General features: G+C 74.2%; 46 protein-coding genes, 1 tRNA gene and 1 pseudogene (2 of these 48 running past the window's edge). 9 read left to right on the top strand and 39 right to left on the bottom strand.

What is annotated here, in order from left to right:
• Window positions 1-1194, bottom strand: partial view of a DUF2786 domain-containing protein gene (locus ESG85_RS30535; RefSeq protein WP_246095424.1) — the 5' portion only. Its footprint begins 66 nt before the window's first position; only the first 1194 of its 1260 coding nucleotides appear in the window; it begins with the start codon at window positions 1192-1194; its stop codon lies beyond the left edge, outside the window.
• Window positions 1191-1595, bottom strand: coding sequence for a winged helix-turn-helix transcriptional regulator (locus ESG85_RS30530; RefSeq protein ID WP_128984400.1), 405 nt, complete (start codon window positions 1593-1595; stop codon window positions 1191-1193). Before ESG85_RS30530 ends, ESG85_RS30535 begins: the two co-directional genes overlap by 4 nt.
• A 151-nt stretch (window positions 1596-1746) precedes the next feature.
• On the opposite strand from ESG85_RS30530, the gene ESG85_RS30525 reads away from it, so the two are divergent.
• Entirely contained in the window at window positions 1747-2559 is an 813-nt protein-coding gene (locus tag ESG85_RS30525; RefSeq protein WP_128984399.1) for an NAD(P)H-binding protein, read from the top strand.
• 674 nt (window positions 2560-3233) lie between these two features.
• On the opposite strand, the pseudogene ESG85_RS30520 reads toward ESG85_RS30525, so the two are convergent.
• Window positions 3234-3688 (bottom strand): annotated as a pseudogene (locus ESG85_RS30520) (DUF4265 domain-containing protein).
• Between the two features lie 372 nt (window positions 3689-4060).
• Window positions 4061-4984: an NADP-dependent oxidoreductase gene (locus ESG85_RS30510; RefSeq protein WP_128984398.1), complete on the bottom strand. Its 924-nt coding sequence runs from the start codon at window positions 4982-4984 to the stop codon at window positions 4061-4063.
• Window positions 4985-5440: 456 nt separating this feature from the next.
• Between ESG85_RS30510 and ESG85_RS30505 the strand changes: the two genes are divergently transcribed.
• Together ESG85_RS30505 and ESG85_RS30500 are read left to right on the top strand one after the other, a co-directional pair.
• Entirely contained in the window at window positions 5441-6712 is a 1272-nt protein-coding gene (locus tag ESG85_RS30505; protein ID WP_128984397.1) for a helix-turn-helix transcriptional regulator, read from the top strand.
• A 267-nt stretch (window positions 6713-6979) separates the two neighbouring features.
• Window positions 6980-8749 carry a bifunctional 3'-5' exonuclease/DNA polymerase gene (locus tag ESG85_RS30500; protein WP_425471298.1) on the top strand — a complete coding sequence of 590 codons (1770 nt, stop codon included), beginning with the start codon at window positions 6980-6982 and terminating at the stop codon, window positions 8747-8749.
• A gap of 332 nt (window positions 8750-9081) precedes the next feature.
• Here ESG85_RS30500 and ESG85_RS30495 read toward each other — a convergent pair whose 3' ends face one another.
• Both ESG85_RS30495 and ESG85_RS30490 read right to left on the bottom strand, forming a co-directional pair.
• On the bottom strand, window positions 9082-10365 hold the full coding sequence (locus ESG85_RS30495; protein ID WP_128984395.1) for a hypothetical protein: 1284 nt from the start codon (window positions 10363-10365) through the stop codon (window positions 9082-9084).
• A 165-nt stretch (window positions 10366-10530) separates the two neighbouring features.
• A complete protein-coding gene (locus ESG85_RS30490) occupies window positions 10531-11040 on the bottom strand; it encodes a SigE family RNA polymerase sigma factor (RefSeq protein ID WP_128984394.1) in 510 nt (169 codons plus the stop codon).
• A gap of 189 nt (window positions 11041-11229) precedes the next feature.
• Here ESG85_RS30490 and ESG85_RS30485 point away from each other — a divergent pair, with 189 nt between their 5' ends.
• Both ESG85_RS30485 and ESG85_RS30480 read left to right on the top strand, forming a co-directional pair.
• Window positions 11230-11631, top strand: a complete 402-nt coding sequence (locus ESG85_RS30485) for a DUF6479 family protein (RefSeq protein WP_128984393.1) — start codon at window positions 11230-11232, stop codon at window positions 11629-11631.
• A 7-nt stretch (window positions 11632-11638) separates the two neighbouring features.
• Window positions 11639-12463: a sigma factor-like helix-turn-helix DNA-binding protein gene (locus tag ESG85_RS30480; RefSeq protein ID WP_246095418.1), complete on the top strand. Its 825-nt coding sequence runs from the start codon at window positions 11639-11641 to the stop codon at window positions 12461-12463.
• A gap of 79 nt (window positions 12464-12542) precedes the next feature.
• Here the strand turns inward: ESG85_RS30480 and ESG85_RS36720 are convergent, their stop codons facing one another.
• The 17 genes from ESG85_RS36720 to ESG85_RS36370 all read right to left on the bottom strand — a co-directional run bounded on the left by ESG85_RS36720 (window position 12543) and on the right by ESG85_RS36370 (window position 28809).
• Entirely contained in the window at window positions 12543-13376 is an 834-nt protein-coding gene (locus tag ESG85_RS36720; RefSeq protein WP_281288097.1) for a 4'-phosphopantetheinyl transferase family protein, read from the bottom strand.
• Entirely contained in the window at window positions 13357-14682 is a 1326-nt protein-coding gene (locus tag ESG85_RS30470; RefSeq protein ID WP_128984392.1) for an MFS transporter, read from the bottom strand. Before ESG85_RS30470 ends, ESG85_RS36720 begins: the two co-directional genes overlap by 20 nt.
• A 14-nt stretch (window positions 14683-14696) precedes the next feature.
• Complete coding sequence (locus ESG85_RS30465; RefSeq protein WP_128984391.1) at window positions 14697-15917, bottom strand: polysaccharide deacetylase family protein; 1221 nt, start codon at window positions 15915-15917, stop codon at window positions 14697-14699.
• Window positions 15917-17290 carry a condensation domain-containing protein gene (locus ESG85_RS30460; protein ID WP_128984390.1) on the bottom strand — a complete coding sequence of 458 codons (1374 nt, stop codon included), beginning with the start codon at window positions 17288-17290 and terminating at the stop codon, window positions 15917-15919. The genes ESG85_RS30465 and ESG85_RS30460 overlap by 1 nt, the downstream gene beginning before the upstream one ends.
• A 78-nt stretch (window positions 17291-17368) precedes the next feature.
• Entirely contained in the window at window positions 17369-17521 is a 153-nt protein-coding gene (locus ESG85_RS35190) for a hypothetical protein (RefSeq protein ID WP_164986355.1), read from the bottom strand.
• Entirely contained in the window at window positions 17518-18402 is an 885-nt protein-coding gene (locus tag ESG85_RS30455; RefSeq protein WP_128984389.1) for a hypothetical protein, read from the bottom strand. The genes ESG85_RS35190 and ESG85_RS30455 overlap by 4 nt, the downstream gene beginning before the upstream one ends.
• The gene (locus tag ESG85_RS30450; RefSeq protein WP_128984388.1) at window positions 18399-18671 is read right to left on the bottom strand and encodes an acyl carrier protein; all 273 of its coding nucleotides are present in this window, start codon (window positions 18669-18671) and stop codon (window positions 18399-18401) included. Before ESG85_RS30450 ends, ESG85_RS30455 begins: the two co-directional genes overlap by 4 nt.
• Window positions 18668-19696: a 3-oxoacyl-[acyl-carrier-protein] synthase III C-terminal domain-containing protein gene (locus ESG85_RS30445; RefSeq protein WP_128984387.1), complete on the bottom strand. Its 1029-nt coding sequence runs from the start codon at window positions 19694-19696 to the stop codon at window positions 18668-18670. The genes ESG85_RS30450 and ESG85_RS30445 overlap by 4 nt, the downstream gene beginning before the upstream one ends.
• Window positions 19696-20520: a class I SAM-dependent methyltransferase gene (locus ESG85_RS30440; RefSeq protein ID WP_128984386.1), complete on the bottom strand. Its 825-nt coding sequence runs from the start codon at window positions 20518-20520 to the stop codon at window positions 19696-19698. Before ESG85_RS30440 ends, ESG85_RS30445 begins: the two co-directional genes overlap by 1 nt.
• A gap of 21 nt (window positions 20521-20541) precedes the next feature.
• Window positions 20542-20775, bottom strand: a complete 234-nt coding sequence (locus ESG85_RS30435; RefSeq protein WP_128984472.1) for a phosphopantetheine-binding protein — start codon at window positions 20773-20775, stop codon at window positions 20542-20544.
• A gap of 268 nt (window positions 20776-21043) precedes the next feature.
• The gene (locus tag ESG85_RS30430) at window positions 21044-21481 is read right to left on the bottom strand and encodes a holo-ACP synthase (protein ID WP_128984385.1); all 438 of its coding nucleotides are present in this window, start codon (window positions 21479-21481) and stop codon (window positions 21044-21046) included.
• Window positions 21478-22371 carry a class-II aminoacyl-tRNA synthetase family protein gene (locus ESG85_RS30425; RefSeq protein ID WP_128984384.1) on the bottom strand — a complete coding sequence of 298 codons (894 nt, stop codon included), beginning with the start codon at window positions 22369-22371 and terminating at the stop codon, window positions 21478-21480. Before ESG85_RS30425 ends, ESG85_RS30430 begins: the two co-directional genes overlap by 4 nt.
• The gene (locus ESG85_RS30420) at window positions 22368-23240 is read right to left on the bottom strand and encodes a diiron oxygenase (protein ID WP_128984383.1); all 873 of its coding nucleotides are present in this window, start codon (window positions 23238-23240) and stop codon (window positions 22368-22370) included. Before ESG85_RS30420 ends, ESG85_RS30425 begins: the two co-directional genes overlap by 4 nt.
• Window positions 23241-23339: 99 nt before the next feature.
• Window positions 23340-23606, bottom strand: coding sequence for a hypothetical protein (locus ESG85_RS36380; protein WP_246095414.1), 267 nt, complete (start codon window positions 23604-23606; stop codon window positions 23340-23342).
• The gene (locus ESG85_RS30415) at window positions 23564-23998 is read right to left on the bottom strand and encodes a pyridoxamine 5'-phosphate oxidase family protein (protein WP_246095412.1); all 435 of its coding nucleotides are present in this window, start codon (window positions 23996-23998) and stop codon (window positions 23564-23566) included. Before ESG85_RS30415 ends, ESG85_RS36380 begins: the two co-directional genes overlap by 43 nt.
• The gene (locus ESG85_RS30410) at window positions 23995-25125 is read right to left on the bottom strand and encodes a LuxR C-terminal-related transcriptional regulator (RefSeq protein ID WP_128984471.1); all 1131 of its coding nucleotides are present in this window, start codon (window positions 25123-25125) and stop codon (window positions 23995-23997) included. Before ESG85_RS30410 ends, ESG85_RS30415 begins: the two co-directional genes overlap by 4 nt.
• 708 nt (window positions 25126-25833) lie before the next feature.
• A complete protein-coding gene (locus ESG85_RS36370) occupies window positions 25834-28809 on the bottom strand; it encodes a BTAD domain-containing putative transcriptional regulator (RefSeq protein ID WP_246095410.1) in 2976 nt (991 codons plus the stop codon).
• Between the two features lie 390 nt (window positions 28810-29199).
• On the opposite strand from ESG85_RS36370, the gene ESG85_RS36825 reads away from it, so the two are divergent.
• The 3 genes from ESG85_RS36825 to ESG85_RS30385 are packed head-to-tail and all read left to right on the top strand — an operon-like array spanning window position 29200 to window position 34793.
• A complete protein-coding gene (locus tag ESG85_RS36825; RefSeq protein ID WP_181019159.1) occupies window positions 29200-30432 on the top strand; it encodes a protein kinase family protein in 1233 nt (410 codons plus the stop codon).
• Complete coding sequence (locus ESG85_RS30390; RefSeq protein WP_128984382.1) at window positions 30432-32663, top strand: protein kinase domain-containing protein; 2232 nt, start codon at window positions 30432-30434, stop codon at window positions 32661-32663. The genes ESG85_RS36825 and ESG85_RS30390 overlap by 1 nt, the downstream gene beginning before the upstream one ends.
• A gap of 27 nt (window positions 32664-32690) precedes the next feature.
• Window positions 32691-34793 carry a serine/threonine-protein kinase gene (locus ESG85_RS30385; protein WP_128984381.1) on the top strand — a complete coding sequence of 701 codons (2103 nt, stop codon included), beginning with the start codon at window positions 32691-32693 and terminating at the stop codon, window positions 34791-34793.
• A gap of 167 nt (window positions 34794-34960) precedes the next feature.
• Here ESG85_RS30385 and ESG85_RS35185 read toward each other — a convergent pair whose 3' ends face one another.
• From ESG85_RS35185 to ESG85_RS30310, 16 genes are all read right to left on the bottom strand, one after another.
• On the bottom strand, window positions 34961-35110 hold the full coding sequence (locus ESG85_RS35185) for a hypothetical protein (protein ID WP_164986354.1): 150 nt from the start codon (window positions 35108-35110) through the stop codon (window positions 34961-34963).
• 171 nt (window positions 35111-35281) lie between these two features.
• Window positions 35282-35358: transfer RNA gene (locus ESG85_RS30380), tRNA-Thr, on the bottom strand.
• A 74-nt stretch (window positions 35359-35432) separates the two neighbouring features.
• Window positions 35433-36968, bottom strand: coding sequence for an alpha/beta hydrolase (locus tag ESG85_RS30375; protein ID WP_128984380.1), 1536 nt, complete (start codon window positions 36966-36968; stop codon window positions 35433-35435).
• A gap of 188 nt (window positions 36969-37156) precedes the next feature.
• Window positions 37157-38359 (bottom strand): DNA polymerase III subunit delta', encoded by a 1203-nt coding sequence (locus tag ESG85_RS30370; protein WP_128984379.1) that lies wholly within the window; start codon window positions 38357-38359, stop codon window positions 37157-37159.
• A 284-nt stretch (window positions 38360-38643) separates the two neighbouring features.
• Complete coding sequence (gene tmk, locus ESG85_RS30365; protein ID WP_128984378.1) at window positions 38644-42030, bottom strand: dTMP kinase; 3387 nt, start codon at window positions 42028-42030, stop codon at window positions 38644-38646.
• A gap of 120 nt (window positions 42031-42150) precedes the next feature.
• The gene (topA, locus tag ESG85_RS30360; RefSeq protein ID WP_128984377.1) at window positions 42151-44994 is read right to left on the bottom strand and encodes a type I DNA topoisomerase; all 2844 of its coding nucleotides are present in this window, start codon (window positions 44992-44994) and stop codon (window positions 42151-42153) included.
• A gap of 262 nt (window positions 44995-45256) precedes the next feature.
• Window positions 45257-45454, bottom strand: coding sequence for a hypothetical protein (locus ESG85_RS30355; protein ID WP_128984376.1), 198 nt, complete (start codon window positions 45452-45454; stop codon window positions 45257-45259).
• Window positions 45455-45822: 368 nt separating this feature from the next.
• Window positions 45823-46617 carry an ABC transporter permease gene (locus tag ESG85_RS30350; RefSeq protein WP_128984375.1) on the bottom strand — a complete coding sequence of 265 codons (795 nt, stop codon included), beginning with the start codon at window positions 46615-46617 and terminating at the stop codon, window positions 45823-45825.
• Window positions 46618-46627: 10 nt separating this feature from the next.
• The gene (locus ESG85_RS30345; RefSeq protein WP_246095408.1) at window positions 46628-47410 is read right to left on the bottom strand and encodes an ABC transporter permease; all 783 of its coding nucleotides are present in this window, start codon (window positions 47408-47410) and stop codon (window positions 46628-46630) included.
• Window positions 47407-48408 carry an ABC transporter ATP-binding protein gene (locus ESG85_RS30340; protein WP_128984374.1) on the bottom strand — a complete coding sequence of 334 codons (1002 nt, stop codon included), beginning with the start codon at window positions 48406-48408 and terminating at the stop codon, window positions 47407-47409. Before ESG85_RS30340 ends, ESG85_RS30345 begins: the two co-directional genes overlap by 4 nt.
• A 60-nt stretch (window positions 48409-48468) precedes the next feature.
• Window positions 48469-49479 (bottom strand): ArsR/SmtB family transcription factor, encoded by a 1011-nt coding sequence (locus tag ESG85_RS30335; protein WP_128984373.1) that lies wholly within the window; start codon window positions 49477-49479, stop codon window positions 48469-48471.
• Window positions 49476-51023: a DUF7059 domain-containing protein gene (locus tag ESG85_RS30330; protein ID WP_128984372.1), complete on the bottom strand. Its 1548-nt coding sequence runs from the start codon at window positions 51021-51023 to the stop codon at window positions 49476-49478. Before ESG85_RS30330 ends, ESG85_RS30335 begins: the two co-directional genes overlap by 4 nt.
• Before the next feature lie 287 nt (window positions 51024-51310).
• Window positions 51311-51985 carry a small secreted protein gene (locus ESG85_RS30325; protein ID WP_128984371.1) on the bottom strand — a complete coding sequence of 225 codons (675 nt, stop codon included), beginning with the start codon at window positions 51983-51985 and terminating at the stop codon, window positions 51311-51313.
• 189 nt (window positions 51986-52174) lie between these two features.
• Complete coding sequence (locus ESG85_RS30320; RefSeq protein WP_128984370.1) at window positions 52175-54529, bottom strand: sodium-translocating pyrophosphatase; 2355 nt, start codon at window positions 54527-54529, stop codon at window positions 52175-52177.
• A gap of 380 nt (window positions 54530-54909) precedes the next feature.
• On the bottom strand, window positions 54910-55368 hold the full coding sequence (locus ESG85_RS30315; protein ID WP_128984369.1) for an ATP-binding protein: 459 nt from the start codon (window positions 55366-55368) through the stop codon (window positions 54910-54912).
• A gap of 52 nt (window positions 55369-55420) precedes the next feature.
• Window positions 55421-55774 (bottom strand): STAS domain-containing protein, encoded by a 354-nt coding sequence (locus ESG85_RS30310; protein WP_128984368.1) that lies wholly within the window; start codon window positions 55772-55774, stop codon window positions 55421-55423.
• An 80-nt stretch (window positions 55775-55854) separates the two neighbouring features.
• Here ESG85_RS30310 and ESG85_RS30305 point away from each other — a divergent pair, with 80 nt between their 5' ends.
• Window positions 55855-57469, top strand: the 5' portion of a protein-coding gene (locus ESG85_RS30305) for a DEAD/DEAH box helicase (protein ID WP_246095407.1). Its footprint extends 1022 nt past the window's final position; the window shows 1615 of its 2637 coding nt (coding positions 1-1615); its start codon is at window positions 55855-55857; its stop codon lies off the right edge, out of view.

The raw sequence follows: 57469 nt of genomic DNA, 5'->3' as shown, positions 1-57469 counted from the left end.
GTCCCAGCCCGCCTCGTCCCAGGCGGCGCGGACGCGGGTGGTGCGGGTCTCCGGGAAGAGTTCGTCGGTGCGGGCCGTGACCGCCACCTCGCGGGAGGCGAGCGCCGGGAGCAGGGTCGGCGTCTCGGCGGCGACGCGCCGGGTGGTCGCCGCGAGCCGGGCCCCGAGGCGGTTCGCGTAGGCGAGCAGGAAGGACTGCCGGAAGGACTTGGTGCGGTTGCGGCCGGCCGCCCGCTGCTCGGCCTCCGCGCGGGTCATCGCGGCCGTGCCCTGCACGAGCAGCGAGGTGTAGAGGAGTTCGACCGGGTCGAGGTCCGCCTCGAAGCCGACGACCGTGGAGAAGCCGTAGGCGTCGTTCCACACCGCCCGGCAGTGGTTCGCGGTCGCCACCGCGTCCAGCAGGATCGCCTTCGCCTGCTCGTACGGCGGATCCACGCCGATCCGGATCGCGCCAGGCGTCTCCGGCGCCGGGGCTCCCGAGGCGAGGCTCGCCTCGTCGAGGCTGTGCCGGGCCATCAGCTCCTGCGCCTTCGCGGTCAGGGCCTCGGCCTCCTCCGCGTACGTCGTCGCCTCGGCCTTCGCGAGCAGCGCCCTGATCCTGGTGAGCAGTTTCGGCTCGCCGGCGGTGGCCGGCGGCAGCGCCTCGCCGGGTACGGCGCCGACGGCGTCGAGGCGCGGCAGCCGTACGAGCAGCCGGTACAGCTCCAGGACGGCGGTCGCGTACGTGAAGCGGTCGGGCGCCGTCCACCCCTCGGTGTCCAGCGCGTCGAGCTGCGCCTGCCAGCGGTGCGGGAGGCGTTCGTACCGCGCGGTCTCCGACCGGACGAGCGAGGTCAGCAACCGTACGTGCTCGTCGGCGAGTTCGCGCCGGGCCATGCGGACGAGGTCGGCGGGCTGCCAGCCCCGGGCCCACAGGGTGCGGACGAACTCCTCGCCGCTACGGGTGAGTTCGGCGTCGGCGGAGGGGTCCGCGGCGAGGCGGGAGGCAGCGGCATCGAGGCGGTGGTCGGCGGCGTCGAGGCGGTGGACGGCGGCGGCCGGACGGGGCCTGCGACGCCCTGACCTACCGGCCTTGCCGGCCTTGCTGCTCTTACCCTGCCTGCCGCTGCCGGGTTCCGGGCGGGTGGCGCCGGCGTCGTCGTACAGCGCCTTCAGCGCCTCCGCGACCGTGCCCGCCGGGTCGGTGGCGCTCATGCCGGGTGCCTCGCGTCCCACTCCTCGCGGGAGCGGGTGATGGCGGCGCGGTGGTCGAGGGACCAGTCGACCAGCTGCTTGATCAGGTGCGTCATGCTGTGCCCGGTCGCGGTGAGCGAGTACTCGACCTGCGGCGGCGTGGTCGGGAACACCTCACGCCTGACGAGCCCGTCGCGCTCCAGGCGGCGCAGCGTGAAGGTCAGCATGCGCTGCGACACGCCGTCGACGAGCCGCTGGAGCTCCTTGAACCGCCGTGGCCCCGCCGCCAGTTCGACGACCACGTGGACCGTCCAGCGGTCACCGAGGCGGTCCTGGACGTCCCGTACGCCGCATTCCTCGGCGCAGCTGACGATCGGCTCCGCCGGGGTGGCGGCGGTTACACCGGTGTGACCCTCCGACATCAATGTGCCTCCTTCCAAGATCGCGCCCGTGTCGACACGATGGTCCCAGGCACCTTGCCCGCACTTGCCGGCACCCGCTCGTGGGCGCCGGCTCGTGGGCGCCGCTCGTGGGCGCCCGACGCCGTCCATTCTCGTTCCTCAGGGGGAAACCATGCTGCTCGTCACCGGAGTCTCCGGCGCTCTCGGCTCGCTCGTCGCGGAGCGGGTCGCCGGACGCGACGACGTCGTCCTCGGCACCCGGGCCGGCCTGCCGGGCACCCGGCACGTCGACTTCGACGACCCGTCGACGCTGCCCGGGGCCTTCGCCGGCATCGACACGCTGCTGCTGATCTCGGCCGGCTACGGGGAGGACGACGTGGTCGTCGCCCGCCACGAGGCGGCGATATCCGCCGCCGAGGCGGCCGGCGTGCGCCACGTCGTCTACACCAGCCTCTCCGGCGACGGCGACCACGTCACGTACGCGCTGGCGCACCGCTGGACCGAGCGGCGGCTCCGGCGGTCCTCGCTGGACTGGACGATCCTGCGCAACGGCCTCTACGCCGAGCTCCTGACCTGGATCGCCGCTCCCGACGCCGACAACCGGATCACCGGCCCGCTCGGCGAGGGCGCGCTCGCCGTCGTCGCCCGCGCCGACCTCGCCGACGTCGCCGTCTCCGTCGCCACGGACCCGGCGCCGCACGCGGGCCGCGTGTACGAGCTGGTCGGCGACCGCGCGCTGAGCGGCGCCGAACTGGCGGAGGCGCTGGGCACCACGTACGAGCCGGTGACGCTCGCGGAGGCCCGTGCCGCCGTCGCGGCGTCGGGAGCGGAGCCCTTCCAGGTGCCGATGCTGGCGAGCACGTATTCGGCGATCGCGTTCGGCTTCATGGACGGCAGCGGCGTGAAGAGCGACCTGCGCGCCCTGCTCGGGCGCGAGCCGCAGGACGCGCTGGAGGTGTTCGTGGCGGCGGTGCGGGCGTCTTAGGGCGGGCGCCTTGGGGCGGGCGTCTTGGGGTCGGCGCCTTGGGGCCAGCGCCTTGGGGCCGGCGCCTTGGGGCAGGCGCCTTGGGGCCAGCGCCTTGGGGCAGGCGTCTTAGGTCGTCTCCTCTCGTCTCGTCTCGTCTCGTCTCCTCTCGTCTCCTCTGGATCTTGCCGGGCTCGGGTACGGGCCCGTGGTCTCCGGCGGCGCCGACTCGCGGGGCGCCGCTCGACCGTCCACAGCCTGTGGACACCGGACCGCCGCCCGAGGGGCGGAGGCCGGGGCCGTGGGAGCGCCGCGTCTCCCGCGTGGCGGTCGGGGCGCGCAGGGGTGAGGCTGGGAAGTCGGGACGGGACGGGGACTGGGGTCGGAGCCGGGTCCCCGTCCCGTCCCGTCCTGTCCCGCCTGCCGTCTTCGCGCCGCGTCTCCTGCCCCTCTCTCCGCTCCCCCTCTGCTGCCCCGCGACCGTGTCCCCCTCTCCTGTCCCCGGCCGCGGCGCACGGTCCGGAGGACCGTCGGTGGCGGGAGATACCGCGATGAGGGAGGCATGGGCGATCTACGCGCGGGCCGCGGCAGCGGGCCACGCCGTCGTCAAGGCGGGCTGGTTCCGAGCTCGGGCACTCTCGGACGGGCACCCCTGGGCGGGGCGGCCCTTGGCCGAGCGTTCCTGGGTCGGGCGCTCACGCCGCGTTCCACGTGTCCGTCGCGCAGCCCGTCTCCCAGTGCCACCAGCCGTCCTCCGTGCCCGTACGAGGAGCGCCTTGATCTCCGCCATCGGAGCGTCGGCCGGCACCGTCAGGGCCACCAGGGGCAGCGTCGCGCCGAAGGACTCGCCGCCGAGGCCGAAGCGGGCGAACCACTCGTGCACCGCGCGGGCGTCCGGACCGGACGGGCCGTGGCGGACGGGCAGGACGCGGATGGTGACGTTGCCGGAGGCCTCCGCACGGCCCGTGGCCCAGTGCGTGCCCTCGGCGTCCGTCGTGTACCGCACGACGTCGCCCTCGGCGACGCCGTCCTGGAGGAAGGGCACGTTCACCACCCGGGCGGTGTCCGCGCCCACCGGGACGGCCCACAGCCCCTCGGTGTCCTGCGAAAGCCGGCCCATGTGAGGGACGGAGCGGAACCAGATCTTGATGCGGCCGGAGCTGCCGGCCTCGGCGTCGACGCTGACGTCGGAGTCCGAGTCGAAGTCGGAGTCCGAGTCGAAGTCGAAGTCGAAGTCGGAGTCGGAGTTGGAGTCGGAGTCGAAGTGCGCGCTGACGTCGGTGTCGGTGTCGGTGTTGACGTCGGAGTCGGCAGGACGTCGGAGTCGGCGTCGGTACCGGCCACCGCACCGGCACGGGTCGGTGTGTCGCTCACTCCGCGAGGTTGGCCCTCGTCCCGGCGCACCACCTCTGGACAGCGTCCGACGGCACCCGCCGTCGCCCCACGGAGCCCGCCCGGAGACCCCCGTACTCCGGGCGCGGCGCCGTGCGAGGACGCGGGTCCGCCCGCTCGGCCCCGCGCGTCACGGGACCAGGATCAGCTTCCCCCGCACGTGGCCCGCCTCGCTCAGTTCCTGGGCACGGGCGGCCTCCTTCAGGGGCAGCACCTCCGCGATGTCCAGGCGCAGCCGGCCCTCGGCGGCCAGGCCGGCCAGTCCGGCGAGCCGGCGGCGGGCGAGGGGGGCCTCCACGGCGACGCCCGAGAAGACGATGCCGTGGTCGGCCGCGTCCGGGGCGGCGATCGTGACGATCCTGGACTTCTCCCCGCCGAGCAGTTCGATCGAGAGCGGCAGGGTGTCACGGCCCGCCGCGTCGAAGACCGCGTCGACGCCCTGCGGGGCCGCCGCGCGGACCCGGTCGCCGAGCCCCTCCCCGTACGTCACCGGGTGCACGCCGAGCTCGCGCAGGAAGCCGTGGTTGCGCTCCGACGCCGTACCCACCACCGTCACGCCGGCCGCGACGGCCAGCTGCGCGGCGAGCGCGCCCACGGCACCCGCGGCACCGTGCAGGAGCAGGGTCTCGCCCTCGCGGACGCCCAGCAGGTCGAGCACCCGGTGCGCGGCCTCGCCCGCGACGACCAGGCTCGCGGCGTGCTCCCAGGAGAGGGCGGCGGGCTTGGCGACGACGGCGGAGGCGTCGGAGAGGGCGTACTGGGCGTAGGCTCCGGTCTTCGTCCAGCCGAACACCTCGTCGCCGACGGCGAGTTCGGTGACGCCCTCGCCGAGCGCCTCGACCGTTCCCGCGAACTCCATGCCCGGGACGGCAGGGAAGGTCGTCGGATAGAAGTCCTCGAGCCAGCCGTTACGGCGCTTCCAGTCCACCGGGTTGACGCCGGCCACCGCCACCTTCACCCGCACCTCGCCCGGGCCGGGCTCCGGCGCCTCGACACCGGCCTCGTGACGCAGCACCTCGACGCCGCCGAACTCCTCGTACACAACTGCTTCCATGATTCCGCTCCCCCTGGGATGACGTAACTGGTGCTCCGCTCGGTGACCAGTGCCCCGATCCGTGACCGGTGCTCCGATCCGTGACCGGTGCTCCGCTCGGTGACCAGTGCTCGGGTCGGTGACCGGTGCTCCGCTCGGTGACCCGTGCTCGGGTCGGTGACCAGTGCCCCGATCCGTGACCAGTGCTCCGATCCGTGACCGACGCTCGGGTCGGTAATCGGTGCTCCTGTCGGTGATCAGCGCTCCGATCGGTCACCGGCGCTCCGATCCATGACCGATGCTCAAGTCGGCGACCGGTACTCCGATCCGTGACCAGTGCTCCGATTTCGTGACCGGCCGTTCCGGTCGATCACCAGCCTGCAGCCGGCGCCCCCCTCGCCCCGCCCGCAGAACGGCCAGTCGTACCCGGCCGAAAGGACAGGCGCCCGGGCGCCCGCGTCCGTACGCTCGACGACCATGGAACTCACCGCGACCGGCGCCCTGTTGGCCGCCCACGACATCATCCGGCAGCCGCTGGGCGCGATCCTCCCGCGCCTGTCCGAGGTACTCGACGAGCTGATCCCGCACCGGGTCGCCGTCGAGCTGTCCACGCACTGCGCCCACTCGCCCTTCAAGCGGACCGACGTCGACGCGCCCGTGCTGCCGATCACCTCCGCCGAGCTGGCCCCGCTGCTCGCCGAGGGCGTGCCCGGGCGGCCCTGGCAGGGCCGGGCCGTCGTCGGCGGGGCGGCGCGTGAGGTGGTCGCGGTACGCAGTGACGCCACCGCCCGCGGCTCGGTCCTCGTCCTCGTACGGGAGGACGACGCCGTACCGGCGGACGCGCCGGAGCTGGGCATCGCGCAGCTCCTGTGGGACCTGGTCACCAGCCATTTCGACCGGTTCGCGCGCGAGGCGCTGCCGGGCGCGCTCGCGCGTTCGCGGGCCGCGGCCGACACCCGGGCGCGGGTCACGGCCGAGCTGGGCACCGCGCACGCGGCGGCCCTCTCCGGGCTGCTCGGCGTGCTGCGCAGCCGTTCCCTGGACGACTCCGCCGCGCGGGCGACGGCGACCGAGCTCGCGGTGTCGGCGCTGATCGAACTGCGGGCCGCGTCGGACCGGGACAGGACGATCGCCGAGGAACCGGCCTTCGAGGCCTTCAACCGGCTCTCGGACGTCCTGCGCCCGATGCTGCGGCACAGTCCCGTACGGCTCGAACTCGGCCCGCCGGAAGGTCCGGACGCCACCCGCGGCCTGCCCGGGGACGTGGCGCACGGCACCCGGGCGATCGTCCGGGAGCTGCTCCTGGTGGTGCTGGAGCAGAAGTCGGTCAGCCGGGTGCACGTCGGCTGGCGGCTGACCGAGCACGAGCTGCGCGCCACGGTGCGCGACGACGGCCCGGGCCGGCTCGACGCCTGCCCGATGGGCGCCGGCAGCGTCCCCGACCGCCTGGAGGTGCTGGGCGGCCGCATGGAGATGGACGCGGTGCCGGGCTGGGGGACGACGATGACGGCTGTCGTCCCGCTCGCCACGCCGGAGGCTCCGGTCGGCGCGCTCGACCCGCTGAGCGGGCTCGGGGAGCGCGAGGTGGAGGTCCTGACGCACCTGGCGCTCGGCCACCGCAACCGGCAGATCGCGCAGGAGCTGCACATCAGCGAGTCCACGGTGAAGTTCCACGTCGCCAACATCCTGAACAAGCTGGGCGTCGGGTCACGGGGCGAGGCGGCGGCACTGTTCCACAAGGCGGCGTAGGCGGACCGCACGCGGCCCGGGCGGACGCACGCGGCCGTGGACGTTCCCGCCCCGGACGGGACGTACCCGGCCGTGGACGTACACGGTTCGGGCGGACGTTCCCGCCCCGGACGGACGCACCCGGCCCGCACGGACGCACCCGGCCCGGACGGACGCACCGGCCCGGGCGGACGCATGCGCAGCCGTGGACGAACGCGCAGCCGTGGACGCACCCGGCTCGGGCAGCCGCCGAAAGGCGGACACAATCGGCCAATCGCCCGATTGTCAGTGGCGGGTGCCAGACTCGCACCCGTGAACGAATGCCGTGGCCGGTGGGCGCTCGCGCCCGAGCCGGGCGGGGACGGGGCGCTGCTCGTCGCGCTCGGTCCCGACGGGCTGCCCGCCGGCGAGGTGCTGCGCGAGCCGGACCTGGTGGCGGCGGTCCGCTCGCGTCCGGACGTCGAGCGCTGGGTGTGGCGGTCGACCGCCGAGGTGTACCCGCGGCTGCTCGCCGCCGGCGTGCGCGTCGAGCGGTGCTACGACGTGGAGGACGCCGAGCAGCTCCTCCTCGGCCACGAGGGCCGGCTCGGCGAGCCCCGGTCCGCCGCGGCCGCCTGGGCCCGGATGCGGAACGCGCCGGTGCCGCCCGACCCGCCGCTCCGGGCGGCGGAGCCGACCGCGCAGGATTCCCTCTTCGAACCGGCGGCGACCACGACCGCCGCCGCGCCGCCCTTCGACGCCCTGCTCCGGGTGTACGCGGAGCAGCAGCGCCGGCACGAGCGGGCCGAGCACCCGGGCCGGATGCGGCTGCTCACCGCGGCCGAGTCGGCGGGCATGCTGGTCGCTGCCGAGATGCACCGGGCCGGGCTGCCCTGGCGGGCGGACGTCCACCGCGAGCTGCTGCGGGAACTCCTCGGCGAGCGGTACGCGGGCGGCGGCGAGCCGCGCCGGCTCGCGGAGCTGGCCGACGAGGTGTCGGCGGCGTTCGGCCGCCGGGTGCGCCCCGACCTGCCCGCCGACGTGCTGAAGGCCTTCGCGCAGGCCGGGATCCGGGTGCGGTCGACCCGCCGCTGGGAGCTGGAGGATATCGACCACCCGGCGGTCGCGCCGCTCGTCGAGTACAAGAGGCTGTACCGGATCTGGACCGCGCACGGCTGGTCCTGGCTGGCCGACTGGGTGCGCGACGGCCGCTTCCGCCCGGAGTACCTGCCGGGCGGAACGGTCAGCGGCCGCTGGACCACCAACGGCGGCGGGGCGCTGCAGATCCCGAAGGTCATCCGGAAGGCCGTGGTCGCCGACGAGGGCTGGCGCCTCGTCGTGGCCGACGCCGACCAGATGGAGCCGCGGGTGCTCGCCGCGATCTCCCGCGATCCGGGTCTGATGGAGGTTGCCGGGCACCCCGACGACCTCTACACCCGCCTGTCCGACCGGGCCTTCTCCGGCGACCGCGCCCACGCCAAGCTGGCGCTGCTCGGCGCGATCTACGGGCAGACCAGCGGCGACGGCCTGAAGAACCTGGCCGCCCTGCGCCGCCGCTTCCCGCGCGCGGTGGCGTACGTGGACGAGGCGGCGAAGGCCGGTGAGGAGGGCCGGCTGGTCCGCACCTGGCTCGGCCGGACCAGCCCGCGCGCGGCGGGCGCGGACGAGGACGGCGAGGCGGGCATCCCGCAGGACGGCCCGCCCGGGGCGGGAGGCCCGGGAGACGCCGGAGGCCCGGGAGGACCGCAGGGCTCCGAGGGTTACGTCCCCGGGTACGCGTCGAGCGACGCCCGCGCCCGCGGCCGGTTCACCCGCAACTTCGTCGTCCAGGGCAGCGCCGCCGACTGGGCCCTGCTGATGCTGGCGGCACTGCGACGGGCCACCGCCGGGATGCGGGCCGAGCTGGTGTTCTTCCAGCACGACGAGGTGATCGTGCACTGCCCGGCGGAGGAGGCCGGGGCGGTGACGGAGGCGATCGGGGCGGCGGCCGACGAGGCGGGCAGGATCGCCTTCGGGGACACGCCGGTACGGTTCCCGTTCACGACGGCGACGGTGGAGCGGTACGCCGACGCGAAGTAGAGGCGCGGAGGCGGGGCACGGCCCGGGGCCGAGGCCCGGAGGCGCTCCGCGCGGGCGCGGTCCACGGCACGGGCCGAGGTGCGGTGCGGTGCGCGGTCCGGCGCATGGTCCGAGGGGTGCGCGCGGCCCGAGGCGCGGGCCCGAGGCACCGTGCCCGTCCGAGGCACGGCCCGAGGCTCGAGCGGTGCGGTGCGGTGCGAGGCCGCGGCCCGCGTCTCGCGGGCGCGAGCGGTGCGGTCCGGGCCTCCCCGCGGTCCGGGCCTCCCCGGGGTCCGGGCCTCCCCCGGGGTACGAACCCCGTACCTGGTGCTCGTCGCGTGGTGCGCCTCGCGCTACCGCGTCGCCCGCTCCCGCCACTTCGGGCTGAGCGCGATCGTCTTCAGCTCCTCCGTCGTCAGCGCCGGCTCGGCGCGGGTGGCGCTCTCGTGCTGGGCACCGGAGTTGAAGGCGGAGACGACGACCCGGAAGCCGTCCTGGCTCATGGTGTCGGCGCTCCACCAGACGACGCCCGCGCCGCCCTTCTCGCCCGGGCGCTTCTCCAGCTTCACGACGGTGCCGTCGGGCAGGGTGGTGACCTCACCGCTGCCGAAGAGATCGTCGCGGACCCGGTTCATGTCCGGCTGGACGTTGATGCCGATGAGGCTCTTGCCCGTGCCGTCGTCGACGACGACGTAGCCGCCCGTGGAGTCGCCGCTCTTCTCGACGACCTTCAGGCCCTTGCCGGAGGGCAGCAGCGAGCGCAGGGTCTCCCCGACGTCGGGGCCGTGCTGCGGCGCCGACGTGCCGTGCGAGGCGCCCGGCCTGGTCTTGACGGGCTCGAGCACCGGGATCTGCCGCAGCAGCGGACGCCAGCCCTCGGCCGTGACCAGGGCCTTCAGCTGCGCCGGGTCGAACGGCGGGTCCTCGCGGGTGATCGCGGAGCCCTTCTCGCTCGGCGCGTTGTACTCGCTCGCATCGACGAGGAAGCCGTCCTTGGTGAGCAGCACCGCCCGCCAGTTCTTGGTCTCCTCGCGCTTGTCCGGGTACTCGTAGCCCTGGAGGACCATGAGCCGGTCGCCGCCCGGCAGCCGCTCGCTGGTGCAGGCGTCGTACGGGACGGCCGTCCTGTCCGGGCAGGTGACCTGGCCGATGCCGGACTCCCGCGTGGTGCCGGCGCGGTAGAGGCCGACGGAGACGGCCGCCTTGCCCTTGCCGTCGTCGTAGACGCCGAGCACGCTCTGGCCGACGCCGCCGAGGCCGTCGATCTGCCACGCGCCGGCCGGTGTGGCGGCCTTGAGGACGGCGGCGAGGTCGGCGACCGGGATCTCCGCCATGCCCGTGTCCTGCGGCCGGGCCGTCGGCGCGGGTCCGGCGACCGAGGCCTGCTCGGTGGCGCCTGGCGCGCCGAGCACCGAGCCGCCGTACACGCCGCCCACGCCGATCCCGGCGAGCGCGAGCGCGCCGCCGACGGTGGCGACGCGGCGGCGCAGCAGCCGGCGGCGGCCTCGGACGAGGCCTCCGTCGACGAGCTCGCGGCGGTCGTCGACGGAGAAGCCCTCGCCGGTGCGGCGCAGGACCGCGCCCAGTTCCTCCTCGAACCATCCGTTCGTCTGGTCGTGCTCTCCGTGCTGAGACATGGCGGGATCACCGTTCCGGGTCAGGGGGACAGAGAAGTGTGGGGTGTGGGGTGTGGGGTGCGGAGTGTGGGGTGCGGGGTGCGGGATGCAGCGGACCTTCGGACCAACGGGTGGCGGACCAGCGGGCCTTCGGACCAGCGGGCCGCGGATCACCCGGCCGCCTGTTCAGCGGGCCGCGAACTCGTTGATGCTGCCGCCGAGCCGCTTCCGCAGGGCGGCCAGCGCCCGCGTGCTCCGGGTGCGCACGGCCGCGGAGCTGGTGTTCATCACGTCCGCGGTCTCCTCGATGCTGCGGTCCTCCCAGTACCGCAGCACCACCACCGCCCGGTCCTTGGGCGCGAGCCCGGCCAGGGCGTCGAGGAGGGCGATGCGCAGGGCCGGGTCCTCGCCGGTGTCGGGGGCGTGGTCGGGCAGCTCGCCGAGGGGGCGCTCGGTGGCCGAGCGGCGTCTCCGGTGGCTGAGGAAGGTCCGTACGAGCACGGACTGGGCGTAGCCGGCCGGGTTGCCGACCCGGGCCATGCGGCCCCACACCGCGTACATCCGCCCCAGCGTCTCCTGCACCAGGTCCTCGGCGAGATGGGTGTCGCCGCTGGTCAACAGGCACGCCGAGCGGAACAGATGCCCCGATCTCGCCGAGGCGAACTCCAGGAACTCGTCCGCGCGGGACGTTCTCATGTCCCTCCCCTCCGTCGCTGTCACGAGTCCGTCTTGCTGGGTACACCTCCATGACGCGACGCCCCCGGGGAAATGTTTCACCCTCCCTTCCACGGACAGCCGGGCCCGCCCTTCCGCGGACAGCCGGGCCCGCGAAGCGAAACGGGAGAGGACAGGAACAATTCGGGCGAAACGGGGTAATGCTTGAGTATGAACACTTACCTCGTGGAGTCTGCCCAGGTCACCACGGCGGCCGGTGTGTGGCAGTCCGGGCTCGCCCAGGTGCTCGGCGGTCTGATCGTGGTGGCCGTCCTCATCGGCGCCTTCGTTCTCGGCATACGGGTCAAGAACAAGGAGCTCCCTCCTCCGGAGCCGGAGGAGCAGCCGCACCGTCCCGAGACCGAGCGGCCGCCCGGTGAGGTGTCCGAGTACCGCCGGCCGGCCGAGATGCCGCAGACCGACGGCGAGCACCGGCTCATGCCGTACCAGCTGAAGGACGGCGGCACGTCCGGGACCGAGACCTCGCCCGACCCGCCCAGCGAGGAGAAGCGCAAGTGGGGCGGCATCTCCAGCGGCGGCTTCGGCAGCGGCGGGCCGGGGCACGGCGACTGAGCGCCCCGTGAGCACACCCGCCCCCGTGGACAGCCACCGCGCCGAGACGGATCCCGCGCAGGACCGCGCGGGATCCGGTACGCCCGGTCGCGCGGCCGGCGGCGCGCCCATGCGGGCCGTCGCGCTGCGCCTGCTCGGCTCCGCCGAGATCGCGGACGAGGTCCTGCGGACGGCGGCCGATCCGGGACGGCTGAGCGATGTCGCCGCCCTCTGCCTGGACCGGCTGCGCTCGCGCGAGTCCCGGCGCCCTGCCGTGCGCGACCCCCTGGACGCCTCGGTGCCTCCGGCCGCCGACGTCCTGGACGTCCTGACGCCCTCCGAGCGCATCGCCTTCGTCCTGCACGAGGACTTCGGCGTCCCGTACGACGACATCGCCCCGGTCGTCGAGCGGACGCCCGCGGCCGTACGGCAACTGGCGGCGCGGGCGCGGCGCCGCGTGGAGGGCACGGAGGAGATGCCCGCGCCCGACCCGGAGCGCCAGCGGCAGGCGGTGACGGCGTTCCTGGCCGCCGCCCGCGCCGACGACGCCGAGGCACTCGTCGCGCTCCTCGACCCGGACGCGGTGCTGCGGGCCGACTCCGAGGCCGTACGGAACGGGGCGACACCCGCACACGGCGCGCGGGCCGTCGCGCACCGCGTCGCCGGGCGGTTGCGGGAGGCCAGGCCCGCGCTGGTGGACGGCGCGACGGGACTGCTGTGGGCCGCCACGGACGGGACACCGAAGGCGGTGCTCCGGTTCACCGTCCTGGAGGACCGCGTCACGGCCGTCGACGCCCTGGCGGACCCGCAGCACCTCGATCGCCTGCGACTGGGACCGCCGGACCCGCCGTGAGGGCACGCGCCCGAGGCCGGTCGGCCCGCGTGTCCCGCGCGGGCCGACCGGCCTCGTGGCGGACCCGCGGAACCTCGGCCTACGGGGGCGGCTCGGGCCGTTCCGTCCAGGCGCAGGCGACCGGTACGGGCTGCCGCTCGCGAGGGGCGCGCCAGCGGACCGGCCGCCCCGTGCCGGCGCGGTGCCAGATACCGGCGCACTGCCCGGGGCTCACCCGAACGGCCCAGGGCCGCGCGGCGAAGCCGGCGCCGACGGCCTTCACGCAGGCCTCCTGGGCGGTGAAGATCCAGGCGAACTCCCGCCGGCGCCGCTCCTCGGCCATGGCGGTCAGCGCGTCGGCGTCCTCGGGCGCGCAGCAGAACCGCAGCAGCCGGTCGCCGACGGCGGCCGGGACCTGCACGTCGACGCCGACGTCACGGCCGCGGCCGACGGCCGCCGCGACCCAGCCGGAGGAGTGCGAGAGGCTCACGCCCAGACCGGGCCGGCCGGGCAGGTAGGGCCGCCCGCCGGGGCGTGCGGCGACCGGCCCGCCGTACGGGCCCTCCCCTGAGCACCCGCCCCACGGACAGTCCCCTGAGCACCCGCCGTACGGGCCCTCCGAGCCGCCACCGACCTCATCGGCGGGACCGTCGGCGGGACCGGCGGCGCGGGCTCCGTCGACGAAGGCTCCGGCGGCGCGGGCTCCTTCGGCGGCGCGGGCTCCGTCCACCTCGCGCAGCAGAGCTCTCAGCAGTGTGCGCGAGGCCGTGTGCTCCACCGCCCGCCAGGGCGGCAGTCCCGCGGCCGCCGCCCGGTCCGCCGCGGCGACGGGCAGGGCGGCCAGGACCTCCTCGCTCCGGGCGGCCGCGTAGTACACGCCGTCGGCCGCCGCGCGCGGCCGCCAGAACCGCCGCTCAGGCGCGGTCCGGGACACGGCGCAGCGTGCGGATCGGGCGGGCGGCGAGCAGGGCGACGGAGGTGAGGAAGCCGACCACGACGCCCACGACGAGCACCGTGTCCGTGCCGAACGCGCCGACGGCGGGGCCGGCCAGGGCGCTGCCGATCGGGTACATGCCGACGGAGCCCGCGACCTCGTAGGCGTGGACGCGGTTGAGGACCTCGCCCGGCACCTGTGTCTGCACGCTGGTCGCCCACATGACGCCCCAGACGCCGATGCCGACGCCGACCAGGACCTGCGCGGCGACGAGCAGCCAGACCGGCCAGCCGAGCACGATGCCGAGCGGGTAGACGGGGTACGCCATCATCGCCACGGCCCCGGCGGCGAGCGGCCGCTGCGGCTTGTAGCGGATCGCGAGGAGTCCGCCGGCCACGGTGCCGGCGCCCAGCGCCGCGTTGATCAGGCCGAAGGCGCTCGCGCCGTGCTCGGGCACGATGACGCCGGCCGCCACCGACAGCTGCGGGCCCCAGGAGAGCACCGCGTAGAACATCCAGATCAGGATGACGCCCCACAGCCAGCTCCGGGAGCGGAACTCCTGCCAGCCGACCGCCAGGTTGCGCCACAGGCTCTGGCCGGCCGGCGGGGCGGGCACCTTGCCGAGCCGGAGCACGAACAGGCAGATCGCGCTGGTGCCGTAGCAGACGGCGGAGATCACCATCACCCAGCCGGTGGAGCCGAACCCGACCATGGCGCCGGCGAGCGCCGGGCCGCCGAGGCCGGTGATCGCCTCGGAGGTGCGCAGCACGCCGTTGGCGCCCTGCACGTCACGGGAGACCAGCGGGACGGTCGAGGAGGCGCCCGGCTGGAACAGGGCGTTGGCGGTGCCGGCCACCACGAGGAGCGCGTACAGCTGCCAGAGGTGGTCGATGCCGTGGATGAACAGCAGGGCGAGCAGGATGTGGGCGGCGAGGTTGGCCAGGTCGGCGACGATCATCATCCGGCGGGCGGTGAACCGGTCGGCGAGCACGCCGCCGAACAGCACCAGACCGGCGAACGGGGCGACCAGGAAGGCCATCGAGTAGCCGGCGGTGTCCAGCCCGTACCCGCCGCTGAGCAGACCGGCGGAGACCGCGACCGGCAGCATCGCCCAGCTGAGCAGGCCCGCGCTGCGGGCGACGAAGTAGAACCGGAAGTTGCGGGACCAGATCGCCGGCCCCGCCGGGGACGGTCCGCCGGTGGAGGGGGCTCCCGGTGGCGGCTCCGCCGTCGACGGCGCGCCGTCCTGGGCCGCCTGCGCCGGTGGGGACGCCGCCGCGGGCGGGTCCGCCAAGCGTTCTTCCATGACCGTTCAGCCCTTCAGTCGTTTCCGTTGTTTCCGCTGATTCCGTTGCTTCCGCTGTTTCCGCTGATTCCGCTGTGTCCGCCGACGGCGGTCGCGGCGGTGGCGGTCGCGGTGTCCGTCGCCGCGGCCGTCGCGGCGGCCGTCGCGGCCAGTTCGCTCACCGTGACCGGCTCCAGGCCCCGTTCCAGCAGGCCCTCGACGATCGACGGGAGGGCCTCGACGGTCTGGGCGCGGTCGCCGGCGCCCTCGTGCATCAGCACCACCGAGCCCGGTCCCGCATCCTCCAGGACGGTCGCCGCGATCCGCTCCGGCCCGGGCCGCGACCAGTCGCGGGCGTCCACGTCCCACATGGTCAGGGCGACCGGATGCTTCTCCAGCGCGGCGAGCACCTCGGGGCTCAGCGCCCCGTACGGCGGCCTGAACCAGACCGGGGCCGTGCCGGTCAGCCCGTCCACCGCCTCCGCCGTACGGTCGATCTGCTCGCGCAGCTCGTCCGGCGTCAGGTCGAACAGGAACGGGTGCGACCAGGAGTGGTTGCCCAGTTCGTGGCCGGCCGCGGCGATCCGGCGCACCTCGTCGGGCAGCGCCGTGACGTGGTGGCCGACGCAGAAGAAGGTCGCCCGGGCGCCGTACCGGTCCAGGATCTCCAGGACCTGCCGGGTGTACACCGGATCGGGGCCGTCGTCGAAGGTGAGCGCGACCCGCGGGACGTCCCGGCTGCCGTGGCCGAAGGACCGTCCGGCGGCGGTCAGTTCGGCGAGGATCGGCTCGCCGCGCCGTACGCCGTCGAAGTACTCGTCGGCGCGGCCGGTCAGGCTGCCGCCCTCGGCGGTCACCCGGGCCAGCGAGCCGGGCGCGGTCCTGGCCTGCTGGGCGAGCCGTTCGGCCGGGACGGAGCCGAACGGCGGCCGGGGCGGCAGCAGCCACGGATCCGCGCGGTACACCTCCAGGCCGGCGGCCGTCATGGGGCCGTCGAGCAGGCCGTTGGTGCTCTCCAGGACCACGGCCGGGGCAGGGCCTCCGTCGAAGTCCCTCAGCCAGGCGATGAGTTCGGCGACCTGGGCGCCGCCCCAGCTGCTCGGTTCGACGACCCGGCGGCCGGTGCCGGCGTCCACGACGTCGACCCGGTACCCGGAGCCGGTCCAGGCGATTCCCGCGTACCGCGTGCCGGTCGTCGCGCCTCCGGCAGCCGGTCCGCCGTGCGTCGAGCCTGCGCTCGTCCGTCCCGTCGTCATCAGTCCCCCAGCGCTATCGCCTCGGCGACGATCAGCCGCTCGACACCGCGGAGGAACCGCTCCATGCCCGCGCGGTCGACGACGGCCGGGTCGGCGGTCATCGCGAGGTCCAGGGCGCCCGGGGCGGTCAGCACGTCCACCGCCATCGAGACGTTCCTGCGGGCCGGGAACTCCGTCGGCCAGGCGATCTCGGTCCGGCCGATCAGCTCGCTCAGCGCGGCCCGCGGCGGCTCGACCGTGTCGAAGGGGCCGACGCCCGGGTCACGGGTGTCGTTCCACCAGTACGAGTGGTCCGCCGCCTCGCCCTTCTCGACGAGCAGCGCCACCTCCCGGTCCAGCGTCCACTTGTCGTACGCCGCGTGCCGGAAGGCGCTCAGCGCGACGGAGCGGGTCCGCCGCACCGCGTCGCCGAAGTCCCGGTCCGCGTCCGTGAGCCGGAACAGGGCCTCCTGCGCGACGGTGCTGACCGAGGCGGCGGCCGCCGGGGTGAAGCGGTTGCCCACGACGACCTGGAACAGCACGTCGCTGCTCCCGGACATCCTGGCCAGCTGGTGGGAGGCCGCGCCGAGCAGCACCGCGGCGTCGCTGACCTCCAGTTCCGCGGCGACCCGGCCGACGGCGACCGCGAGGGCGGGCGACCGCAGCCGGGCGTTGGGGAACGTCCGGTCCGGGTCGTCCGCCAGCTCAGGCGCCACCGGGTTCCGGAAGATCCGCCCGGGCCCCGCGGTCAGCTGCTCGCACCAGTAGCGGCGGGCGGCCTCGTCCCGGCGGCGGCCGAGCGGCGAGGCCTGCACCTCGGCGGCCTCCAGGGGCTGCTGGGCCGCGCGGGCCCGACGCAGCGACGCGGCCGTCTCCCCCGCCTGGACCGACTCCAGGTCGCGCAGCAGTCGGCCGAGGCCCCAGTAGTCCATCCCGGTGTGCGCGCCGACGATCACCAGCCGGTGCACCAGGCCCTCGCTCACGACGAGGCCGATCCGCAGGGGCCACTCGCGGGTGTGGTCGAAGGGGCGGCCCGCCAGCTCGGCGAGGAGCGCCGCGCCGGTCTCCGCGGCCTGCTCCGGCGTGGCGGTCCTGACCTCCACGGGAAGCTCGCCGCTGCCGTCGACGACCTGCTCCAGGTCGTCCTCGCCGGCGGACAGCCACCGGGTGTGCAGGCTGTCGTGGAGCTGCACCAGCTCGGTCACGTCCGCGACGACCCGGGCGACCGGGCGCGGCGGGGAGACGGGGAGCTCGACGGGCACGTTGTAGCGGGGCGCGTCGTCGCCGAGGCGGGTGACGACGCCCCAGATCGCCCGCTGGCCCCAGGTCGCCGGGCCGCGCCCGGACCGCGCGGACACCAGCCTGACGGCCGGCCGCTCCTCGGCGCCGGTCATCGCGTCACCGCCTCGGTGGTCGTCGCGTCGTCCGTGGTCATCGCGTCACCGCCTTCGTGGTCGTCGCGTCGTCCGTGGTCATCGCGTCACCGCCTTCGTGGTCGTCGCGTCGCCGGCGTTGGCCGGGGCGTGGTCTCCGCCGGTCGCCGCCTCGCCGGTCTCGGTCGTCGCGAAGCGGGCTTCGGTCATCGCGAAGCGGGCTTCCGTCGTCGCGTCGCCGGTCTCGGTCATCGCGTCGCCGCCTTTCCCTCGGTCGCGAAGAGCGCGACGTGGCTGCGGCCGGAGCGCGGGTCGGTGTCGCACAGCACGACCCGCCGGTAGGACCGCTGCCACTCCTGCCAGTGGTCGGCGAGGTCCAGCCAGAGGCTGGTGCAGTAGCTGCCGGGGGCCACCCGGTGCACCGCGGTGCGTTCCCCGGGCGGGAGATCCTCGGTGACCCAGGGCCCGAGGACGAGGAGCGTGCCGTCCTCGTCGAGCTCGCGCCCCGGCCCGTACCCGTCGAGCGCGGTCGCCGCCGAACCGGCCGCGTGCGCGCGGACGAACCGCAGGACCGGTCCGTCGCCCCCGGCCGGGGCCCCGCCGAGGACGAGCGCGGCGGCCGAGTCGGTCAGCGGGGTGTCCTGGACCAGCGGGAAGGCCGTCGGCAGGGTGGTCTGCTCCAGGACCGCGAGCACGACCTCCGCGGCCCGTCCCGCGCGGTGGTACGCCGAGGCGATCCGCAGCGCGGTGAAGGGCGCGGCCAGGCCCTGCTGGGCGATCGCGAAGTTGACCGCCCGGCCGCCGAGGCGCTCGGTCATGTGCGGCGCGACGGCCGTGAACGGCACCACGTCCGGCAGGGCGTGGGTGACGATCAGCAGCTCGGGCCTGCTGCGGCCGACGCCCTCGTCGGCGACGAGCAGGTCCGCGAGGTCGCGGTGGTGGACGTGCGCGCCGCCGCGGAACAGCTCCTCGTCCGGCTTCTCGCCGAAGGGGGTGAGCAGGTCACGGAAGTAGTCGAGCACGACCTGCTCGTCGAGCCCGGCGGGGCTCCCGAGCGCGGCCGGCGCATCGGTTGGGCCGCGCCCCTGCGGCGAGCGCACCGCTGCGGCGGCCCGTACGGCGAGTCCGCTCATGACGTCCCCTCTGCTGCGGCTTCGCGGAGTGCGGCCTCGACGTAGTCGGCGAACGACCGCATGGTCCGCAGGTGGTCGATGTCGAGCTGCTCCGGGTCGATGGAGATCCCGGTCGCCTCCTCGACGGTCATCAGCAGACCGAGGACGGCGAGGGAGGTCAGCTGCAGCTCGTCGAAGAGGGCGGTCTCCTCGGTGAGCCCGGTGACCGGCCGTTCCAGGACCTCGCTCAGTGCCTTCTCGACGAGGAGCAGCACTTCCTGACGGTTCATCGGCTCTCGCCCCCTGTCCTCGGGTGGTGTGCCCGGTGGGTGATGACCATCGCGCCGAAGGTGGCGCCGAGGCCGACGGAGACCAGGAGGTAGTGCGCGCCGTCCACGAGGCGGCCGGCGTCGCGCAGGGTGGTGTAGTTGACGAACACGTCGGAGGCGAAGGTGTGGCTGTAGCGGGGGACGTTGTCCAGGAAGACCTTCTCCGGCGCCACCTCCAGCTCCTTGATGGTCTGCCGCCAGGCCAGCTTGTTGACGTTGTGCGGGATCACCAGGTCGATCTCGTCGAGCGTCAGCCCGGCCTCCGCCACCGCCTGGTGGATGACCTCGGCGATCCGCCGGCCGTACTGCTCGCCGAACTCGGTGTTCTGCTCGGCGGTCAGCTCCAGCCACTGGGCGTACTCGCCGAGGGTCCGGGTGGCGAAGGACCGGACCTCGTCGCCGTCGCCGTCCAGGGTGATCAGGCAGGAGGCGGCGGCGTCGGCCATGATCGAGGTGTTGGGCACGTGCTGGACGATCGGCGAGTACGCCTGCTCTCCGGTGACCATCAGCGCGTACGCGCCGTCGCCGCCCTCCGCGCGCAGCAGTTCGCCGAGCACCTCGATGGCGCCCAGGCTGCTGACGCAGGCCTGGTGGCTGAGGCCGAACGCCTCGGTGTCGACGAGCCCGAGGGCGTCGCCGACCTCCCTGGCCACGTCCACGTCGGCGGGAGCGACCGCCTGGGTGACGTGGGCGTAGGCCAGGTAGTCGACCCGGCCGCCCTCGGGCAGGGCGGCCAGGGCGCCGCGCGCGGCGGGCCGCAGCAGGTCGAGCAGCGGCAGCTCGGGCTCGAAGCGGAGCGTGTCCAGGCCGTAGAACTTGCGGAACACCCCCAGGGCGGCCCGGCGCAGACCGAGCCGCTCGCCCAGTTCCTCGATCCGTACGCTGCGCTCGGGCAGGTACGACTCGATCCGCTCCAGGGTGATCCGGCGGTCCGTGGCCGGCGGCCCGTCCGCGGCCGGCCGGGCGTCCGTGGTCGGCACGCTCATCAGGCCTTCACGACCTCGGCTCGGATCAGCCACAGCCGGTTGGCGCCGCGGCGGTCCCTCGGCTGGACGTCGTACGGCCAGCGGCCCTCGCCGGCGCCGGGCTGGCCCGGCTCGCGCAGGTCGGTGGTCTTCCAGCCGTTGGCCGTCAGGAACTCCTCGGGCTCGTCGGTGCCGAAGATCCACGGCGTGCCGTCGGCGGCGAGGGTGTCCAGGAAGCGCTTCGAGAACGGGCTGCGCAGCAGGGCGCGGCCGAGGATGTCGAAGGCCAGGTGGCTGCCGGGCGCGGAGGCGGAGGCGAGCAGCCGCAGCAGCCCGGCGGCCTGCTCCTCGGTGAGGAAGAAGGTGAGGGCCTCGGCGACCCACAGCGTCGGCCGCTCGGGGTCGAAGCCGGCGGCCTCCAGGGCGGGCATCCACTCCTGGGTGAGGTCGGCGGAGACCTCGCGCCGGTCGACGCGCGCCTCGGCGCCGAGCGCGTCGAGGCGGCGGCGCTTCTCCGCGATCAGCAGGGCGTGGTCGACCTCGTACAGCTCGACGCCGTCCGGCCAGTCGAGCCGGAACGCGCGGGTGTCCATGCCCGCGGCGATGAGCACCACCTGCTGGATGCCGCTCTCGGCGAGGACGTCCCGGATGGCGTCGTCCAGGAACCTGGTCCGGATGGAGATGAAGGGCAGCAGACCGCCGCCGGCGTAGCGCTCGATCAGCTCGAAGCCGCGGGGCGCGGCCAGGTCGCGGGCCAGCGGGTCGACGAACAGCGCGTCCTCGCGCTCGGACTCCTGCGCGCGGGCCGCGGCCATCCACTGGGCGGTGTAGGAGACAGCATCCATGGTGAAGATCCCTCCTCGGGATCAGGCGAAGAACGCCTTCTCGATGGTCGCGAGGGTCTGGAAGTCCTCGATGTCGATGTTGTCGAAGTCGATCTCGACGCCCGCGGCGTCCTCGATCGTGTAGACGAGCTCGACGAAGGCGAGCGAGTCGACCAGGCGGCTCTCGATGAGGTCGACGTCGGCGGCGAGCTCGGTGCGCTCGGGGTGACGGCCGAGGATCCAGTCCCGGACCTTGTCGATACCTGCGGAGCCGATACCTGCGGAACTCATGGCATTCCCTTCGGAGACGGTGGGGGAGCGATGGGGAGGGGTGGGAGGCCGGCCGGTCGGGAGGGGTGGGGGCGGCCGGCCGGTCTGAGGGCCGGAAGGCCGTACGGTCGGGAGGGACTCGTGCGGCCGTGCGGTCAGCGGGGGCCGACGGCCGTGCGGCCGTGCGGACCGGGGCCGTACGGTCACGAGGGACCGGGGCCGTGCGGTCAGCGGGGGCCGACGGCCGTGCGGCCGTGCGGACCGGGCCGTACGGTCAGGAGCGGCCGGAGGCGGCACCGTTCGGGGGCGCGGAGGCCGTGCGGTCGTGGGAGGTGGAGGCCGCGGCGACGGCGATGGCGAAGCCGGCGTCGTGGCTGATGCTGACGTCGATCGGGCCGAGTCCGGCGTGCCGGGCCAGTTCGGCCCCCTTGCCGGAGAGCCGGACGCCCGGCCGGCCGCCGGGACCGCGCAGGACCTCGATGCCCCGCCAGGGAACGGGTCTGCGGACGGCCCCGAAGAGCTTGAAGACGGCCTCCTTGGCGGCCAGCCGGCCGGCGATGCCGGCCTCGTCGGCCGCGCCGTCCGGGGTGCGGGAGGCGATCAGTTCCGCGGCGGAGAGATAGCGCCCGAGCAGCGGTCCGGCGCCGGGAGCGGTCAGCTCGCGCACCCGGGAGAGCGGCACCACGTCGACGCCGATGAGCGGCTGGGTCACGACGCGCCGACGGCGGCGGTGCCGGGCGCGGCGGGAACCTCCGCGGCCTCGGCCGTGACCTTCTCGGCCTTGCGTACGGCGGCCAGCGCCGCGTCGAGGTCCGCGTCGAAGTGCTCGGTCAGGACGGCGAGCCAGCGCTCCAGACCGAAGGCCACGCACGCGGTGTAGGCGTGCTCGCCGGACGCCAGGCGGATGCCGCAGCGCTCGCCGAAGAAGTTGCGGTGGGTGTTCACCGAGGCGATCGCCAGGTCGCCGCCGTACTGGAACTCGTACTTGACCGGGCTGAGCTTCTGCATCAGCGCGCGGCCGCCGTCGTTCCGGAAGAACGGGTCGCCCGCCGGCACCTTCGCGAGCTCGATGCCGAGCGCGGCGGCGAAGGCCTGGATCCGCCCGGTGAAGCGGGCGAGGACCTCCTGGGTGTGCGGGAAGCTGCCGAGGGCGACGATCTCGCGCATCTGGAAGCTGGCGAGGCGGCGCAGTCCGCCGTAGTGGTCCTCGTTGCGGAAGCAGCGGTTCACCAGGGTCACCAGGGTGTCGTCGGCGACCTGACCACCCTCGTGGAAGAGGTACGCGCCGTAGCAGGTGGCGTGCGGCAGCCCGTACCGCGCCTCGGACACGGCACCGGACCCGAAGCGGCCTTCCACGGGCTTGAACTGATCGCCCGTCACGTCCAGCGAGCCGGCCACCCACGCGAGGTGCGGGAAGTTGGTGTAGACGTCGAACTTCTCCAGGTCGGGCACCGGGAAGAGCGGCGGTGCGCTGATCTCCTCGGCGCCGGCGGCGAGGCCCCAGCCGGCGAAGACCCGGTCGAGCTCCTTGACGAGGCGGGTGGCCTCCGGCCCGAGGATGGCCAGGGCGGGCGCGCCGTCGCTCCCGGTCAGGCGGTTCATCGGATGATTCCCGTCTTCTCGAGGTACCGGGCGGTCTTGCGGAAGGTGTGCTGCTCGGCCTCCACGCGGGCGGGGGACTCCAGGAGGGCCCGGCGCACCGCGTGCGGGTTCTCCAGGCCGGCGTCGCGGTAGACCTGCGGGTGGTAGAGGGACTCGAAGCTGTGCTTCATGTAGCGGCGCAGGTAGGCGGAGACGTCGTCCAGCTCCTGCTCGGTGGCGGTCTCCCGGAGGTCCTGGTGGAGCAGCCCGACGAGTTCGCGGCCGAAGGCGATGTGCCGGGACTCGTCCTGGTGGTGGATGCGGTTGATCCCGCGGATCGTCTCGTGCAGCCGCTCGTCCTCGGCCATCTTCGCGTTGAAGTGGTCGACGAGCTCTTCGAAGATCAGGATCCGGGCGAACACCAGCAGGCTCTGGATCTTCTCGGACGGGGCGGTGCCCTCCGCGCCGCCGGCGGGCTGCTTGTAGATCCTCCCGCCGTACCGGAGGCAGAATTCGGCAAAGAACCACATGTGCTCGTTCTCCTCACCGATGAAGTGGTGGAAGAACTCCGACGGCGTTTCGAAACCGGCGGTGTGAATGCGGTTGACCACCTCGACGAGCAGTTCCCGGATTCCGTGCACGTTGAGGCTGTAGAAGTTTATGCTCTCGTGCTTGGAAAGCGTGTGGAGCTGTTGCGGGGTGAGCTTCTCGGCCCATTCCGTCCCGTGTGTGGTGGTGAGCTCGGGGCTCATCCACCACATGTCCTCCGGGAGCCGGTCCGGCCACTCGAACAGCCGGTACGGGTTGTAGTAGTCGTCGATGGACTTGGTGGCGAGTCGGTCCAGAATTCCCCGGAACCGGTCGTTCCGGTCGATCACGTCGCTGACCATCGCGTGAGGTCTCCGTCTGCTTCGGGGGCTCTTTGCTGGTTCCAGCCTAGGAATTCCTCGGCGGGTTTCTCAATGACCGGAACCGGCTGCCGAATTCGGTCAGCGGGCGGGAGGTGCGACGACGTCGCGGTACGCGGCGATTTCCGCGCGCAGGGAGGCGTTCTCCTCCTCCAGGCGGGCGAGGTGGTCGCGGAACGGGGCCAGGGCGCCGGAGAGTTCGCGCTCGCTGAAGCGCGGCGTGATGTGGTTGGGGCAGTTCCAGGCGAAGGCCTCGACCCTGATGGTGACGAGCTGTTCGACCGTGCCGTCGGTCCGCGGTGAGCTCAGCCGCTCGACGAGCCCAGGATCCGCCGACTCGACCGGCACGGCGCCGGCCCGGCCCGGCCGTACAGCTTGAGGCGGGCCTGCCGGGGCTGGTCGAGGAAGAACAGCGCGACCCTGCCGTCTCCGCGCACGTTGCCGGTGGTGATGTACTGCCGGTTCCCCCGCACGTCCAGATAGCCCAGGGTGTGCTCGTCGACGACGTGGACGAAGCCCGGCGGCCCGCCCCGGAACTGGATGTACGGCCAGCCGGTCTCGCTCACGCTCGCGAACAGGAAGCCGTCGAGGCCCCGGATGAAGCCGGCGGCGGCCTCGGTGAGCGGCTCGGCCTCCCCCGTCGGCCCCCGCAGCCGGCGGTCGCCCGCCGTGGCGCTGCCCATCTCCTCCTGCGCCCTGCGCACCGACGGCGTGTACGCGATGTGGTCGTAGCGGCTCATGCGGCATCGCTCCTCGGGGCGCGCGGGTCGACCAGACCGGTGCGGGCCGCGAGCACGCCCGCCTGGAAGCGGCTGGTGGCCGACAGGTCCTGCATGATCGTGGCGACGTGACGGCGGAAGGTCCGCTCGGACATGCCCACCCGGCGCGCGATCACCTCGTCCTTCGCGCCGGAGGCCAGCAGGTCGAGCAGGGTCGCCTTCAGGTCCTCGAGCGTTCCGGCGTAACCGGCCGCCCCGGAGTCGAAGTCGTACGCGGACTCCCAGAGCCGGCCGTGCTGTCCGGCCAGGAAGGCCGCCACCGCCCCCTCGTAGACGACGGCGATCGCCCCGCCCCCGCCGTCGCCTTCCCCCTCGGCTCCGCCCGCGGGGATGAAGGCCGTCTTGCGGTCGAAGATCAGGAAGCGGTCGCGCACCTCCTTGGTGGTGCGCACCTGACCGCCGACGGAGAGGAGTTCTCCCAGGTGGGCGCGGGTGTCGGAGTCCCCGCGCGCGGTGTGGGGGTAGATGATCCGGCCCCGCGCGCCGCGCCGCAGCGCGTCGAGGACCAGCGGCCGGGCGAAGCGCAGCTCACGGGTCTCACGGGCGACGCACGGCTGCACGACCAGGACCTCGGTGGTGCAGCTCTGCGCTGCCCGGAGCAGCCGGAGTTCGATCTCCTCCCGGTCGTCGGTGATCACCACGGGCTCGGTGCGGGCCGTGGAGTGCTTCTCGAACGCCGCCACGAACGAGCTCAACTGGCCCTTGAATCCGGCCAGTCGGTGCCGTCGGTCGAGGATCTCCCGCTCCAGCGGGACGAGCAGCTCCATCTGGGCGGCCTCCGGGCTGACCGCGACGAGACGGCCGGCGCGGCCCTCGGCCGGCTTGACCAGGCGCAGCGCGCGCAGCACGCCGACGGCGTGCTCGACGCGCCGCCACGGGACACCCAGCTCCTGGGCGACCCCGGACGGGCTGAAGTCGGCCCGGCCGACGGCGTGTTCATAGACGCGGACCACGAACTCGTCGACCTCGGAAGCTCTTTGGCTCCCGGGCAGGTCATCGGCGGCCCGGGGGTCCAGAGGTCCGTGGGGGCTCAGGGGCCCCTCGAACACCCGGAGGCTCTGGTGCGGGGTCAGTGCCGCGGATTCCATCGTCACCTCAATCTGCGTGCGCGGACGGTGCGGATGCGGACGTGCGGGATGGTGCGGACGTGCGGGGTGGCGCGGACGTGCGGGGGTGGCGCGGACGTGCGGGGTGGCGCGGTGGTGCGGGGTGGCGCCGGCGTACGGGGTGGTGCTGCGGGCGGACGTGCGGAGGGGCCGCACCGGACGGTGAGGCGGACGGCGGGCGGACGGGCGGGCCGACGCGCGGGCATGCGTGCGGACGCCGCATCTCCTGGATGAGGCCGCGGGTGCGGATGCAGGTGCGGATGCGAGCGGGCATACGGACGCGGATGCGGACGCGGACGCGAGTGGGGATGCGGACGCGGGCGCCGGCGCGGGTGCTGAGGTCGGGTGGCGGGGGCTGGCGCTGAGGTCGGGTGGCGGGGCGGGGGCGGGCGCTCGGGGCAGGAGCTCGGGCGGACGGGCGGGCTCGGTGCGGAGGCTCTGGGCGGGGGCTCTGGCGGGGCTCGGTGCGGAGGCTCTGGGCGGGGAACGACCTTGCGATGGAGCCACCGTATGGTCCAGACCTGGTCCGCCCCCTACAGCCCGGCCAGAGGGCCCGGAGCCCGCCGGGATGCCGGTTCCGGCCGAACGCGCCCCCGCTGAGCTGCGGTTCCGCCGGCCGCCGCCGACAGGTCCGTAGGGACCGGCAGAACCGGCAGCACTTCCGCAGGAGTTGTGCTGCCGCCCCGGAGGTCAGCAGAACATACCGGAGTCGCTGTTATCGCCGTCGGCGCCCTGTGGCGCCGCCCCGCTGCCCCGCCGGGCGAGCTCGCGGGCCTGGGCGAGGTAGGCGCGGGCGAGCCGCCCGTCCCCGTTCTCCTGGTGCGCGGTGCCGATGCCGCGCAGTGCGAGCACCTGCCCGTCGTGCCAGCCGGCCTGCCGCGCGAGGTCCAGGGCGCCGGCGAACAGCTCCAGGGCCTGTGCGGTGTTGGTCAGGGACCGGTGGCACTCGGCGCGCCGCAGCTGGGCGGAGGCCTGGGCGCGCAGCTCGCCGTCGGCGGTCGCGGCGAACAGGCTGGCCGTCGCGACCTTCAGGCAGTCGCCCGTGTACATCTTCTGCGAGAGGTAGCCGTGCAGGCTCTCCGCGAGCCGCCAGGCCACGGTCGTGAACCCGGCGCCGGACGCCTGGAGGACGGCGCCGGCCAGGTTCTCGCGTTCGCTGTCCAGCCAGTCGGAGGCCTGGGCCTGGTCCGAGAAGACCAGCGCGGCGGAGGGTCCCGCGTCGGCGGCGCACGGGTCCGAGGCCCCCGTGGACGCCGGGTAGAGCAGCCGGGCCGCCGCGTCGGCGTGGTAGAGGTACCAGTCGAAGAGCCGCTGCCGGGCCGCGTGCGCCTCGTCCCTGCTGACCAGCTCGCGGGCGTACGAGCGCAGCAGGTCGTGCAGCCCGAAGCGGCCGGGCGACCGCTCCCGTACGAGATGGGCGTCCGTCAGGCCCACCAGGAGCCCGGCCGCGCAGGCCGAGGTCAGGTCCGCGAGCGCCGCGGCGCCGTCGGCGGTGAGATCGGGCCCGGGCACCACGCCGAGGAGCCGGAACATCCGTTGGGCGGCGGCCGGGAGCGCACGGTACGAGAGCTCGAACGCGGCCCGCACCGTCGAGCGCCGGTCCCCTTCGACGCGCAGCCGGCTCAGCATGTCGTCACCGACCAGCTCGTCGCAGTAGTCGGCGATGCCGGCGCTACGGGCCAGCAGGTTGGCCCCGGCGATCCGGATGGCGAGCGGCAGACCGCCGCACACCCGCACGAGCCTGCGGGCCGCCTCCTCCTCGGCGGCGACCCGGCTCTCGCCGACGGTGACGGCGAGCAGCTGACGGGCCTCGTCGGGATCGAGCACGTCCAGGGCGAGCTGCCGGGCGCCGTCGCTCGCGACCAGACCCGCCATCCGGCTGCGGCTGGTGATCACCACCGCGCATCCCCGGGCTCCCGGGATCAGTGGCCTGACCTGCTCGGCGTCGCGCGCGTTGTCCAGGACGATCAGCGTCTTCCGGTCGGCGAGCAGCGTGCGGTACAGGGCCGCGGCCTCGGCCTCGTCGGCGGGCACCCGGCCGGGCGGCGCGCCCAGGGCGCGCAGGAACTGCGCCAGGACGTCACCGGCCCGCAGCGTCGGGAGCGGGGAGTGGCCGCGCAGGTCGACGAACAGCTGCCCGTCCTCGAAGTGTTCGCGCCGCGCGTGCGCCCAGTGCTTGGCGAGGGCGGTCTTGCCGACGCCGGGCGCGCCGACCACCGCCACCACGTGCGCGCGCCCCGCCGGGTCGGGCGAGACGAGCGCGTCGAGCTCCCGCATCTGCCGCCGCCGCCCGACGTACGCACCGGCCGTGGCGGGCAACTGCGCGGGTAGCGGCGGATCCATGGACGCCGAGGGGAGGGCGGACGGGGGCCGGTGACCGGGAGGTACGGGCGAGGGGCCGGGGTGCGGGGGCCGGTGGCCGGGATGCGGGGGCGTCCTGGCCGTCAGGGACGTCAGGCCCGTCGATGTCGGGTACTCGGTCGGTGTCGGGTGGCCCGTCAGTGTCGGGTGGCCGGTCAGTGTCGGGTGGTCCGTCGGTACCGGGTGGCCGGTCAGTGTCGGGTGATCCGTAAGTGTCGGGTGGTCCGGGCGCTGGGCGACCGGAAGCTGCTGTCGCAGCACGCGCAGGTGCGCGTCGCGGACCTCCGCGCTCGGCGCGATGCCCAGCTCGTCGTCGAGCCGGTCGCGCAGCCGGTTGAACACGTTGAGCGCGGCGGCCTGTTCGCCGCAGCTGGCGAGGGCGAGGATCAGCCGGGCGTGCAGGCCCTCGTGCAGCGGCTCGGTGTTGACCATGTCCCACAGCACGGGAACGGCGTCCTCGGGCCGGCGCAGCAGCAGCGCCGTGTCGGCGTGCAGCAGCACGGCCTTGACGCGCCGCTCGTTGGCCACGACCGCGGCGGGGTGCCGGCTGAGCGCCGGGTCGGCGTCGGCGAGCACGGGGCCCCGCCACCACCGCAGGGCCCGCGTCAGCGACTCGTACGCGGCCCTCGGGTCGGGTGTGCGGTGCAGGCGCTCGGCCTGGGCGAGGAGCTCGTCGAAGTGGCCGAGGTCGATCTGGTTCCGGGCGGCCTCCAGGAGGTATCCGGTGGGCGTGCGGGCGACGGCCGGCGGCGGATCGGTCGTACGGGGGCCGGTCGAGGGGCCGCCGGGCGCGAGGAGCCGGCGCACCTGGCTGACGTACGTGTGGACGAGGCTCTGGTGGGAGCCGGGCGGACCGGACGGCCACAGGACGTCGATGATCTCCTGCTGGGTGGCGGAATCGGGGTGCTTGAGCGCGAGGAGCCCGAGCAGCCGGCGCAGCATCGGGCTGGTGACCGGGACGGAGGTCCGGCCGTGCTGGAGCGACAGCGGACCGAGGATCAGCAGCCGGGGCCGGGCGGCACCGCGGGGCGGCCCGGTGCGGGCGGCGACCAGCAGGTCGGCCAGCTCGCCGCCGGTCAGCCCGAGGGCCTCGGCCAGCCGCTGCAGGGTCCGCGACTGCGGCCGCCTCACGCGTCCGCGTTCGATGTCGCGCAGGGCCCTGGTGCTGATCCCGGCGCGTGCCGCGGCCGCCTCCTGACTGAGGCCGGCCCGCCGCCGGAACGCCTGCAACCGCCCGCCGAACGCCCCGCCGTCACCGGCCTGCCCGCCTCCGAAATCCCCCGCGCCGGTCGACCTCTCTGACATGGCATCCCCCTCATCCCATGACCGGCGGCGCCCTCGCGGCCCCCACGCGGCCGACTCCGCAGAGGCTTCGTCGATTGATCAGTTTGGACTAGACCAATGCCAGTGGCAAGGGGACATGACAACTGACAGACCTGCGGGGACGGGGCTCCGGACGGCGCGGGGACAGAGCCCGGGCGGCGCAGGGACGGGGCTCTGGACGGCGCACGGACGGGCTGTGGACGGCACGTGGACGGGAGCTGGCGCGGGGCGAGCAGGCCGCGGTGGCACGGGGCTCGTACACGCGCGGACGCAGGGCACGGACAGCACGGGAGAGGCACGCACCTCCCTCCGCCCCCGTACCGGCCGTTGAGTAGGCTTGGCCCGGCTGATCGACGACCGGGGGGAACGCGCATGGAGCGGCTGCGCCCTGACGATCCCTCCTGGACCGGCCCGTACGTCGCCCTGGGCCGGCTCGACGCGGAGCCCGAACGGGCCGTCCCCGCCCGCCGCCTCATCGCCCGCAGCGCCGACGGCGACCGCACCGTCCTCGTCCACATCCCGCCCGTCGAGGTCGACCCGGCCCGCTGGGCCGTCGAGGCCGAGGCCGCCCGCCGCCTGGCCGTACCGGGATTCCTGCCCGTCACCGAGCTGGGCGGGACGCCCGAACTCCCCTGGTGCGCCTCGCCGTACGTCCCCGCCCTTCCGCTCCCCGCCGCCCTGCGGGCCCACGGCGGTCCGCTGCCCGAGCCGACCGTGCGCGCCCTGGGCGCCGCCCTCGCCCGCGTCCTGGCCACGGCCCACGCCCAGGGCGTGACGCACGCGGGACTGTCCCCCGCCTCGGTCCTGCTGACCCCCGAAGGGCCCCGCCTGGACTGTTTCGGCGCGGCACGGGCCGCCGGCCCGGACGGCGTGGAGCGCGGCGGTCTGCCGGGCCTCGATTCGGGAAGCCTCGCCCCGGAGCAGGCGTCCGGCGGCCGGCCCCGCCCGCTGGGCGACGTCTACGCCCTGGGCGCGGTGCTCGCCTACGCGGCCACCGGCCACACCGTCCCCGAACGCGAGGAGCTGCCCGCCTCCCTCCGCGACCCGGTCTCCGCGTGCCTCGCCCGCGACCCCGGCCGCCGACCGCAGGCCCACCAGCTCCTCGCCCGACTGGACCCGACGGCCCACCCGACGGCCGCCGCGACCGGGCACCAGGCCACCGCCCTCGACGCGGGCACCCACTCGACCCCGCACGCCGCCACCGCCCACCCGGCCCCGCACCCGACGGCCCCCGTGACCGAGCACCAGGCCACCGCCCTCGACGCGGGCACCCACTCGACCCCGCACGCCGCCACCGCCCACCCGGCCCCGCACCCCGCTGCTCCTCCGGCCGCGGGCCCCGCGCCGGCGCACCACCCCACCGCCCTGGACACGGCCGCCCCGTTCGTCCCCCTCCCCGCCTCCGTGGTCACCGCGCTCGCGCGGCAGTCGGCGCAGGTCCTCGCGGCCGAACTCCCCACCCCGGCCCCGGCCCCCACCCCGGCCCCGGCCTCCGTACCCTCTCCCGCTACCTCTCCCACTCCCGCTCCCGCTCCCGCTCCCGTGACGCGCCCGGCTCCGGCCCCCGCTCACGCACCCACTCCCACCCCCTGGTCCGACGGCTGATGCTCTCCCCCCTGACCCACGACGACCCGCACCGGATAGGCGCCTACCGCCTCGTCGCCCGCCTGGGCAGCGGCGGCATGGGCACCGTCTACCTCGCCCGCTCCGCCACCGGCCGTACCGCCGCGCTGAAGACGATGCACGCGCGCCTCGCCACCGACCCCGCCGTCCGGACCCGCTTCCGGCTCGAAGTGGACGCGGCCCGCGTCATCGGACCCGTCCACGGCGCCCGGGTCTTCGACGCCGATCCGCACGCCGAAACCCCGTGGCTCGCCACCGAGTTCGTCCTCGGGCCGCCCCTCGACGAGGCCGTCGCCCTCACCGGCCCGCTGCCCGAGGCCGCCGTACGCGCGCTGGGGGCCCTGCTGTGCGCGGCGCTGGCGCAGCTGCACGCCTCGGACGTCGTCCACCGCGACCTCAAGCCCTCCAACATCATGATCACGGCGGACGGCCCCAAGGTCATCGACTTCGGTATCGCCCGCGCCATCGGCGACGACCGCCTCACCCGTACCGGCACCGCCGCGGGCACGCCCGCCTTCATGTCCCCCGAGCAGGCCACCGGACAGGAACACACCCCGGCCGGCGACGTGTTCGCCCTCGCGGGCGTCCTCGTCCACGCGGCCACCGGCCACGGCCCCTTCGGCACGGGGCAGCACGCCGACCTGGTCTACCGCGTCCGCTATGCCGAGCCCGACCTCACCGGCGTTCCTCCGGCCCTGCTGCCCGTCCTGGCCCGCTGCCTCGCCAAGGACCCGGCCGCCCGACCGACCACAGGCGCGCTCGCGGCCGAACTGCGCGCCGGACAGCAGGGGTTCGCCGAGCACCTGCCCGAACCGCTGCTGAGGGAGATCGCCCGCCGCGTCGCCGGCGTCTGGCACATCCCTCCCCACCGCCTCCCGCCACCGCCCCCGGACCAGCACCTCGCGGCGACCGCCCCGGGCCTGGGCCCTGCCCCGGGCCCCGCCGCCTCCCGCCTCTCCCGCCGCAGGCTGCTGACCGCCGGGGCCGGTGCGTTCCTCGGCGCGGCGGCGCTCGGCGGCGGAGCGTGGGCGTGGCTCGGGCGCGGCGAACCGTCGGACGGCCCGAAGGGATCCGGCACCCCCGCCCCCACCGCGTCCGGGACACCGGCGCTGGACCTGGTCTGGCAGGTGGAGACCAGCACCATCGAACCGCGCACCCCGCCGGCCCCGATCGTCCTGAACGGACTGCTCGTCGTCGACGAGACCGACGTGAAGGGCCTGGACCCGGCCACGGGCACGGCCAAGTGGGCCGATCCGAAGCCCTATTTCCTGCGCGAGGTCACCACGGACGGCACGCGGCTCTACGCGGTCGACACGTACCGCGACGAGAAGGAACCGCTCTCCCTCGTGACGGTCGACCCGGCCACCGGTGAGTACGGCGACCCGTTCGCCGAGCTCGCGGACGTCCACGCGGTCTCGAACGTGATCCAGATGCTGTGCGCGACTCCCCGGACCGTCTTCCTGACGGCCGGCCGGGGCCCCGCCTCGCAGGGCAGCAGCTACCGCAGGGACCAGTCGTGGTTCCTGCTGGCCGTCGACATCGGTTCGGGCCGGCGGCTCTGGCAGGTCCCGCTCCCGGCCCGGCCGGACGGGTCGGAGCGCCTGCACTACCTGTTCGCCCGCGCCTCCGGCGACCACCTGGTCCTCGTCCAGCAGGCGGCCGACGGCGGCCTGCGTCTGGTCGTCCACGACGCGGGAACGGGCAGGGAACGGTGGAGCATGTCGCTCGGCGACGAACAGCCGGAGTTCGTCCGTGCCCTCCCGGCCGTCGACGACCGGCACGTCTACCCGTCCACGGGGGACCTCGTCGCGCTCCGGCTGGCCGACGGCAAGCGCGCCTGGCGCTTCGCCGGGGCGGTCCCGCGAGCCCGGTTCGGCCCGCCGGCCGTCCAGGACGGAGTGGTGTACGCACAGGAGGAGGGCCGCGGCCTGGTCGCCGTCGACGCGGCCGGCGGCACGGCACGGTGGGAGGAGCGGTGGGAGGAGCGGGGGCAGCCGGTCACGGCCTCCGACCTCGCGTTCCCGCCCGCGGTCGGCCCGGAGCGCGTGTACGCGTACCGGAGTTCCGCGACCGGGGTGGTCGCCGCCGACCTCCGCACCGGCGCCCTGGACCGCCCGTTGAAGGCAGGCAGGGCCCGCTACTTCGTCGACGCGTCCGCGCGACGGCTGATCGCCGTCGACAGCGAGTACACCGCCGCGTACCCGCTCGCCTGACCCGGCTCACAGAAAGTCCCGCCCACGATGAAGCCGCTGGAATCCGGAGACCCGATCCGCCTGGGCCCGTACCGCATCCTCGCCGTCCTCGGCGAGGGCGGCATGGGCAAGGTCTACGTCGGACAGGACGGCGAGGGACGGCCCGCCGCCGTCAAGGTGCTGCACCCGCACCTGGCGCACGACCCGCACCTGACCCAGCGCTTCGTCCGCGAGGCCCAGACGGCCCGCGCGGTCACGGCGGGATCGGTGGCGCGGGTCCTGGACGCCCGTACGGAGGGCGGACGGCCGTGGATCGCGACCGAGTTCCTCACCGGACCGACCCTCGCCGACGCCGTCGCCGCCCACGGCCCGCTGGACGAGCCGACCGTACGGGCCCTGGCGGCGGCGCTCGCGCACGCGCTGCGCGACATCCACGCCGCGGGCCTCGTCCACCGGGACCTGAAGCCCGCCAACATCGTGCTCACCACGGCCGGTCCGCGCGTCATCGACTTCGGCATCGCGCGCCCCGAGCACGGCCTCACCCTCACCACCACCGGCCAGGTGCCGGTCACGCCCGGCTACGGCGCGCCCGAGCAGGTCCTCGGGCAGCGCGTCGGCGCTCCGGCCGACGTGTTCTCGCTGGGCGCGGTCCTGGTGTACGCGGCGAGCGGACGGCCGGCGTTCGAGGGCGCACACGTCGCCGCCGTCCAGTACGAGGTCGTCCACGGCATGCCGCGCCTGGACCGCGTACCGCCCGCCCTGCAGCCGCTGATCGGTCCGTGCCTCGCCAAGGACCCGGCGGCCCGGCCGCTGCCCGAGCGGATCGCCCGGCAGGCGGCGGCGCCCCGGGGCGCGGACCGGGCCTGGCGGAAGGGACCGCTCGCCGAGGACATCACGACCCGCGCGGCGGGCCTCCGCCGGCTGACCACCCCGCCGGGCGGGGCCGCCTCCGGCGCGGTCTCCCGGCGCCGGTTGCTGACCGGGCTCGCGGTGGGCGGTTCCGTGCTCGTGGCCGGCGGCGGCGCCGCGTGGTGGAACCTGCGGAACGGGGACGGTCGCGGCGGCCCCTTCGACATCCCGCCGGCCGTCGCGGCGCCGCAGGGCCGCGTCCTCGACGCGCAGAAGGGCGACTACCTCCTCGGCTCGACACCCGAGCCGCTCTGGACGGTCCCCGAGGCCGTGGCGGAGAACACCCCGGCGCCCCTCCCCGTCCGGGACGTCGTCGTCACCGCCGCCCCGAAGGGCGGGATCGCCGCGCGCGGCGTCGTCGACGGCTCCGTCCGCTGGACGGCGCCGGACGCCGTGGCCGTCAACCGCTATCTGTCCCTCTCCGACCGGCTGGTGGCCGCCACCGACCGGAACGGCACCCTGGTCACCTTCGTCGCCTCGACGGGCGAACCCAAGTGGACGTCTCCCGCCGAGGCCGCCTGGCTGCTCGCCGCGGACGAGGAGGCCGTCTACCTGGTCACCAGGGACCGGCGCGTCCGCTGCGTCGGCCGCTCGGACGCCAGGATCCGCTGGACCGTCGAGGCCGGCGCGGACCTCGGCAAGGACGCCGCGTCACGCGGCCTGGCGGCCCACGGCCGGCTGGTGATCGCGGCGGCGGACGGCGACGTCGTCGCCCTCGACACGTCCGACGGCCGCAAGGCGTGGAGCCGCCCCGGCCAGTCCGCGGACGGCCGGGCCGGCCTCGCACGGTCGGACCGCACCCTGTGCATCACGGGCAGGAACCTCTCCGCCGCCGACCTCGTCACGGGCAAGGACCGCTGGACGGCGGAGAACCCCAAGGTCCCGAACGCCGACGCGGTCGCCTGGGGCCCGCCGACCGTCCACGGCCCGCACGTCTACGCGTCGGTCCTCTCCTACCCGTTCCGCTACGACCTGGCCACCGGCAGACCGAGCGACTGGCCCTACAACGGCCTCCTCCGCTGCGACCCGCCCAGCCCCCTCGTCGTCCAGGGCCACGGCCTCTGGTCGGTCGCCGTCAACGCCGACCAAGGCGGCGTCAACGTCATCGACTTCACCTCAGGAGGCCGCCCGTCCTGGGTCTACCCGATCATCAGGACCCCGGACCGCTACTGGCTCACGGCCGCCGACAACCGCGTCTTCCTCCTGGACGGCACGACCCTGACCGCCCTACCGGTCTTCTGAACGCCCCAACGGGGCCCAAACCTCACGCCCCTGGCCCCGCCCTGCCCCACACTCCTCAGCCGCTTCCTCCGGCCGCGCCCAGGACCGGAAGAGAGACCCACTCGGACACGCCCCGGACCCGGAAGAGACCACCCACTCGGACCCTCCCCGGACCCGGAAGAGACGACCTAGCCGAACACCAGCTCACCCAGCTCCTCGAGCCAGTACCGCACCTGATGCCACCGCCGGCAGAACCGCTTCGGCCGCCGCCACCGCGGCGCGTCCAGCACCCGGTGACACTGCTTGCACCGCTTCACCCGCACGCCCCGTTCCCCCATGCCGGCGACTCTATCCACCCCGCCGCCGACCGCAGTCGAGGCCACCCCACCCGCGAACCCCTGGGCACGCAACGGGCACGCAACGAGGGTGCGAAGGTCACCACGCTCCGCCCCGACCGCCCTGAATACAAGAAAAAACCCTGGTCAGCGTGTATCTGACCAGGGTTTCCATGGAGCCGCCTTCGGGATTCGAACCCGAGACCTACGCATTACGAGTGCGTTGCTCTGGCCAACTGAGCTAAGGCGGCGCCGCCGTGCGTCCCATGGTGGGTGCAGCAGCGTCGCCAAGTCTACACAGTTTCCGGGAGTGCTCTGACCACCCCTATGAGCAGCGCTTTCCGTCCGTTGGCAGGGTGCCTTCCAGGAGGTAGGCGTTGATCGCCGAGTCGATGCAGTCGCTGCCCCGGCCGTATGCCGTGTGGCCGTCGCCTTCGTAGGTGAGGAGGGTGCCGGAAGAGAGCTGCCCGGCGAGGGCGCGAGCCCACTTGTAGGGGGTGGCGGGGTCGCGGGTGGTGCCGACGACGACGATCGGGGCGGCGCCCTCGGCCGTGATGCGGTGGGGTCGGCCGGTGGCCGGGGCCGGCCAGTAGGCGCAGTTGAGGGCGGCCCACGCGAGGTTGCGGCCGAAGACCGGGGAGGCCTTCTCGAAGGACGGCACCGCCTTCTCGGCCGAGGCCGGGCCGGAGAAGGCCGGTGGGAGGTCCAGGCAGTTCACCGCCGCGTTCGCGGACATCAGGTTCGCGTACGTGCCGTCCGGCTCCCGCTCGTAGTACGTGTCGGCCAGCGCCAGCAGAGCCGAACCCTCGCCGCCCATCGCCCGGGTCAGCGCCTCCCGCAGCTGCGGCCAGGCCGATTCGTCGTACATCGCGGCGATCACGCCCGTCGTGGCGAGGGACTCGCCCAGCTGCCGGCTCTCGCCGGTCGGCACCGGCCGGGCGTCCGTCTCGCGGAAGAAGGCCTTCAGCGCGTCGAGGGCCGCCGGCACCGACGTCGTGCCGAGCGGGCAGTCCCGCTGCTTCACGCAGTCGGCGGCGAAGGCGTTGATCGAGGTCTCGAATCCGGCCGCCTGCTCACGGTTGAGCTGCTCCGCGGTCAGCGACGGGTCCATCGCGCCGTCGAGCACCAGCCGCCCCACGCGCGCGGGGAACAGCTCGGCGTACGTGGCCCCCAGGAACGTGCCGTACGAGGCCCCCACGTACGTCAGCTTCTCGTCGCCGAGCACCGCCCGGACGATGTCCATGTCCCGCGCCGCCTCCACCGTGGAGACGTGCGGCAGCACCGCGCCGGAGCGCTTCGCGCACGCCGCGGCGTAACCCTTGTAGGAGCCCGCCAGCGCGTTCTGCTCGGCCGCGCTGTCGGGCGTCACGTCCACCTGCGTGTACGCGTCCATCTGCGGGCCCGTGAGGCACTCCACCGGCGCGCTGCGGGCGACACCGCGCGGATCGACGCCCACGATGTCGTACCGGGCCCGGACCGGGGCCGGGTAGCCGATGCCCGCGTAACCCTGCACGTAGCCGACGGCCGAGCCTCCGGGGCCGCCCGGGTTCACCAGGAGCGAGCCGAGCCGCTTGCCGGGCCCGGTGGCCTTCGACCGCGTCACGGCCAGCTCGACCCGCTCGCCGTCGGGCTTCGCGTAGTCGAGCGGCACCCGCACCGTGGCGCACTGGAAGTCCGGCACGCCGCAGTCCCGCCACGACACCTTCTGCCCGTAGTACGCGGCCAGCGGCGCCGGACCCGCCGCCCCGGGCGTGCTCGACGGGGGCGCGGCGGCGCCGCTCCCGTCCGTACAGCCGGAAAGGACGAGGCCACCGACCGCGAGGGCGATGGCGGTACTGCGAAGCAACCGCCGGGAGTCCATTCCCGGAGCGTATCGGCACGGGTACGTAACGTGTCCAATCCGCCCGTGCCTCCCCGCTCCTGCCTCCTGTGGACAGCGCTTCGGCCCGTGGACGGGGCCCGCGCACAGCACCACCGTGGCCGGTCGCCACGCGCACGCGTCGGCGCGACCGTCCCAGGGCCTACCCGACCCCTGATCCGCCGGACGCCCTAGTCGCGCAGCTCCATCGTCATGGCCTCCACCGCCAGCAGCGGCGCCACGTTGCGGTCGAGGGCCTCCCGGCAGGCGAGGACCGCCTCGATGCGGCGCAGGGTGCGCTCGGGCGTGGTGTCGCGGGCGATCCGCTCCACGGAGTCCCGTACGTCCTCGTTGGCCAGCGGCGTCGCCGCGCGCAGCTGCAGGGCCAGCACGTCGCGGTAGAAGCCGGTCAGGTCGGACAGCGCGAGGTCCAGGCTGTCGCGCTGGGTGCGGGTGCGGCGGCGCTTCTGGCGCTCCTCCAGCTCCTTCATCGCGCCGGCCGTGCCCCGCGGCATCCGGCCGCCCTGGGCCGCGCCGAGTGCCGCCTTCAGCTCCTCGGTCTCCTTGACGTCGATCTCCTCGGCGACCTGCTTCGCGTCCTCGGCGGCCGCGTCGATCAGCTCCTGCGCCGCGCGCAGCCCGCCGCCGACGTCACCGACCCTCAGCGGCAGCTTCAGCACGACCGCGCGGCGGGCCCGCGCCCGCTCGTCCGTGGCGAGCCGCCGGGCGCGGTCGATGTGGCCCTGGGTGGCCCGGGCGGCGGCGTGCGCCACCTCCGGTTCGACGCCGTCGCGGCGGATCAGCAGGTCGGCGACCGCGTCCACGGAGGGTGTGGTCAGCGTCAGGTGCCGGCAGCGGGAGCGGATCGTGGGCAGCACGTCCTCCAGGGACGGCGCGCACAGCAGCCACACCGTGCGTGGTGCCGGCTCCTCGACCGCCTTCAGGAGCACGTTCGCCGCGCCCTCGGTGAGCCGGTCCGCGTCCTCCAGGACGATGACCTGCCAGCGTCTACCGGCGGGCGACAACTGGGCCCGCCGGACCAGGTCACGGGTCTCCTTCACGCCGATGGACAGCAGGTCCGTCCGCACCACTTCGACGTCCGCGTGCGTGCCCACCAGGGCCGTGTGGCAGCCGTCGCAGAAGCCGCAGCCCGGCGCGCCGCCCAGCGCCCGGTCCGGGCTGACGCACTGCAGCGCCGCGGCGAACGCCCGCGCCGCCGTGTCCCGACCGGCCCCGGGGGGGCCGGTGAACAGCCACGCGTGCGTCATCTTGGACGCCTCGGGAGCGGCCACGCCGGCGGCGTGCGCGGTCACGAGCGCGTCGGCGTCGCGCGCGGCGGCGGCCAGCTGCTCCTCGACCCGCGGCTGCCCCACGAGGTCGTCCCATACGGCCATGTCTGCTGCCCCTCCTCAGGTACGCCCCCCATTGTGGGGCACCCGTCTGACAGCGGGTCCCGCCTACAGGGGCCTCCCAGCGGGTCCCGCCTACAGAGGCCTCCCAGCGCGTCCCCCGTCAAAGGCCCCTCGGTCAGAGGCCCCTCAGGCACATCCCTTCGGACCCAGGTCCCCTCAGGCACATCCCTTCGGGCCCAGGTCCTCTCAGCCGCGCCGCCGCGCGAGTCCCGTCAGCCGCGCCGCCCACGCGAGTCCCCTCAGCCGCGCCGCCCGCCCGGGCCTCCTCAGCCGCGACGCCGGCGGTCGTCCTCGTCGTCGTCGCCGAAGGCGCCCAGCAGTTCGTCCGCGAGGGTCGGGAGGTCGTCGAGCGGCGTCTCCTCGGCCCAGTCGGAGCGGCGCCGCGGCCGGCCCTGCTCGTCGAGCTGGGGCAGCTCGCGGGTGCGGTCGTTCGCCCCCGTCGAACCGTCCCGTCCGGCCCGGTCGTCCCGTCCGGCCTGAACGTCCCGGGCGTCCCGGTCGTCCTGCTCGTCGCGGAAGAAGCCCTGCGGCACCCGGTCGGCCGGGGCGTCGTCCCGCACGGACGGCAGCACGGCCGTCTCGTCGACCTCGCGGGGCCCGGTCTCCCGGATCCGAGGGATGACCGTGGTCTCCTGGTCGAGCCGCACGACGGGGGTCGGGACGGTGATCTCGTTCGGCGACACGGTCGGCGCGTCGTCCGCCTCCGGGACGTACGCGGCACCCGCCCGCGGGTCCGCGCCCCGGCCCCGCTCCGGGCGCTTGGTCATGTCCGGGCCCTTGGTCAGGTTCGGCCGCACGATCGGGGTCTCGACCGTGACCTCGTTCGCCGACTCCTCCAGCGCCTTCGCCTCGGCGGCCCGGCGCGCGGCCTCCGCCCGGCGCTCGGCCTCCGCCTTCTCGGCAGCAGCCTTCTCGGCGACGGCCCGCTCGGCGGCAGCCTGCTCCGCGGCGGCCTTCGCCGCAGCCGCACGCTCGGCCGCGGCCTGCTCCGCAGCCGCGCGCTCCGCCGCTGCCTTCTGCTCCGCTGCCCGCAGGGCGGCAGCCTCTTCGGCCGCCTTGCGCGCCGCGGCCTCCTCGGCCGCCTTCGCCGCGGCGGCCTCCGCGAGCCGGCGGGCCTCCTCGGCGCGCAGCAGGGCCTCCTCGGCCTTGCGCTGCTTCTCCTTGCGGCGCTCCTCGGCCTCGGCCCGCAGCCGGGCCTCCTCCTCGGCCTCCTTGCGGCGCCGTTCCTCCTCCTCGCGGCGGGCCTTCTCCTCGGCCTCGCGCCGCCTGCGCTCCTCCTCTGCGGCGATCCGCGCCTCCTCGGCGCGCTGCCGGGCCTCCTCGGCCTGCCGTTCGGCCTCCAGGCGCCGGGCCTCTTCCTCCTCGGCCTTGCGCCGCGCCTCCTCCTCGGCACGGAGCTTGGCGAGCTGCTCCTGGCGCTCGCGCTCCAGGCGCTCCTCCTCGGCCTTGCGGGCGGCCTCTTCCTCGGCCTTGCGCCGGGCCTCCTCCTCGGCCTTCCTGCGCGCCTCCTCCTGGGCCTTCACCTCGGCCTCGGAGAGCGGCAGCATCCGGTCGAGCCGGTGGCGTACGACGGTGGTGACGGCCTCGGGCTCCTGGCCGGCGTCGACGACGAGGTAACGGCCGGGGTCGCCGGCGGCGAGGGCGAGGAAACCGGCCCGCACGCGCGCGTGGAACTCGGGCGGCTCGGACTCGAGCCGGTCGGGCGCCTCGGTGAAGCGCTCGCGCGCGGTCTCCGGGGAGACGTCGAGGAGCACGGTCAGGTGCGGGACGAGCCCGCCGGTGGCCCAGCGGTTGATGCGGGCGATCTCGGTCGGGGACAGGTCGCGTCCGGCGCCCTGGTAGGCGACGGACGAGTCGATGTACCGGTCGGAGATCACCACCGCGCCCCGCTCCAGGGCGGGCCGGACCAGCGAGTCGACGTGCTCGGCGCGGTCGGCCGCGTACAGGAGCGCCTCGGCGCGGTTCGAGAGGCCCGCCGACGACACGTCGAGCAGGATCGAGCGGAGCCGCTTGCCGATCGGCGTGGCGCCGGGCTCGCGGGTGACGACGACCTCGTGGCCCTTGGCGCGGATCCAGTCGGCGAGCGCCTGGACCTGGGTGGACTTGCCGGCGCCGTCGCCGCCCTCCAGGGCGATGAAGAAGCCGGTCGGCGAGGGCGCCTGGGCCGGGTCGGCGCCGCGCAGCGCGTCGCGCAGGTCGCGGCGGAGCGGGACGCCGGACCGGTCGTCGGTCTTGGCGAGGACGAGCGCGGCGACCGGCAGCAGCAGCGCGCCGACCAGCATCAGGGTGAACGCGGCGCCGCCGTGGGCGAAGACGAAGCTGCCGGAGGCGAGCCGGTGCGGGCCGATCGCGGCGGCGAGCAGCGGCGCGCCGAGGGCGCCGGTCCCGATGCCGACGCGGGCGACGGCCCGGAGGTGCTCGGCGACCCGCGGCCTGCGGGCCTCCTCGGTCTCCTGTTCGGCGAGGCTGTGCCCGGTGCGGGCGGCGACTCCGGCGGCGTAACCGGCGAGGGCGGCGAGCGCGAGCACGGTCGCCGTGTCGGGCACCAGGCCCATCGCGAGCAGGGCGATGCCGGTGACGGCGACGGCCAGCGCGAACAGCCGGCGCCGCGAGAGCACGGTGAGCACGGATCCGGCGGTGCGGATGCCGACGGCGGTCGCGCCGCTGAGCGCGAGGATCAGCAGCGCGTACGTGACGGGCCCGCCGCCCAGGTCGCCCGCGTGGAGCACGGAGACGGCCGCGGCGGCCGCGATGGCGCCGGCGACGGTGGCGGAGGCGAGCACGATCAGTCCGAGCGCGCCGGTGCGGCCCTTCTCGGGGCCCTGGCCGCCGCTCGACGGGCGGCGCAGGCCCTCCAGGGGCGAGCGGGGCCGCGGGGTCTGGCCGCCGGGCAGCTCCAGGAACCACAGGAGGGAGACGGACGCCGCGAACAGGCCGGCGGCGACGTACGAGCCGAGGGCGGCCTGGTGCTCGCCGAACCAGTCGATGCCGCTGCCGAGCAGGTTGCCCACGAGCGTCGCGAGCAGCAGGACGGCGGCGGCCGTGGGTACCGCGAGGAATCCGGTGCGCAGGCTGAGCGTGCGCAGCGCGCCGAGGTGGTCGGGCAGCGGCCGGACGGCCTCGCCCTCGATCGGCGGGGCGGGCAGCAGCGCGGGCGCCGCGCCTTCCCTGGCGATCGTCCACAGGCGTTCGGCGGCGCCGGCGACGAAGACGGTGCCGAGCAGGGCCGGGAGGGCGCCGTCCCGGGTCCAGTCGAGCCACAGCGGGGCGACGACGAGCAGCGCGAGCCGTACCGCGTCGGCGCCGATCATGGTCCAGCGGCGGTCGAGCGGGCCGCCGGACGCGGTCAGCGCGGTGAGCGGGCCGAGCAGCACGGCGCCGAAGAGGACCGCGGCGAGCATCCGTACGCCGATGACGGCGGCGACGGCGAGCGCGGCGCCCCGGTATCCGCCGCCCAGCGCACCGCTGACGACGGCCGCATGGAGGCCGAGCAGCACCAGGACGAGGAGGGCGAGGGCGTCGCCCGTGCTACCGGTGAACTGGGCGCTCCACAGCCTTCGCAGGGGCTGATGGCGCAAGAGGGCCCGTACGGCACGCTCCCGGGAATCGGCGACGAGTGCGGCGTCGGTGTCTGGCTGCTCTGCTCGCGTCATCCGTCCACCCTATCCGGAGGGCCTTGCTGCCCGTGGCCTCCGCCCGAACAAAGAAGCGGGGAGGGCGGGCGCCGTGGCCCCTGCCCTCCCCGCGGTGTCGCGAGCGTCACTCCGGCCGCGTCACTCCGGCTTCGCGGCCGCCGTCTTCTTGGCGGCGGCGGTGGTCTTCTTCGCCGTCGTGGTCTTCTTCGCGGCGGTGGTCTTCTTCGCCGCGGTCTTGGCCGTCGTCGTCTTCTTGGCCGCCGTCTTCTTGGTGGCGGTCTTCTTCGCGGGCGCCTTCTTGGCCGCCTTCTTCGCGGGGCCCTTGGCCCGCTTCTCGGCGAGCAGCTCGTAGCCGCGCTCGGGCGTGATCGTCTCCACGCTGTCGCCGGTGCGCAGGGTGGCGTTGGTCTCGCCGTCGGTCACGTACGGGCCGAAGCGGCCGTCCTTGACGACCACGGGCTTCTCGCTGACGGGGTCGGTGCCGAGCTCCTTCAGCGGAGGCTTGGCGGCGGCCCGGCCACGCTGCTTGGGCTGGGCGTAGATCGCCAGCGCCTCCTCCAGCGTGATCGTGAACAGCTGCTCCTCGTCGGTGAGGGACCGCGAGTCCGTGCCCTTCTTGAGGTACGGGCCGTAGCGGCCGTTCTGCGCGGTGATCTCGACGCCCTCGGCGTCGGTGCCGACGACGCGCGGCAGCGACATCAGCTTGAGGGCCTCCTCGAGGGTCACCGTGTCGACCGACATCGTCTTGAAGAGCGAGGCGGTGCGCGGCTTGACCGCGTTCTTGCCGGTCTTCGGGGTGTCCTCGGGCAGGATCTCCGTCACGTACGGGCCGTAGCGGCCGTCCTTGGCGACGATCATGTTGCCGCTGGCCGGGTCGGTGCCCAGCTCGAAGTCGCCGCTCGGCTTGGCGAGCAGTTCCTCGGCGTACTCGACGGTCAGCTCGTCCGGCGCCATGTCACCGGGCACGTCGGCGCGCTGGTGGCCTTCCTGGTCCTTCTCGCCGCGCTCGACGTACGGGCCGTAGCGGCCGACGCGGAGCACGATGCCGTTGCCGACCGGGAAGGAGGAGATCTCGCGCGCGTCGATCGCGCCGAGGTCGGTGACGAGCTCCTTCAGACCGCCGAGGTGGTCGCCGTCGCCGTTGCCGGCGTCCGCAGCACCGGAGCCCTCGGGGCCGGTGGCGCCGCCCTCGCCGAAGTAGAAGCGCTTCAGCCACGGCACCGCCTGGGCCTCGCCGCGCGCGATGCGGTCGAGGTCGTCCTCCATCCTGGCGGTGAAGTCGTAGTCGACGAGCCGCCCGAAGTGCTTCTCCAGGAGGTTGACCACGGCGAAGGACAGGAAGGACGGCACGAGGGCCGTGCCCTTCTTGAAGACGTAGCCGCGGTCGAGGATGGTGCCGATGATCGAGGCGTACGTCGACGGGCGGCCGATCTCGCGCTCTTCGAGCTCCTTGACCAGGCTGGCCTCGGTGTAGCGGGCCGGCGGCTTGGTGGCGTGGCCGTCGGCGGTGATCTCCTCGGCGGCGAGCGCGTCGCCCTCGGCGACCTGCGGCAGGCGCCGCTCGCGGTCGTCGAGCTCCGCGTTCGGGTCGTCGGCGCCCTCGACGTAGGCCTTCATGAAGCCGTGGAAGGTGATGGTCTTGCCGGAGGCCGTGAACTCGGCGTCGCGGCCGTCGGCGGCGGTGCCGCCGATCCTGACGGTGACGGAGTTGCCGGTCGCGTCCTTCATCTGGGAGGCGACGGTCCGCTTCCAGATCAGCTCGTAGAGCCGGAACTGGTCACCGGTCAGACCGGTCTCCGCCGGGGTGCGGAAACGATCACCCGAAGGCCTGATCGCCTCGTGCGCCTCCTGGGCGTTCTTGACCTTGCCGGCGTAGACGCGCGGCTTCTCCGGCAGGTAGTCGGCGCCGTACAGCTGCGTGACCTGGGCGCGGGCCGCCGACACGGCGGTCTCGGACAGCACCGTGGAGTCCGTACGCATGTAGGTGATGAAGCCGTTCTCGTACAGCTTCTGCGCCACCTGCATGGTCGCCTTCGCGCCGAAGCCGAGCTTACGGCTGGCCTCCTGCTGGAGGGTGGTGGTGCGGAACGGCGCGTACGGGGAGCGGCGGTACGGCTTCGACTCGACCGAGCGGACGGAGAAGCGGGTGTCGGCGAGGGAGGCGGCGAGCGCGCGGGCCTTCCCCTCGTCGAGGTGGAGCACGTTCGCGGTCTTCAGCTGCCCGTCGGCGCCGAAGTCACGGCCCTGTGCGACCCGCTTGCCGTCGACCGTCGCGAGCCGTGCGACCAGGGACGACGGGTCGGACGGGTCGCCGGCGCGGCCGGTGGAGAAGGTGCCGGTGAGGTCCCAGTACTCGGCGGAGCGGAAGGCGATGCGCTCGCGCTCGCGCTCGACGACGAGCCGGGTGGCGACGGACTGGACGCGGCCGGCGGACAGGCCGCGCATGACCTTTTTCCAGAGGACCGGCGACACCTCGTAGCCGTAGAGGCGGTCGAGGATGCGGCGGGTCTCCTGGGCGTCGACCATCCGCTTGTTGAGCTCGCGCGGGTTGCGCACGGCCTGCTGGATGGCGTCCTTGGTGATCTCGTGGAAGACCATCCGGTGCACGGGCACCTTGGGCTTGAGGACCTCCTGGAGGTGCCACGCGATGGCCTCGCCCTCGCGGTCCTCATCGGTGGCGAGGAAGAGCTCGTCGGACTCGGCCAGCAGCTCCTTGAGCTTCCTGACCTGCGCCTTCTTGTCGGCGTTGACGACGTAGATGGGCGCGAAGTCGTGATCGACGTCGACGCCGAGACGGCGCACCTCGCCGGTGTACTTCTCGGGCACCTCGGCGGCGCCGCTCGGGAGGTCGCGGATGTGCCCGACGCTCGCCTCGACGACGTAGCCGGGGCCGAGGTAGCCCTTGATCGTCTTCGCCTTGGCAGGCGACTCGACGATGACGAGTCGGCGGCCGCCCTGTGCGGTCTCGCTGGTCGGGGACAACTTCGCTCTTCTCTCCGGTCGACGCTCTCTGGCACGTACTGCGTACTGCGACCGTACGACGCACTGCGTACGGGCTGCGCTGGCACGCACGGCAGCGACACGTACGGTGACGCTGACGTCGCTGCGGAGTGTGACGGTACAACCCGCCCCCGTGTCAAACGGCGAAAGCCCGCAACGGCCACTCGAACGGTAACCCGACTCCTGCCCTTCCTGCCGCCCGGACTCCCGGACAGGCCGGGGCGACCATCCGGCCGGGTCCGTTTCACAGCCGCCCGAAGCACCAGATCCCGAGGAGGAGCGAGCCGGCCCCGAAGAGGCCCGTGAGCACCGCCGCGGTGCGCCGCGCCACGCCGGCCGCGACGGGCTCGCCGTACCGCACGCGGACGCCCGTCCAGCACAGCAGCGCGGCTCCGAACAGCGTGAACGCCGCTCCCGCGAAGATCGCCGGACCGCTCTCCATGCCCGTACCCCGTCCCCTCGCCCGTCACTTTCCGGCGCCTCTCGGCCCCGGGGGCGAGGCTGGCACCTCCGGGCGTCGGCAGGGCGTCACCAGCGCGAACGCACGCTGAACGGCACGGTCGGGCCCGAACGGTTTCACGAGGATGGCCGGTAGTCCCCCTTCCACCCTCCTTCCTTCGTCACGTCGTCACGTCGTCACGTCGTCACGTCGTCACGTCCTCTCGTCGTCACGTCGTCCCGTCGTCACGTCGTCCCGTCAGGTCGTTCTGTCTCCTGGGCTCGCCACGTCACCCGTCACATCGGCCCCTCACTTCGGCCCCTCACGTCGGCCCGTCACGTCCGCTCGTCCTGTTGCCGACGTCACCCCGCTCACATCACGTCGAGCGTGGCGCGGCGCCGGCTGCCCCGCTCGAAGACGGCGAGCAGGGCGAGGGCGAGGATCGCGTAGCCCGCGCCGACCAGCAGCTCCGTCCCGAGCAGCCGGGCGTCGAGGCCGTCGCCCGCGGTGAGGCGGCGCGCCGCGTCGGCCGCATGGGTCAGCGGCAGCAGCTCCCCGGTCGTCCGCATCCATTCGGGCAGCGTGTTCCGTGGCACGGCGGCGCCCGTCAGGAGCAGCAGGACCGAGCTCGCCACGTTCGACACCAGGAACACGTCGCGGAAGCGCAGACCGAGTGCCCCGAGCGCGAGCCCGAACGCCGAGCAGGCCGCGGCTCCGGCGAGCAGCACCAGAGCGAGTCCGGGCAGCGCCTCCACCGGTACGGGCAGCCCGAGCACGGCCGCGGCGGCGGCGAGCACGAACGCGCTGACGAGCAGCCCGTTGAGGACATACGGCAGAGCGCGACCCGCCCACAGCGGGCCCCGGTGCCGAGGTGAGAGCAGGACGGCCCCGAGGGTGCCGTACCGGCGCTCGTTGGCGACGGCCATCGTCCCGCCGTACACGCAGGAGGCGGAAGCTGCGAGCACGGCGTTGCCGACAAGGTGGAAACGGTCGTCGGCGACCTGGAGTTCCCGCCCGAGGAAGACGAAGAAGAAAACCTGAAGGAGCGGGCCGACCAGCAGGGTTCCGACGAACATGGGCGGCGTCGTCCAGTTGAACAGGGCGCGGTACGAGAGGGCTCCGCCGACGAGGACGAGCCGCGCGGAGGAGAGGAAGCGGAACAGCACGGCGGACCTTTCAGGCGAGGGTGAGGGTCGCGGCGGCGCGCGCCCGGCGCTCCACCCGGCCCAGGACGAGGACGGCGGCCAGGGCGTAGCCGGTGCCGAGCGCCAGGGCGGCGAGCATCGGCGTGAGCACGTCGCCGCCGGAGGTCGCCGCGTGCACGGCCCGGGCGCCCCAGGTGGTGGGCAGCGCCCAGGAGACCGGGTGCGTCCAGGCGGGCAGCACGGTGACCGGCACGAGCAGGCCGGACAGCAGCCAGACGGGCGTGTCGAGCGGGTTGGCCAGGGCGTTGGCGTTGCGCAGCAGGACGAAGGCGGCGGCGAGCAGCAGTCCGGTCATCCCGAGGGCGAGCACGCAGACCGGCACGGCGAGCAGGAAGAGCAGCGGGTGCGCGAAGTCCAGCGGCACCCCGAACAGGACCACCCCCCACACCACGGTCGCGCCCATCGCGTACGTGCCGGTCACGGCCGTCGCGAGGGTGATCGGCAGCAGGACGAGCGCGAGCGGGGTCGGCGCGACGACCAGGGTCTCGAGGGTGCCGAGCCACCGCTGGTTCTGCACCGCCCCGCCCGAACCGAACAGCACCGAGCCCCAGATGCCCATGAGCCCGGCGCCGACGGAGGCGGTGAGCAGCCGGTCGGGGTCTCCGGCGGCGCGGAACAGGTAGACGGCGAGGGTCGCGTAGACGAGCGGGACGAGCACGGCGAAGGTGATCTCGATCGGCGAGCGCGACATGTACGAGACGTGTGTGCGCACGCCGACGCCGACGAGACGCGGCAGCCTCGCGACACGGGTCACGCGGTCACCTCCGCAGGTTCACGGCGGGCCGTCGCGTCCTCCACGATCGCGATGTAGGCGTCCTCCAGGGACGGTTCGCGGCTGACGACCCGTCCGACGCGCACGCCGTCGAGCGCCGCCAGGACCCGCGCGTGCGGTTCCGCCCCGCGGTCGCTCTGCACGGTCAGGGCCTGTGCCGTGCCGCGCTCCTCGACGGCGGCGCCGCGTACGCCCGGGATCCGGCGGACGCGGGCGAGCAGCTCCTCGTCGACGCCGTACACCTCGAACTCCAGCACGTCCCGGTCCCCGACCCGGGCCTTCAGGCTCTCGGGCGTGCCGAGGGCCCGGATCCGGCCGCCCGCGATGACGGCGATGCGGTCGCACAGTTCGTCGGCCTCGGCCATGTAGTGCGTGGTGAGCAGCACGGTGGTTCCGGCGGCGGCGAGGCCGGCGACGGTGCGGCGCAGGTCGCGGGCGGCGACGGGGTCGACGCCGATGGACGGCTCGTCGAGGAACAGCACGTCGGGCCGGTGCAGCAGCCCGCGCGCGATGTGCAGCCGTTGCCGCATGCCGCGCGAATAGCCCTCGACGCGCTCCCGCTCGCGCCCGGTGAGGCCGACCAGGTCGAGGAGTTCGCCGATCCGCCGCTTCTGGTCGCGGGCTCCGACACCGTACAACTCGGCGAAGTAGCGCAGGTTGTCGAGCGCGCTGAGCCGCTCGTACAGGCCGCGGTCGCCGCCGAAGACGTAACCGATCCGCCGTCGCACGGCCACGGGCTCGCGGGCCACGTCGTGCCCGAACACCCGGGCCGTGCCGGAGGTCGGCAGGAGCAGGGTGTTGAGCATCTTGATGGTCGTGGTCTTCCCGGCGCCGTTCGGCCCGAGCAGCCCGAACAGCTCGCCGCGGGACACGTCGAAGGTGACCCCGCGCACGGCCTCGGTCTCGGTACGGCGGGGCCGGAGCCATCCGGTCCGGCTGGTGTAGGTGCGGCGCAGCGCGTCCGCCTCGATCGCAAGCATGCGCCGGACGGTAGGAGCGCCGGCGACCGCGGGGCGAACGATTCGGGAGCCCCCGAATCGTCAGGCGGCGGCCGTCAGCACCCCTTCGCCGGCGAGCAGGGCGAGCAGGGAACGTCCGGTGTCGGTGAGCTGGTAGTAGACCGAACGCCCCACCCGGTGGCGGGTGACGACGTCCGCGTCGGCGAGCAGCGACAGGTGCTCGGAGACGGTGCTGGGCGCGAGGCCGAGCCGGTCCGCGAGGCCGTGCGTGGTCAGCGGTCCGTCCAGCTCCCTGAGCACGGCGGCCCGCCCCCGGCCGAGGAGCAGCCCCAGCCGGTCGCCGCCGCCGGCGGGCCCGGCCGGCCGCTCGCGCAGCACTCCGGCGCCCCTGGCTTGGAAGGACACGGTGAGGACCTCGGGGTCGTCGATCGAGTAGAGCCGGCAGCCCTCGGCGAACACCAGCGGCACCAGCACGAGCCGCCGCTCCCCCGCCGCGTACTCCGCGTCGATGTACTTCGTCAGTTCGAGCACGGGCCGCTCCCAGCGCCCCCGGCTCTCGAGCCCGCCGAAGAGCGCGTCGACGCCCTCGGTGGCGAAGGTCCTGGCACGGACGAGGACTTCGTCCTCCACGAGCCGGCGCATGACCGGCCAGTACGGCGCGATGGCCTCCTCCCACCAGGCGGCGTACGCGTCGGCGAGCGCCGCGCAGGCCGCCTGCGGGTCCGTCAGGTACGGCCGCAGGAAGGGCTCCTCGGCCATGCCGGGATAGCAGACGGCTGCCTGCTCGCGGACGACATCCGGGTCGGTGGCCCGCAGCAGGTCCAGCTCCTCGTACACGTCGACGGTGCCGACGGGCCGGGGCATCAGGAAGTCGGAGACCTCGTACCGCCCTTCGGCGAGCAGGTCCCACAACGGCCGCAGCCGGTCGTCCTCGCGCCACACCTCACGCGCGTGCCCCACCCACTCCTGATAGGGCCAGGAGGGGTTGCGCTGCGGGAGCTGCAGGTGGAGGGCGCAGAAGGCGTCCCGCAGCGGGCTCGTCGCGAGCCGGGTCGCGCCGAGCGCGGCCTCGTCGAGCTCGATGCGTATCAAGCGGTCTCCTCTCCCGTCGCGGGCAGCAGGAAGCCCTCCTCGACCAGGAGCCGGATGGCCTGCGGGGTGCGGTCCCGCAGCATGACCGGGTCCTCGCCGGTGAGCTGGCCGATCGCGTCGAGGATCCGGCCGGCGCTGAGGGTGCCGTCGCACACGCCCGCGAACCCGGCGGCGACGTGGTCGACGCGGGTGGCGCGGCGCATGCCCCGGTTCTGCCGCAGCAGGACGTGCTCCGGGTCCTCGGCGCCCGGCAGGCCGACCTGCTCCTGCACGACCTCCGGCGCGAGCACGAAGCTGTCGGCGAGCAGCGCCGCGTCGTCACGGCCGCGGAGGTAGTCCTGGCGCTCGAAGTGGGCCCGGACGGTGTCGCCGAGCGGCTGCTCGACGGGATGCGGCCACTCCTCGACGACGATCGAGGGCTCGATCCGGCCCGAGGCGACGGCCGCGTTCTTGCGGAGGGTGATCCAGCCGAAGCCGATGGCCTTGGTCTTGCCGGCCTCGAACTCGTCGAGCCAGCGTCCGTACGCCCGGCGGTACTCCTCCGGGTCACCGCGGTGCTCCCCGCTGTCGCGCAGCCACAGCTCGGTGTACTGGGTGACGTCCTGGACCTCGCGCTGCACGATCCAGGCGTCGCAGCCGGCCGGAACCCAGGAGCGGAGCCGGTCCTGCCACTCCTCGCCGTCGACGTGCTGCCAGTTGGCGAGGAACTGCGCGTATCCGCCGTCGTTGAGCCGGTCGCCGGCCTGCTGCACGAGGGTGCGGCACAGGTCGTCACCCGTCATGCCGCCGTCCCGGTAGGTCAGTCCCGCGCCGGGCGAGATCACGAACGGCGGGTTGGAGACGATCAGGTCGTACGTGTCGCCGTCGACGGGCTCGAACAGGGAGCCCCGCAGCAGCTCGGCGCCTCGGGCCCCGGAGAGGGCGAGGGTGAGCCGGGTGAAGTCGAGGGCGCGCGGGTTGAGGTCGGTGGCGGTGACCAGGGTGGCGTGCTGTGCGGCGTGCAGCGCCTGGATGCCGGAACCGGTGCCGAGGTCCAGCGCGGTGGCGACCGGGGTGCGGACGGTGATGCCGGCGAGGGTGGTGGAGGCCCCGCCGACGCCGAGGACGACCCCTTCGTCCTTCTTCCCGATGCCGCCCGCGCCGCCGACGGCGCAGCCGAGGTCGGAGACGATGAACCAGTCCTCACCGTCCGGTCCGCCGTACGGCCGGACGTCGACCGTGGCGTGCACGGCGCCGTCCTCACGGACCAGCCAGCCGTCGGCCAGCGCCTCCTCCAGAGGCAGCGCGGCGGCGGCCCGCTCCTGCTCGACGCCGCTCTGGAGCAGGAAGAGACGGACGAGGGTCTCCAGCGGGGAGTCCCCGCGGGTGGCCCGCAGCGCGGGCACGGTCTCGCTGCGGGCGAGGGCGGCGTAGGCCTGGGCGCCGAGCAGGTCGAGCAGACCGTCGGCGGTGAAGTCGGCGGCGAGCAGGGCCTCGCGCAGTCGGGCGGCGTGCGTGGGCACCGGAAGGCTGGGGGACGTGCTGGTCGTACTCACGTGCCCCATTGTGACGGCCGCCACCGACAACGGCAGCCATCGACGTCACCACGCCGCGTCCGCCCGCCGGGAGGAGGCGGCGGGGGCCGGTCCGGACGGGCGGGGGCGGGGTGCGCGCGGGCCGGGCCGGCCGGGGTGGGCGCCGGCGGGGCCGGGCCGGTCCGGACGGGCCTGGGGAGCCCCGACCGGGAACGAGCGAGGCCCGTCCGGGGGCGCGGGCTGGGACCGGACGGGCCTCGCCCGCATCGTGCTTCGTCGCGGCGCCACAGCGCCGTGGCGCCGTGGCGTCGTGGCGCCTACTCCTCGCTCTTGGCCGTGGCGGAGGACTTGTCGGAGGGCTTGTCGGCGGGCTTGTCCGCGGGCTTGGCGGAGGGCGCGGCAGAGCCGGTCGCCGGGGCGCCGGCCTTCGGGGACGCGCTCGGCGGCACCGACGCCTTGGGCGTCTGGCAGCCGGGCTGCTTGGCCATGGCCTGGCCGAGCTCGCCGGCCTGGAGCTTGGCGACGGCGTCCTGGTCCATGTTCTGGATCTTCGCCAGGTTGTCGGAGACGACCTTCAGGCCGTCCGCGAACTTCTGCTGGTTCGACGTGTCGAGCGCGTCCACCTGCTTCTTCAGGCCGTCGTAGGCCGTGGCCGTGGCGTTGAGCTCCTTGATGGCGTCCTGCTGGACCTTCTCGCCGTTGTCGACCGGCGGCACCCCGGCGCTCTCGACGGCCTTGGCGAGGGCCCGGTCGGCGTCGGCGATGTCCTGGAAGGCCTTCGAGTCGGCCGCCTTGATCGCCTCGGGCTTGCTGTCGGCCGCCGTGGAGATGATCAGCTGGTTGGCGTTGGCCCGCTTCTGGATCTGCGGCTGTGCCTGGTCGCAGAACGTCTTGGCCCAGTCGTTGACCTTGTCGCCCTCGTCGCTGCAACCGGACAGCACGAGCACCAGTACCGCGCCGCCGGACAGTGCGGCCGCAAGCTTCTTGTTCACCGGATCGGTCCCTTCCAAGGCTCTCGGCCCCGGAACATACACGTCGCACGGAGGACATCCACCGATCGTGGGACCGATTCATCCGATATTGCAGCCGTTTGAACCAAGGAGACAGGGGCGGACGTCACGTCAGAACGTGCCGTCCGCCCCCATGATGACGGGTCCTCACCAACCGCTTCCGGGGCTCCGCTACGGCGTGACGGCGGCGTCCTGCGAGGAGCCGTTCCGCTCCGCCGCGTCCTCCCCGACCGTCACGGACCGCCGCTTGGAGACCCGTACGGCCACCACGATGACGACGAACGCCGACAGCGCGACCAGCGCCCGCAGCCAGGGGTTGGCGTCGTCCCCGTAGGCGAATTGCACAACGGCGGGGGCGATCAGCAGCGCCACCAGGTTCATGACCTTCAGGAGCGGGTTGATGGACGGCCCGGCGGTGTCCTTGAACGGATCGCCGACGGTGTCGCCGATCACCGTCGCGGCGTGGGCGTCGCTGCCCTTGCCGCCGTGATGGCCGTCCTCGACCAGTTTCTTCGCGTTGTCCCAGGCTCCGCCGGAGTTGGCGAGGAACACGGCCATCAGCGCGCCCGTGCCGATGGCGCCCGCGAGATACGCGCCGAGCGCGCCGACACCGAGGGTGAAGCCGACCGCGATCGGCGCCATCACGGCGAGCAGTCCGGGCGTGGCGAGCTCGCGCAGGGCGTCCTTGGTGCAGATGTCGACGACCCGTCCGTACTCGGGCTTCTCGCTGTAGTCCATGATCCCGGGGTGCTCGCGGAACTGCCGCCGCACCTCGTACACCACGGCACCGGCCGACCGGGACACGGCGTTGATCGCGAGTCCGGAGAAGAGGAACACGACGGCGGCGCCGAGCACCATGCCGAAGAGGTTGTTGGGCTGCGAGATGTCCATGGAGAGGTTCATGTCGCCCGCCTTCGCCCCGACGTCGGCGACGGCGGTCGCGATGGCGTCCCGGTAGGAACCGAACAGCGCCGACGCCGCGAGGACGGCGGTGGCGATCGCGATGCCCTTGGTGATCGCCTTCGTGGTGTTGCCGACGGCGTCGAGGTCGGTCAGCACCTGCGCGCCGGCGCCCTGCACGTCGCCGGACATCTCGGCGATGCCCTGGGCGTTGTCGGAGACCGGACCGAAGGTGTCCATGGCGACGATCACGCCGACGGTGGTGAGCAGCCCGGTACCGGCGAGGGCGACCGCGAACAGCGCGAGCATGATCGAGGCGCCGCCGAGCAGGAAGGCCCCGTAGACGGCGAGACCGATCAGCAGCGCCGTGTAGACGGCCGACTCCAGGCCGATGGAGATGCCCGCGAGGACGACGGTGGCGGGACCGGTCAGCGAGGACTTGCCGATGTCGCGGACCGGGCGCCGTCCGGTCTCGGTGAAGTAGCCGGTGAGCTGCTGGATGAGCGCGGCGAGCACGATGCCGATGGCGACCGCGACGAGCGCGAGCACCCGGGGGTCGCCGTCGTGCCGGGCGATGCCGGGCTCGGTGACGCCCTCGAGTCCGGCGTAGGAGGACGGGAGGTAGGCGAAGGCGACGACGGCGACGAGCGCCAGCGAGATCACCGCGGACAGGAAGAAGCCGCGGTTGATGGCGGTCATCCCGCTGCGGTCGGCGCGCCGCGGAGCCACCGCGAGGATGCCGATCATCGCGGTGACCACGCCGATCGCCGGCACCATCAGCGGGAAGGCGAGACCGAGGTCGCCGAACGCGGCCTTGCCGAGGATCAGCGCGGCGACCAGCGTCACGGCGTACGACTCGAAGAGGTCGGCGGCCATGCCGGCGCAGTCGCCGACGTTGTCGCCCACGTTGTCGGCGATGGTGGCGGCGTTGCGCGGGTCGTCCTCGGGGATGCCCTGCTCGACCTTGCCGACGAGGTCCGCGCCGACGTCGGCGGCCTTGGTGAAGATGCCGCCGCCGACCCTCATGAACATGGCGATGAGGGCGGCGCCGAGCCCGAATCCCTCCAGGACCTTGGGCGCGTCGGCGGCGTAGACGAGGACCACGCAGGAGGCGCCGAGCAGGCCGAGCCCCACGGTGAACATGCCGACCACACCGCCGGTGCGGAAGGCGATCTTCATCGCCTTGTGGGCGACCGAGGTCAGGTCCTTCGCCGGCTCGCCCTCGGCCGGAGTGGCCTCCCGGGCCGCCGCGGCCACCCGGACGTTCGCGCGTACGGCGAGCCGCATTCCCACATATCCGGTGACCGCCGAGAAAAGCGCGCCCACCAGGAAGAACAGCGAGCGTCCGGCCCGCTGCGACCAGTTGTCGGCCGGCAGCAGGAACAGCAGGAAGAACACGACGACGGCGAAGACACCGAGGGTGCGCAGCTGCCGGGCGAGGTAGGCGTTCGCGCCTTCCTGGACGGCGGCCGCGATACTCCGCATCTTCTCCGTACCCTCGCCGGCCGCGAGGACCTGCCGGACGAGGAGCTGTGCCACGACCAGCGCCGCGAGCGCGACGGCCGCGACGACGATCACGATCACGCGGTTCTCCTCGGTGAGCACCGCGGCTGCTAGACCCGCCATTCCGTCCTCCTTGACGTCGAGGGGTCAAGACAAGCCGGATTGTAAGGAGGGAAACCTGATCAAAACAGGGCGCCGCAATGGTAATTCCCGAATACCTCACAAGTGAGGCCGAATGCGGTAATGGGCCCAAAGCATTCGTGATCGATTCCGGGTCCGGGGAATGAGAAGAGGCCCTGCGGGGCAGGGCCTCTTCTCACGTTCTCGCATGCAGCGCTCCGGGAGCGCGACTGTTCGCGCCAGCGGGGCGGTGTGCCGCGGCGGCGTCCATGACCGAGGCCGCGTGGCCCCGGCGGCATTCCTGCCCGGGGCTGTGTGCCCCGCCCGGCTTCGTGGTCCCGCGGCGGTCCCGGCGGCGTCAGCCGGGTGCGGCGGTCCCGCGATCAGCCGAGTACGGCGTCCGGGTTGGCGGGCCAGCTCATCCTGATGGTGCCGCCGTCCTCGCCGGCGCTCACCTCCACGTCGTCGACGAGCCCGCGGATCACCGCGAGACCCATCTCGTCCTCGCCGTCGGCGTCGTCGAAGTCCTCGGCCGGCGCCGCGTCGCGTGAGCCGGGCACACCGGCGGCATCGGCCGCCGCCACACCCGCGCCCGGCACTTCGTCGCCGACCTCGATGGAGAAGCTCTTCTCCTCCTCGGTCAGCACGACCCGGACGGGGGTGGTCACCCCGTTGCTGCGGTGCAGCCCGACCGCACGGGAACAGGCCTCGCCGACGGCGAGCCGGACCTCGTCGAGGACCGCCTCGTCGACCCCGGCCCGCCGCGCCACCGCGGCGGCCACGAGACGGGCCGTACGGACGTGCTCGGGCTGGGCACTGAAGAGGAGTTCAACGGTGGCCATGTGATCCCCCTGGATTCTCGGCTGCTGAACGGGGTGACGGCTGCGCGCGACCTCAGTCGGCCGCGCTGACCGCCTCGTCCACCGAGGTGTGGATCGGGAACACCTTGGTCAGGCCGGTAATCCGGAAAATCTTGAGAATGCGCTCCTGGTTGCACACCAGTCGCAGCGATCCCTCATGCGCGCGCACGCGCTTCAGACCGCCCACCAGCACACCGAGGCCGGTCGAGTCGAGGAAGTCCACGCCTTCCATGTCGACAACCAGGTGGTAGCTGCCGTCGTTCACCAACTCGACCAACTGCTCGCGCAGCTTGGGCGCGGTATACACATCAATCTCGCCACCGACCTCGACGACCGTACGGTCGCCATTGGGGCCGGGCACAGTGCGAGTCGACAGAGACAGGTCCACGGGTCCTCCAGCACCTAGCTATCGAGCGGCCGTCCCTCGGGGTCTCCCGGGCGGAGCCACGGGACGGATCGCCGGCCGCGATGGCATTCAATCACTTACCGGCAGCCATGCACGACGCCTTGGGAGCATTGTCCGTCACGCCGGTGACACACTCGGTGCCGATGGCCAAGAATCACCGCCCCAGCCGATCCGCCGGAGACACGGGCAGCCGCCCCTCTCCCGGCGAGGTCCTCGACCGGCTTTCGCGAGGCGAGAGCCGGGCAGCGCGCATCACTCATACGGAGCATCTGCCCGCCCGTGCGGGCCGGCATGCCGTCTGGCCGCACCGCATCCGGGCGGAAGTGATCGCGGCCGTCGAGAAGGCCGGGATCGAGCACCCCTGGGCCCACCAGGCGGAGGCCGCCGAGCACGCGCTCGACGGCACCTCAGTGGTGATCGCCACCGGAACGGCCTCGGGCAAGTCCCTCGCCTACCTCACCCCCGTCCTCTCCACCCTCCTCGACGGCAGCGAGGCCCCGAACGGGCGCGGCGCCACCGCCCTGTACCTCTCCCCGACCAAGGCGCTCGCCGCCGACCAGCGGCGCGCCGTACGCGAACTCGCGGCCCCGCTCGGCAACGGGATCCGCCCCGCCGTCTACGACGGCGACACGCCGGTCGAGGAGCGCGAGTGGGTCCGCCAGTACGCGAACTACGTCCTCACCAATCCCGACATGCTCCACCGGGGCATCCTCCCGTCCCACCCCCGCTGGTCCTCCTTCCTGCGCTCCCTCCGCTACGTCGTCGTCGACGAGTGCCACACCTACCGGGGCGTCTTCGGATCCCACGTCGCCCAGGTGCTGCGCCGGCTGCGCCGCATCTGCGCCCGTTACGGCTCCGAGCCCGTCTTCCTGCTGGCCTCGGCCACCTCCGCGGACCCCGCCCGCGCCGCAGGCCGGCTCACCGGCCTGCCGGTCACCGAGGTCTCCGACGACGCCTCCCCGCGCGGCGAACTGGTCTTCGCCCTGTGGGAGCCGCCGCTGACCGAGCTCCACGGCGAACAGGGAGCCCCGGTCCGCCGTACCGCCACCGCCGAGACCGCCGACCTGCTGACCGACCTCACGGTGCAGGGCGTCCGCTCGGTGGCCTTCGTCCGCTCCCGGCGCGGCGCCGAACTGATCTCGGTGATCGCCCAGGAACGCCTCGCCGAGGTCGACCGCACCCTCGCCCGCCGGGTCGCCGCCTACCGGGGCGGCTACCTGCCCGAGGAACGGCGCGCCCTGGAGCGGGCCCTGCACTCCGGCGAACTCCTCGGCCTGGCCGCGACGACCGCCCTGGAGCTCGGCGTGGACGTCTCCGGCCTGGACGCCGTCGTGATCGCCGGCTACCCGGGCACCCGCGCCTCCCTGTGGCAGCAGGCCGGCCGCGCCGGGCGCTCCGGCGAGGGCGCGCTCGCCGTGCTCGTCGCCCGCGACGACCCGCTGGACACCTTCCTGGTCCACCACCCCGAGGCGATCTTCCAGCAGCCCGTCGAGTCCACCGTGCTCGATCCCGACAATCCCTACGTCCTCGCCCCCCATCTGTGCGCCGCGGCGGCCGAGCTGCCCCTGGCCGAGACCGACCTGACCCTCTTCGGCCCTGCCGTGCCCGAACTGCTGCCCCAGCTGGAGTCCGCCGGCCTGCTGCGCCGCCGATCCACCGGCTGGTACTGGACCCGCC

It is taken from the genome of Streptomyces roseicoloratus (genome assembly GCF_004117935.1).
Taxonomy (GTDB): domain Bacteria; phylum Actinomycetota; class Actinomycetes; order Streptomycetales; family Streptomycetaceae; genus Streptomyces; species Streptomyces roseicoloratus.
Note: the sequence above shows the minus strand (reverse complement) of the source record. Positions and strands in the feature narration are given on the sequence as shown.

What these genes read in the sequence shown, in the direction of transcription:
- ESG85_RS30530 (WP_128984400.1), bottom strand. Translation starts at nt 1,595, where the DNA reads ATGTCGGAGGGTCACACCGGTGTAACCGCCGCCACCCCGGCGGAGCCG.
- ESG85_RS30525 (WP_128984399.1), top strand. Translation starts at nt 1,747, where the DNA reads ATGCTGCTCGTCACCGGAGTCTCCGGCGCTCTCGGCTCGCTCGTCGCG.
- ESG85_RS30510 (WP_128984398.1), bottom strand. Translation starts at nt 4,984, where the DNA reads ATGGAAGCAGTTGTGTACGAGGAGTTCGGCGGCGTCGAGGTGCTGCGT.
- ESG85_RS30505 (WP_128984397.1), top strand. Translation starts at nt 5,441, where the DNA reads ATGGAACTCACCGCGACCGGCGCCCTGTTGGCCGCCCACGACATCATC.
- ESG85_RS30495 (WP_128984395.1), bottom strand. Translation starts at nt 10,365, where the DNA reads ATGTCTCAGCACGGAGAGCACGACCAGACGAACGGATGGTTCGAGGAG.
- ESG85_RS30490 (WP_128984394.1), bottom strand. Translation starts at nt 11,040, where the DNA reads ATGAGAACGTCCCGCGCGGACGAGTTCCTGGAGTTCGCCTCGGCGAGA.
- ESG85_RS30485 (WP_128984393.1), top strand. Translation starts at nt 11,230, where the DNA reads ATGAACACTTACCTCGTGGAGTCTGCCCAGGTCACCACGGCGGCCGGT.
- ESG85_RS30470 (WP_128984392.1), bottom strand. Translation starts at nt 14,682, where the DNA reads ATGGAAGAACGCTTGGCGGACCCGCCCGCGGCGGCGTCCCCACCGGCG.
- ESG85_RS30465 (WP_128984391.1), bottom strand. Translation starts at nt 15,917, where the DNA reads ATGACGACGGGACGGACGAGCGCAGGCTCGACGCACGGCGGACCGGCT.
- ESG85_RS30460 (WP_128984390.1), bottom strand. Translation starts at nt 17,290, where the DNA reads ATGACCGGCGCCGAGGAGCGGCCGGCCGTCAGGCTGGTGTCCGCGCGG.
- ESG85_RS35190 (WP_164986355.1), bottom strand. Translation starts at nt 17,521, where the DNA reads ATGACCGAGACCGGCGACGCGACGACGGAAGCCCGCTTCGCGATGACC.
- ESG85_RS30455 (WP_128984389.1), bottom strand. Translation starts at nt 18,402, where the DNA reads ATGAGCGGACTCGCCGTACGGGCCGCCGCAGCGGTGCGCTCGCCGCAG.
- ESG85_RS30450 (WP_128984388.1), bottom strand. Translation starts at nt 18,671, where the DNA reads ATGAACCGTCAGGAAGTGCTGCTCCTCGTCGAGAAGGCACTGAGCGAG.
- ESG85_RS30445 (WP_128984387.1), bottom strand. Translation starts at nt 19,696, where the DNA reads ATGAGCGTGCCGACCACGGACGCCCGGCCGGCCGCGGACGGGCCGCCG.
- ESG85_RS30440 (WP_128984386.1), bottom strand. Translation starts at nt 20,520, where the DNA reads ATGGATGCTGTCTCCTACACCGCCCAGTGGATGGCCGCGGCCCGCGCG.
- ESG85_RS30425 (WP_128984384.1), bottom strand. Translation starts at nt 22,371, where the DNA reads ATGAACCGCCTGACCGGGAGCGACGGCGCGCCCGCCCTGGCCATCCTC.
- ESG85_RS30420 (WP_128984383.1), bottom strand. Translation starts at nt 23,240, where the DNA reads ATGGTCAGCGACGTGATCGACCGGAACGACCGGTTCCGGGGAATTCTG.
- ESG85_RS30415 (WP_246095412.1), bottom strand. Translation starts at nt 23,998, where the DNA reads ATGAGCCGCTACGACCACATCGCGTACACGCCGTCGGTGCGCAGGGCG.
- ESG85_RS30410 (WP_128984471.1), bottom strand. Translation starts at nt 25,125, where the DNA reads ATGGAATCCGCGGCACTGACCCCGCACCAGAGCCTCCGGGTGTTCGAG.
- ESG85_RS36370 (WP_246095410.1), bottom strand. Translation starts at nt 28,809, where the DNA reads ATGTCAGAGAGGTCGACCGGCGCGGGGGATTTCGGAGGCGGGCAGGCC.
- ESG85_RS36825 (WP_181019159.1), top strand. Translation starts at nt 29,200, where the DNA reads ATGGAGCGGCTGCGCCCTGACGATCCCTCCTGGACCGGCCCGTACGTC.
- ESG85_RS30390 (WP_128984382.1), top strand. Translation starts at nt 30,432, where the DNA reads ATGCTCTCCCCCCTGACCCACGACGACCCGCACCGGATAGGCGCCTAC.
- ESG85_RS30385 (WP_128984381.1), top strand. Translation starts at nt 32,691, where the DNA reads ATGAAGCCGCTGGAATCCGGAGACCCGATCCGCCTGGGCCCGTACCGC.
- ESG85_RS35185 (WP_164986354.1), bottom strand. Translation starts at nt 35,110, where the DNA reads ATGGGGGAACGGGGCGTGCGGGTGAAGCGGTGCAAGCAGTGTCACCGG.
- ESG85_RS30375 (WP_128984380.1), bottom strand. Translation starts at nt 36,968, where the DNA reads ATGGACTCCCGGCGGTTGCTTCGCAGTACCGCCATCGCCCTCGCGGTC.
- ESG85_RS30370 (WP_128984379.1), bottom strand. Translation starts at nt 38,359, where the DNA reads ATGGCCGTATGGGACGACCTCGTGGGGCAGCCGCGGGTCGAGGAGCAG.
- tmk (WP_128984378.1), bottom strand. Translation starts at nt 42,030, where the DNA reads ATGACGCGAGCAGAGCAGCCAGACACCGACGCCGCACTCGTCGCCGAT.
- ESG85_RS30355 (WP_128984376.1), bottom strand. Translation starts at nt 45,454, where the DNA reads ATGGAGAGCGGTCCGGCGATCTTCGCGGGAGCGGCGTTCACGCTGTTC.
- ESG85_RS30340 (WP_128984374.1), bottom strand. Translation starts at nt 48,408, where the DNA reads ATGCTTGCGATCGAGGCGGACGCGCTGCGCCGCACCTACACCAGCCGG.
- ESG85_RS30330 (WP_128984372.1), bottom strand. Translation starts at nt 51,023, where the DNA reads ATGGGGCACGTGAGTACGACCAGCACGTCCCCCAGCCTTCCGGTGCCC.
- ESG85_RS30320 (WP_128984370.1), bottom strand. Translation starts at nt 54,529, where the DNA reads ATGGCGGGTCTAGCAGCCGCGGTGCTCACCGAGGAGAACCGCGTGATC.
- ESG85_RS30315 (WP_128984369.1), bottom strand. Translation starts at nt 55,368, where the DNA reads ATGGCCACCGTTGAACTCCTCTTCAGTGCCCAGCCCGAGCACGTCCGT.